Annotated in this window: 52 protein-coding genes; 18 read left to right on the top strand and 34 right to left on the bottom strand. The window is 71.7% G+C overall.

Translation table 11 applies throughout. The features are described from left to right. Window positions 1–56: 56 nt before the first annotated feature. Both KBA23_RS01420 and KBA23_RS01415 read right to left on the bottom strand, forming a co-directional pair. The gene (locus KBA23_RS01420; protein ID WP_290735838.1) at window positions 57–803 is read right to left on the bottom strand and encodes a gamma-glutamyl-gamma-aminobutyrate hydrolase family protein; all 747 of its coding nucleotides are present in this window, start codon (window positions 801–803) and stop codon (window positions 57–59) included. Window positions 804–885: 82 nt separating this feature from the next. After that, window positions 886–1,248 carry a hypothetical protein gene (locus KBA23_RS01415; RefSeq protein ID WP_290735835.1) on the bottom strand — a complete coding sequence of 121 codons (363 nt, stop codon included), beginning with the start codon at window positions 1,246–1,248 and terminating at the stop codon, window positions 886–888. 179 nt (window positions 1,249–1,427) lie between these two features. Between KBA23_RS01415 and pepN the strand changes: the two genes are divergently transcribed. The 4 genes from pepN to KBA23_RS01395 all read left to right on the top strand — a co-directional run bounded on the left by pepN (window position 1,428) and on the right by KBA23_RS01395 (window position 6,357). After that, window positions 1,428–4,022 carry an aminopeptidase N gene (gene pepN / locus KBA23_RS01410; protein ID WP_290735833.1) on the top strand — a complete coding sequence of 865 codons (2,595 nt, stop codon included), beginning with the start codon at window positions 1,428–1,430 and terminating at the stop codon, window positions 4,020–4,022. 15 nt (window positions 4,023–4,037) lie between these two features. Next, window positions 4,038–4,955, top strand: coding sequence for a 1-acyl-sn-glycerol-3-phosphate acyltransferase (locus KBA23_RS01405; RefSeq protein WP_290735830.1), 918 nt, complete (start codon window positions 4,038–4,040; stop codon window positions 4,953–4,955). A 251-nt stretch (window positions 4,956–5,206) separates the two neighbouring features. Then, window positions 5,207–5,836: a TetR/AcrR family transcriptional regulator gene (locus KBA23_RS01400; protein ID WP_290735828.1), complete on the top strand. Its 630-nt coding sequence runs from the start codon at window positions 5,207–5,209 to the stop codon at window positions 5,834–5,836. A gap of 86 nt (window positions 5,837–5,922) precedes the next feature. Further along, a complete protein-coding gene (locus tag KBA23_RS01395) occupies window positions 5,923–6,357 on the top strand; it encodes a DUF2852 domain-containing protein (protein ID WP_290735826.1) in 435 nt (144 codons plus the stop codon). Between the two features lie 55 nt (window positions 6,358–6,412). On the opposite strand, the gene KBA23_RS01390 is transcribed toward KBA23_RS01395, so the two are convergent. Together KBA23_RS01390 and KBA23_RS01385 are read right to left on the bottom strand one after the other, a co-directional pair. Further along, the gene (locus KBA23_RS01390) at window positions 6,413–6,988 is read right to left on the bottom strand and encodes a cytochrome b (protein WP_290735823.1); all 576 of its coding nucleotides are present in this window, start codon (window positions 6,986–6,988) and stop codon (window positions 6,413–6,415) included. Next, a complete protein-coding gene (locus KBA23_RS01385) occupies window positions 6,985–7,542 on the bottom strand; it encodes a YceI family protein (protein WP_290735821.1) in 558 nt (185 codons plus the stop codon). The genes KBA23_RS01390 and KBA23_RS01385 overlap by 4 nt, the downstream gene beginning before the upstream one ends. Before the next feature lie 199 nt (window positions 7,543–7,741). On the opposite strand from KBA23_RS01385, the gene KBA23_RS01380 reads away from it, so the two are divergent. From KBA23_RS01380 to KBA23_RS01370, 3 genes are all read left to right on the top strand, one after another. After that, a complete protein-coding gene (locus tag KBA23_RS01380) occupies window positions 7,742–9,430 on the top strand; it encodes an acyl-CoA dehydrogenase family protein (RefSeq protein WP_290735819.1) in 1,689 nt (562 codons plus the stop codon). Then, on the top strand, window positions 9,427–9,831 hold the full coding sequence (locus KBA23_RS01375; protein WP_290735816.1) for an META domain-containing protein: 405 nt from the start codon (window positions 9,427–9,429) through the stop codon (window positions 9,829–9,831). Before KBA23_RS01380 ends, KBA23_RS01375 begins: the two co-directional genes overlap by 4 nt. 269 nt (window positions 9,832–10,100) lie before the next feature. Then, window positions 10,101–10,430 (top strand): tryptophan synthase subunit beta, encoded by a 330-nt coding sequence (locus KBA23_RS01370; protein ID WP_290735814.1) that lies wholly within the window; start codon window positions 10,101–10,103, stop codon window positions 10,428–10,430. 293 nt (window positions 10,431–10,723) lie between these two features. Here the strand turns inward: KBA23_RS01370 and KBA23_RS01365 are convergent, their stop codons facing one another. The 3 genes from KBA23_RS01365 to KBA23_RS01355 form a co-directional block, all read right to left on the bottom strand. Next, complete coding sequence (locus KBA23_RS01365; protein ID WP_290735812.1) at window positions 10,724–11,584, bottom strand: ATPase; 861 nt, start codon at window positions 11,582–11,584, stop codon at window positions 10,724–10,726. Window positions 11,585–11,682: 98 nt separating this feature from the next. Then, the gene (locus tag KBA23_RS01360; protein WP_290735810.1) at window positions 11,683–12,705 is read right to left on the bottom strand and encodes an LLM class flavin-dependent oxidoreductase; all 1,023 of its coding nucleotides are present in this window, start codon (window positions 12,703–12,705) and stop codon (window positions 11,683–11,685) included. 368 nt (window positions 12,706–13,073) lie between these two features. Continuing rightward, window positions 13,074–14,336, bottom strand: a complete 1,263-nt coding sequence (locus tag KBA23_RS01355; RefSeq protein WP_290735891.1) for a DNA polymerase IV — start codon at window positions 14,334–14,336, stop codon at window positions 13,074–13,076. A 155-nt stretch (window positions 14,337–14,491) separates the two neighbouring features. Between KBA23_RS01355 and KBA23_RS01350 the strand changes: the two genes are divergently transcribed. Beyond that, window positions 14,492–15,085: a L,D-transpeptidase gene (locus KBA23_RS01350; protein WP_290735808.1), complete on the top strand. Its 594-nt coding sequence runs from the start codon at window positions 14,492–14,494 to the stop codon at window positions 15,083–15,085. Between the two features lie 117 nt (window positions 15,086–15,202). Here KBA23_RS01350 and KBA23_RS01345 read toward each other — a convergent pair whose 3' ends face one another. Then, window positions 15,203–16,048 (bottom strand): dienelactone hydrolase family protein, encoded by an 846-nt coding sequence (locus tag KBA23_RS01345; RefSeq protein ID WP_290735805.1) that lies wholly within the window; start codon window positions 16,046–16,048, stop codon window positions 15,203–15,205. A gap of 191 nt (window positions 16,049–16,239) precedes the next feature. On the opposite strand from KBA23_RS01345, the gene KBA23_RS01340 reads away from it, so the two are divergent. Together KBA23_RS01340 and uvrA are read left to right on the top strand one after the other, a co-directional pair. After that, window positions 16,240–17,241 carry a hypothetical protein gene (locus tag KBA23_RS01340; RefSeq protein ID WP_290735803.1) on the top strand — a complete coding sequence of 334 codons (1,002 nt, stop codon included), beginning with the start codon at window positions 16,240–16,242 and terminating at the stop codon, window positions 17,239–17,241. A 106-nt stretch (window positions 17,242–17,347) separates the two neighbouring features. Further along, window positions 17,348–20,224: an excinuclease ABC subunit UvrA gene (uvrA, locus tag KBA23_RS01335; protein WP_290735802.1), complete on the top strand. Its 2,877-nt coding sequence runs from the start codon at window positions 17,348–17,350 to the stop codon at window positions 20,222–20,224. 36 nt (window positions 20,225–20,260) lie between these two features. Here uvrA and KBA23_RS01330 read toward each other — a convergent pair whose 3' ends face one another. Beyond that, window positions 20,261–20,539, bottom strand: coding sequence for a DUF1127 domain-containing protein (locus KBA23_RS01330; RefSeq protein ID WP_290735801.1), 279 nt, complete (start codon window positions 20,537–20,539; stop codon window positions 20,261–20,263). A gap of 212 nt (window positions 20,540–20,751) precedes the next feature. On the opposite strand from KBA23_RS01330, the gene KBA23_RS01325 reads away from it, so the two are divergent. After that, window positions 20,752–21,639, top strand: a complete 888-nt coding sequence (locus KBA23_RS01325) for a LysR family transcriptional regulator (RefSeq protein ID WP_290735799.1) — start codon at window positions 20,752–20,754, stop codon at window positions 21,637–21,639. Window positions 21,640–21,642: 3 nt separating this feature from the next. Here the strand turns inward: KBA23_RS01325 and KBA23_RS01320 are convergent, their stop codons facing one another. The 10 genes from KBA23_RS01320 to KBA23_RS01275 all read right to left on the bottom strand — a co-directional run bounded on the left by KBA23_RS01320 (window position 21,643) and on the right by KBA23_RS01275 (window position 32,943). Continuing rightward, window positions 21,643–22,440 carry a purine-nucleoside phosphorylase gene (locus KBA23_RS01320; RefSeq protein ID WP_290735798.1) on the bottom strand — a complete coding sequence of 266 codons (798 nt, stop codon included), beginning with the start codon at window positions 22,438–22,440 and terminating at the stop codon, window positions 21,643–21,645. Between the two features lies 1 nt (window position 22,441). Then, window positions 22,442–23,407 (bottom strand): ABC transporter permease, encoded by a 966-nt coding sequence (locus KBA23_RS01315; RefSeq protein WP_290735797.1) that lies wholly within the window; start codon window positions 23,405–23,407, stop codon window positions 22,442–22,444. Continuing rightward, entirely contained in the window at window positions 23,407–24,495 is a 1,089-nt protein-coding gene (locus tag KBA23_RS01310) for an ABC transporter permease (protein WP_290735796.1), read from the bottom strand. Before KBA23_RS01310 ends, KBA23_RS01315 begins: the two co-directional genes overlap by 1 nt. Continuing rightward, complete coding sequence (locus tag KBA23_RS01305) at window positions 24,492–26,072, bottom strand: ABC transporter ATP-binding protein (RefSeq protein ID WP_290735795.1); 1,581 nt, start codon at window positions 26,070–26,072, stop codon at window positions 24,492–24,494. The genes KBA23_RS01310 and KBA23_RS01305 overlap by 4 nt, the downstream gene beginning before the upstream one ends. A gap of 6 nt (window positions 26,073–26,078) precedes the next feature. Next, complete coding sequence (locus KBA23_RS01300) at window positions 26,079–27,080, bottom strand: BMP family ABC transporter substrate-binding protein (protein ID WP_290735794.1); 1,002 nt, start codon at window positions 27,078–27,080, stop codon at window positions 26,079–26,081. Between the two features lie 120 nt (window positions 27,081–27,200). Next, window positions 27,201–27,644 carry a GNAT family N-acetyltransferase gene (locus KBA23_RS01295; RefSeq protein ID WP_290735793.1) on the bottom strand — a complete coding sequence of 148 codons (444 nt, stop codon included), beginning with the start codon at window positions 27,642–27,644 and terminating at the stop codon, window positions 27,201–27,203. Next, the gene (gene tsaB, locus KBA23_RS01290) at window positions 27,634–28,278 is read right to left on the bottom strand and encodes a tRNA (adenosine(37)-N6)-threonylcarbamoyltransferase complex dimerization subunit type 1 TsaB (RefSeq protein WP_290735889.1); all 645 of its coding nucleotides are present in this window, start codon (window positions 28,276–28,278) and stop codon (window positions 27,634–27,636) included. The genes KBA23_RS01295 and tsaB overlap by 11 nt, the downstream gene beginning before the upstream one ends. A 7-nt stretch (window positions 28,279–28,285) precedes the next feature. Next, window positions 28,286–28,846, bottom strand: a complete 561-nt coding sequence (locus KBA23_RS01285) for a NifU family protein (protein ID WP_290735792.1) — start codon at window positions 28,844–28,846, stop codon at window positions 28,286–28,288. A 100-nt stretch (window positions 28,847–28,946) separates the two neighbouring features. After that, window positions 28,947–31,769 carry a [protein-PII] uridylyltransferase gene (locus tag KBA23_RS01280; RefSeq protein ID WP_290735791.1) on the bottom strand — a complete coding sequence of 941 codons (2,823 nt, stop codon included), beginning with the start codon at window positions 31,767–31,769 and terminating at the stop codon, window positions 28,947–28,949. Next, window positions 31,759–32,943 (bottom strand): penicillin-binding protein activator, encoded by a 1,185-nt coding sequence (locus tag KBA23_RS01275; RefSeq protein WP_290735789.1) that lies wholly within the window; start codon window positions 32,941–32,943, stop codon window positions 31,759–31,761. Before KBA23_RS01275 ends, KBA23_RS01280 begins: the two co-directional genes overlap by 11 nt. 71 nt (window positions 32,944–33,014) lie before the next feature. Here KBA23_RS01275 and rsmI point away from each other — a divergent pair, with 71 nt between their 5' ends. The 3 genes from rsmI (at window position 33,015) to KBA23_RS01260 (ending at window position 35,281) form a co-directional block, all read left to right on the top strand. After that, a complete protein-coding gene (rsmI, locus tag KBA23_RS01270; protein WP_290735787.1) occupies window positions 33,015–33,950 on the top strand; it encodes a 16S rRNA (cytidine(1402)-2'-O)-methyltransferase in 936 nt (311 codons plus the stop codon). 78 nt (window positions 33,951–34,028) lie between these two features. Then, complete coding sequence (locus KBA23_RS01265) at window positions 34,029–34,946, top strand: DnaJ C-terminal domain-containing protein (RefSeq protein WP_290735783.1); 918 nt, start codon at window positions 34,029–34,031, stop codon at window positions 34,944–34,946. Beyond that, entirely contained in the window at window positions 34,946–35,281 is a 336-nt protein-coding gene (locus KBA23_RS01260; RefSeq protein WP_290735780.1) for a MerR family transcriptional regulator, read from the top strand. The genes KBA23_RS01265 and KBA23_RS01260 overlap by 1 nt, the downstream gene beginning before the upstream one ends. Window positions 35,282–35,407: 126 nt before the next feature. Here KBA23_RS01260 and KBA23_RS01255 read toward each other — a convergent pair whose 3' ends face one another. After that, window positions 35,408–35,593 carry a hypothetical protein gene (locus KBA23_RS01255; RefSeq protein ID WP_290735777.1) on the bottom strand — a complete coding sequence of 62 codons (186 nt, stop codon included), beginning with the start codon at window positions 35,591–35,593 and terminating at the stop codon, window positions 35,408–35,410. A 108-nt stretch (window positions 35,594–35,701) separates the two neighbouring features. On the opposite strand from KBA23_RS01255, the gene KBA23_RS01250 reads away from it, so the two are divergent. Further along, the gene (locus KBA23_RS01250) at window positions 35,702–38,488 is read left to right on the top strand and encodes an error-prone DNA polymerase (protein ID WP_290735774.1); all 2,787 of its coding nucleotides are present in this window, start codon (window positions 35,702–35,704) and stop codon (window positions 38,486–38,488) included. Between the two features lie 158 nt (window positions 38,489–38,646). Here the strand turns inward: KBA23_RS01250 and KBA23_RS01245 are convergent, their stop codons facing one another. Continuing rightward, on the bottom strand, window positions 38,647–39,363 hold the full coding sequence (locus tag KBA23_RS01245) for a response regulator (RefSeq protein ID WP_290735770.1): 717 nt from the start codon (window positions 39,361–39,363) through the stop codon (window positions 38,647–38,649). Then, the gene (locus KBA23_RS01240; protein WP_290735767.1) at window positions 39,360–39,878 is read right to left on the bottom strand and encodes a MarR family transcriptional regulator; all 519 of its coding nucleotides are present in this window, start codon (window positions 39,876–39,878) and stop codon (window positions 39,360–39,362) included. The genes KBA23_RS01245 and KBA23_RS01240 overlap by 4 nt, the downstream gene beginning before the upstream one ends. Before the next feature lie 151 nt (window positions 39,879–40,029). Here KBA23_RS01240 and KBA23_RS01235 point away from each other — a divergent pair, with 151 nt between their 5' ends. Further along, complete coding sequence (locus KBA23_RS01235) at window positions 40,030–40,914, top strand: branched-chain amino acid aminotransferase (RefSeq protein ID WP_290735763.1); 885 nt, start codon at window positions 40,030–40,032, stop codon at window positions 40,912–40,914. Window positions 40,915–41,094: 180 nt separating this feature from the next. On the opposite strand, the gene xylA is transcribed toward KBA23_RS01235, so the two are convergent. From xylA to KBA23_RS01205, 6 genes are all read right to left on the bottom strand, one after another. Beyond that, the gene (gene xylA, locus KBA23_RS01230) at window positions 41,095–42,396 is read right to left on the bottom strand and encodes a xylose isomerase (RefSeq protein WP_290735760.1); all 1,302 of its coding nucleotides are present in this window, start codon (window positions 42,394–42,396) and stop codon (window positions 41,095–41,097) included. A 56-nt stretch (window positions 42,397–42,452) separates the two neighbouring features. Next, window positions 42,453–43,898 (bottom strand): xylulokinase, encoded by a 1,446-nt coding sequence (gene xylB / locus KBA23_RS01225; protein WP_290735757.1) that lies wholly within the window; start codon window positions 43,896–43,898, stop codon window positions 42,453–42,455. Between the two features lie 320 nt (window positions 43,899–44,218). Beyond that, complete coding sequence (gene bfr / locus KBA23_RS01220) at window positions 44,219–44,704, bottom strand: bacterioferritin (protein WP_290735754.1); 486 nt, start codon at window positions 44,702–44,704, stop codon at window positions 44,219–44,221. A gap of 111 nt (window positions 44,705–44,815) precedes the next feature. Continuing rightward, window positions 44,816–45,067 carry a bacterioferritin-associated ferredoxin gene (locus KBA23_RS01215; RefSeq protein WP_290735751.1) on the bottom strand — a complete coding sequence of 84 codons (252 nt, stop codon included), beginning with the start codon at window positions 45,065–45,067 and terminating at the stop codon, window positions 44,816–44,818. Window positions 45,068–45,188: 121 nt separating this feature from the next. Then, the gene (gene hemA / locus KBA23_RS01210) at window positions 45,189–46,403 is read right to left on the bottom strand and encodes a 5-aminolevulinate synthase (RefSeq protein ID WP_290735748.1); all 1,215 of its coding nucleotides are present in this window, start codon (window positions 46,401–46,403) and stop codon (window positions 45,189–45,191) included. A gap of 472 nt (window positions 46,404–46,875) precedes the next feature. Continuing rightward, complete coding sequence (locus tag KBA23_RS01205) at window positions 46,876–48,072, bottom strand: DUF2130 domain-containing protein (RefSeq protein ID WP_290735745.1); 1,197 nt, start codon at window positions 48,070–48,072, stop codon at window positions 46,876–46,878. A 129-nt stretch (window positions 48,073–48,201) separates the two neighbouring features. Between KBA23_RS01205 and KBA23_RS01200 the strand changes: the two genes are divergently transcribed. Further along, window positions 48,202–49,536 carry a BCD family MFS transporter gene (locus KBA23_RS01200; RefSeq protein WP_290735742.1) on the top strand — a complete coding sequence of 445 codons (1,335 nt, stop codon included), beginning with the start codon at window positions 48,202–48,204 and terminating at the stop codon, window positions 49,534–49,536. A gap of 261 nt (window positions 49,537–49,797) precedes the next feature. Here KBA23_RS01200 and recQ read toward each other — a convergent pair whose 3' ends face one another. From recQ to KBA23_RS01170, 6 genes are all read right to left on the bottom strand, one after another. Next, the gene (gene recQ / locus KBA23_RS01195) at window positions 49,798–51,906 is read right to left on the bottom strand and encodes a DNA helicase RecQ (protein WP_290735741.1); all 2,109 of its coding nucleotides are present in this window, start codon (window positions 51,904–51,906) and stop codon (window positions 49,798–49,800) included. 22 nt (window positions 51,907–51,928) lie between these two features. Then, window positions 51,929–52,492, bottom strand: coding sequence for a 16S rRNA (guanine(966)-N(2))-methyltransferase RsmD (rsmD, locus tag KBA23_RS01190; RefSeq protein WP_290735738.1), 564 nt, complete (start codon window positions 52,490–52,492; stop codon window positions 51,929–51,931). Continuing rightward, window positions 52,492–52,614, bottom strand: a complete 123-nt coding sequence (locus KBA23_RS01185; protein WP_290735735.1) for a hypothetical protein — start codon at window positions 52,612–52,614, stop codon at window positions 52,492–52,494. Before KBA23_RS01185 ends, rsmD begins: the two co-directional genes overlap by 1 nt. A 98-nt stretch (window positions 52,615–52,712) precedes the next feature. Further along, entirely contained in the window at window positions 52,713–54,026 is a 1,314-nt protein-coding gene (locus KBA23_RS01180) for an MATE family efflux transporter (RefSeq protein WP_290735732.1), read from the bottom strand. A gap of 87 nt (window positions 54,027–54,113) precedes the next feature. Beyond that, a complete protein-coding gene (locus KBA23_RS01175; protein ID WP_290735729.1) occupies window positions 54,114–54,623 on the bottom strand; it encodes a PaaI family thioesterase in 510 nt (169 codons plus the stop codon). Then, window positions 54,620–55,060: a PaaI family thioesterase gene (locus KBA23_RS01170; RefSeq protein ID WP_290735726.1), complete on the bottom strand. Its 441-nt coding sequence runs from the start codon at window positions 55,058–55,060 to the stop codon at window positions 54,620–54,622. The genes KBA23_RS01175 and KBA23_RS01170 overlap by 4 nt, the downstream gene beginning before the upstream one ends. 164 nt (window positions 55,061–55,224) lie before the next feature. Here KBA23_RS01170 and KBA23_RS01165 point away from each other — a divergent pair. After that, the coding region (locus tag KBA23_RS01165; RefSeq protein ID WP_290735724.1) for a TSUP family transporter at window positions 55,225–55,603 on the top strand (379 nt) is incomplete at its 3' end.

Raw genomic sequence — 55,603 nt, 5'->3', positions numbered from 1 at the left:
CGCCGATGTTTCGCCAGGGTTAACGCGCATGGTCGCCGGGAGCGCCACCGGCCCGATCAGCCCGCGCGGCGGCGCACGGCCTCGCCGAGCGACATGAAGAGCGGCCGCGACACCGGATCGGTCGACGCGCGCCATTCCGGGTGCCACTGCACGGCTATGGCGAAGCCGGGCGCGCCCTCGATGTGGATGGCCTCGGGCGTGTCGTCGGGGGCCCAGCCCTCGATCACCACGCGACCGCCCCTGTCGCGGATGCCCTGCCCGTGCAGCGAGTTGACCATGACCTCGGTCGCGCCAAGGATGCGCGCGAAGGCGCCGCCCGGCGTCAGGCGAACCGTGTGGCGGTGCTCGAACTTCTCCTCGAGCGTGCCGTCGGGCGGCATCCGGTGGTTCAGCCGGCCGGGGATCTCCCGGATCTCGGGGTCGAGCGTGCCTCCGAACGCGACGTTGAACTCCTGGAAGCCGCGGCAGATGCCGAAGATCGGCGTCCCGGCCGCGACGCAGGCGCGGATGAGGGGCAGCGTCACCGCGTCGCGGTCCGGGTCGAAGGCGCCGTGCTTCTCGGTCGGCTCCTCGCCCCAGTGCGAGGGGTGCACGTTCGGCCGTCCGCCGGTGAAGACGAAGCCGTCGCAGGCCTCCATCAGGTCCGAGATAGCGCCGACCGCGGGCAGCGCCGGCACCACGAGGGGGATGGCGCCGGTCAGCTCGGCCACCGCCTCAATGTTGGCGACGCCCACCGCCTGCACGGCGTACTCGTCGTTGATGAGATGCGAGTTTCCTATGATGCCGATGACTGGCTTGGCCATGATCCGCGCGTGCTGCCTGGTGCGCCGCCACGATACGACCGGCGCGGCGGGGCGTCGAGGCCCCTGCCGCGTCGCCGCCGGCTCACGATCCGGCCATGCCCTCGCGGGCGGGCGCGGCGTCCACCGAGACGGTGACGGCCGCGCCGGCGCGCCGGAAGCGGTAGACCGCCTCCGCATGGCCCGGCATGGCGAAGGCGGCCGCGTCGCCGTCGGAGAGCGGCAGCACGATGCGCATGGGCACGGCGTCGGCCGCCTCGCGCGGCGCGAAGGTGGCGGTGACGACCAGCTTCCCGTCGCCGTCGGGAAGCCAGTAGGCGACCATGTCGAGGGGCCCCTCGTGGAGGCTGCCCGCCTGGATCGGCCGGGACATCACCGTCTCCTCGGCGGCGGCGGGGGCGGCGGCGATCAGGGCGAGGCAGGCGGCGGCGCGGAGGCGGTGGAGCATCGGACGGGTTCCCGGGTTCGGGAGCGACGGGATCGCCGCTCGGCCGGATGTTCCTGCGCCCGGCCTGTATCGGCGGCGCGCCGCCGGCGGGGCCGGCAGGTTTCAATCGTCGCCCCGGCGGGTTGACGACCGCCGCCGCGCGGCTAAGCGTTGCGGCGCAGGGGAACGGGAGCGACCAGATGGGCGTCGACGCCGAGGCCAGGACGATCCGGCTCGCGGACTATCGCCCGCCAGCCTTCCTCGTCGACGCCGTGGAGCTGACCTTCCGGCTCGACCCTGCGGCGACACGGGTGGTCGCGCGGGCGAGCATGCGCCCGAACCCGGCGCGCGCCGGTGACGGGCCGCAGGACCTGCGTCTGGACGGCAGGCGGCTGAAGCTCGTCGCCGCCGCGATCGACGGCGTCCCGCTGGCGCAGAATGCCGCCGCAGCGGACGCGGAGGGCCTCGTCGTTCCGGCGGGGCTCCTGCCCGAAGGGCCGTTCACCTGGACCTGCGAGACCGAGATCGCGCCTGGCGAGAACACGGCGCTCGAAGGGCTCTACATGTCGAAGGGCATGTACTGCACCCAGTGCGAGGCGCAGGGCTTCCGCAAGATCACCTACTGGCCCGACCGGCCGGACGTGATGACGCGCTACCGGGTGCGGATCGAGGCTCCGGCCGGCACACCGGCGCTGCTGTCGAACGGCAACCTGATCGCCGCCGGCGAGGGCTGGGCGGAATGGGAGGATCCGTTCCCGAAACCGTCGTACCTGTTCGCGCTGGTGGCCGGCGACCTGCGCGCCGTCGAGGATCGCTTCACCACGGCGTCGGGCCGCGAGGTGCTGTTGCAGATCTGGGTGCGCCCCGGCGACGAGCCGCGCTGCGCCTATGCGATGGACGCGCTCAAGCGGTCGATGAAGTGGGACGAGGACGCCTACGGCCGCGAATACGACCTCGACCGCTTCATGATCGTCGCCGTCGACGACTTCAACATGGGGGCGATGGAGAACAAGGGGCTCAACGTCTTCAACTCCCGCTACGTGCTCGCGAGCCCGGAGACGGCGACCGACGCCGACTATGCCGCGATCGAGCGCATCATCGCGCATGAGTACTTCCACAACTGGACCGGCAACCGTATCACCTGCCGCGACTGGTTCCAGCTCTCGCTCAAGGAAGGCCTCACCGTCTTCCGCGACCAGCAGTTCGCCGGCGACATGCGCTCGCCCGCGGTGAAGCGGATCGAGGACGTGATCCGCCTGCGGAGCGCGCAGTTCCGCGAGGACGCAGGCCCGCTCGCCCATCCGGTCCGGCCGGAGGAATACGTCGAGATCAACAACTTCTACACGGCCACGGTCTACGAGAAGGGCGCCGAGGTGGTGCGGATGCTGCGCACCCTCGTCGGCCCGGAGACCTGGGCGCGCGCGCTCGACCTCTACTTCGAGCGCCACGACGGGCAGGCCGTCACCATCGAGGACTGGCTCGCCGTCTTCGAGGACGTCTCCGGGCGCGACCTGTCGCAGTTCCTGCTCTGGTACCGGCAGGCCGGCACGCCGCGCGTCGACGTCGCCGAAACCTGGGAAAATGGCCGCTACACGCTCCGCCTCGCGCAGACCACGCCGCCGACGCCCGGCCAGCCGGAAAAGCGCCCGGCGCCGATCCCCATCGCCTACGGGCTGATCGGCGCCGAGGGGACGGAGCTGGCGGCCGGGCTGATCGTGCTCGACCGGGCCGAGGCGCAAGAGACCTGGGACCTGCCCGAACGGCCGACCCCGTCGCTGCTGCGCGGCTTCTCGGCGCCGGTGATCCTCGCGCGCGAGACCACCGCCGCCGAGCGCGCCCGGCTGATCGCCCACGACGCCGACCCGTTCAACCGCTGGGAGGCGGGCCGGGCCTATGCGCTGGAACTGCTGACCCGGGACGCGACCGGCGAGGCCGCGCCGCCCGACGCTGGCTTCCTCGACGCGATGACGCGCCTCGCCGACGACGCCACGCTCGACCCGGCCTACAAGGCGCTCGCGCTCTCGCTGCCCGCGCAGGAGGACGTGATCGCCCAGATCGCGATGACCGGCGCCCCCGATCCGCTGGAAGTCCATCACGCCCGCCGCCGGCTCGACGCGGCGCTCGGCGCCGCGCTCGGCGCCCGGCTAGAGGCGCTTCTTGCGCAGAATGCCACGCCGGGGCCCTACTCGCCCGACGCGGCCGCCGCCGGCCGGCGGGCGCTGCGGGCGCGGGCGCTGGCGCTCGTCGTCGCGCGCGACGGCGACCCGGCCCCCGCCGCCGCGCAACTCGCCGCCGCCGACAACATGACCGAGACGATGAGCGCGCTCTCGCTCCTGGTGGCGAACGGCGCGGCCGCGGACGCGCTCGCGGCCTTCGAGGCCAAGTGGCGCGGCGACGGGCTCGTCATCGACAAGTGGTTCACCGTCCAGGCGATGCTCGCTCCGCCCGACCGCGCGGTGGAAGCCGTGACGGCGCTTGCGGCGCGATCCGACTTCGACTGGCGCAACCCGAACCGGTTCCGTGCGTTGGTGAGCGCCTTCGCCGCCGGGAACCCGGCGGGGTTTCATCGCGCCGACGGCGCCGGCTACCGCTTCGTGGCGGACTGGCTCGTCCGGCTCGACCCGGTCAACCCGCGGACCACTGCGCGGACCGCCGGCGCGTTCGGAACATGGCGGACGTTCGACGCCGGCCGGCGGAGCGCGATGGGGCGCGAGCTGGAACGGCTCGCGGCGATGCCGGGTCTGTCGCGCGACACCGGTGAAATCGTCACCCGACTGTTGCGCGAGGAAGGTTGAGCGGAGAGGCCGGCCATGCGATTTTCGCTCATGCGCGCGCGCGACCCCGAGATGCAGGCGATCGTCGATCAGCTGATCGAGGAAAGGGCGCCGTGGCTGCGCCGGGGCGACCTGAAGGCGCGGCTGGTTCGCCCGTTCCTCCACGGGCTGCTCAAGTACGACAAGACGATCCGCGTCGGCGAGACGCTGAAACCGATGCCCGGGCCGGACATCCTCGCCTCGCTCTCGGACATGATCGCCCACCACGTCACCGTGACGGGCCTCGAGCGCCTTCCGGCCTCGGGGCCGGGGATCGTCGTGTGCAACCACCCGACGGGCATCGCCGACGGGGTGGTGCTGTTCGGGGCGCTGGCCGCGCGGCGGCCCGACCTCTTCATCTTCGCCAACGCCGATGCGCTGCGCGTGCTGCCCCAGCTTGGCGAGGTGATCGCGCCGGTCGAGTGGCGCCCCGAGAAGCGCACCCACAAGCAGAATCGCGAGACGCTGGCCTATGCCCACGCCGCCTTCGAGCAGGGCAGGCTGGCGGTGATCTTTCCCTCGGGGCGGCTGGCGAAGCGGCGCTGGCTGTCGCTGCACGAGCGGCCCTGGATGGCCTCGGCGGCGATGCTGGCGCGCAAGTACAACCTGCCGGTGACGCCGCTGCACATCACGGCGCGCAACTCGGCGCTGTTCTACCTCTTCGACCGCATCCATCCGACGCTTCGGGACATCACGCTGTTCCACGAGGTGCTGAACAAGCGCCACCAGCCCTATCGGATCACCATCGGCGACCCGATCGACGCGGCGACGCTGCCCTCCGGCTCCGTCGAGGCGACCGAGCTCCTGAAGTCGCGGGCGCTGGAGCTCGGGGGCGTTAAGCCGCAGACCGTGCTGACCGCGCCGCGCTACTCCAAGCCGGCGGAACGGCTGCGGCCGGCGCGAACGCTGGTCTGACGCCAGCCAGACGGCCGATCCGTCCGGCGCGGCCCGCGTCGCGGGGCGTTCGGCGGGCGGGTTCCGCAAGGACGGCGCCGCCTTCGCAACGGTGAAACGCGCCGCGGGCGAAACGGGGCCGCCGCTGCGCGGTCGACGCGGCGCCCGGGTCCGGCCGGCGGAACGCCGGGCGGAACCGGGGCGGTCGGCCTTGACGCCGAGTCGGGGCGGCGGGCTTGTGGCGGCGGGGGCGTCCGGCGTAGGTCAGGCCCATGGAGGAGACCGATCCGCGGGCGCGCAAGAGCTACCATCACGGCAACCTGCGCGAGGCGCTGGTCGAGGCCGCGCTGAAGCTCGTCGAGGAGAAGGGTCCGCTCGGCTTCACCATGGCCGAGGCGGCGCGCTCGGCCGGGGTCAGCCCCGCCGCGCCCTACCGGCATTTCCGCAACCGCGACGAACTGATCGAGGAAGTGGCGCGGCAGGGCTTCGAGGCCTTCGCCGACCGGCTGGAGCGGGTGGTGGACGACCCCCGCCTCTCGACGCTGGCCGCCTTTTCGATGGCGGGGCAGGTCTACATCGACTTCGCCCGCAGCCACCCCGGCCACTACGCCGCGATGTTCGAGAGCGGGGTGGGCCTCGCCGGCGATCCCGGCCTCGCCCGCGCCTCGAACCGGGCGATGTCGGTCCTCGTGCGGCTGGCCGAACGGCTGACCGCGCACCTGCCCGCCGCCCGCCGTCCGCCGGCGCAGATGGTGGCGAACCACGTCTGGGCGCTCAGCCACGGCGTCGTGGAGCTTTTCGCCCGCGGCGCGCCCGGCTCGCGGGCCCCCTACTCGGCCGAGGAGATGCTCGAGTCAGGCACCGGCATCTACCTGCGCGGCCTCGGCATCATCCCCCATTGAAATTTCCAAGGCCGCCACTTGACGGAATCGGGAGCATGGGGCATCTATGTAAATGTGATTTACATTCACATCGAAGGGAGCGCCTGATGCACACCGCCGCCGCCGATTGGGCCCAGACGGGCGGGAGTTGGACGCGGCCGGTCACCTCCGGGTTCGAGCGGTCGCGCGACTGGCTCGACGCCCGTGGCCGGCCCGCCTGGCTCGTCGCCATGGTCCTCGGCTTCATCCTGTTCTGGCCGATCGGCCTCGCCATTCTCGCCTACATGATCTGGAGCAAACGCATGTCCTGCAACGGCTGGGGCCGCCGCGCCCACAACCGCCACGCCTTCCGCGCCGCCGCCGCCGCGCCCACCGGCAACGCCGCCTTCGACGCCTATCGCGCCGAGACGCTGAAGCGGCTGGAGGACGAGCGCGAGGCGTTCACCGCCTTCCTCGACCAGCTCCGCCACGCCAAGGACCAGGCCGAGTTCGACCAGTTCATGACCTCGCGCCGCGAGCCGCCGGCGCCCGACGCCGCCTGACCCGGCTCCGACGTCCGCGAAATCGACGCGCCCCCCTCCGGGGCGCGTCTTCCTTTCACCGCCCGACGATCATGCCGCGCAGCACCCCGTCGCGCAGCACGAAATGGTGGCGCAGCGCCGCGGCGACATGGAGCCCGACGAGCGCGGCGAGCCCGATCGCGGCCCAGAGATGCACGGCCTCGGCTGCTTTCCCGACACGCGCGTCGCCCGGAATCCAGGGGTCGGGCAGCGGGACGAGGCCGAAGGCCATGTTGCGGATGCCGAGCAGATCCTGGATCGGCGCCGCCGACACTGCGACCCAGCCCGACAGCGGCAGGGCGAGCATCAGGGCGTAGAGGCCCGCATGACTGGCCCGCGCCGCCCGCGCCTGCCACGCCGGGCCGGGCAGCGGCGGACGCCCGGGGGCGGCGAGCCGCCAGCCGATCCGCGCAAGCACGAGCACGAGGATCAGCGCGCCCCAGCTCTTGTGCGTCTGGGTCAGCGCGAACCGTTCGGCGAGGTCGGGCGTGAACCCGGCGCTGCGAAGCCCGAGGCCGAGCTGGAACAGGATCAGCCCGGCAAGGCCCCAGTGCAGGACGCGCGTCACCCAGCCCCATCCCCCGGGTCCGTCGCGGGCCGGGGCAAGGGTCATTCCGAAGCCATCGCCAGATGGATGCGCAGGCCGATCCTCGCGGCGACGTCCGGCAGGCCGCCGGTCGAGCCGAAGGCGGTGCGGTCGACGCTGCCGGTGATGTCGAAGCTGGCGACGAAGCGATCCGGGTCGTCCGGCGCCGGGCCATACTGCGTGACGGTCGCCTTGAACGACACGGGTTTCGTGATCCCGCGGAGCGTCAGGCGACCGGCGACGTCCGCCGTGCTCTTCGACGTCGGGGTCAGCCGGTCGAGCTCGAACACCACCTCCGGCCAGCGCCCGACGCCGAGAAAGTCCGGCCCCTTCACCACGACGGCGGCCGGCGGCAGGGCGGCCTCGACCGAACCGGCGGCGACGACGATGCGGGCGCGCGTCGTCTCGGGGCGCTTCTCGTCGAAATCGATCGTGCCGGAGAGCTCGGGGAAGGTCAGCTCGACCGTGCTGCCCTTCCAGGAGACGTCCACCGCGACCCGGGTCGCCGGATCGAGCCGCCACGGCGCCGCCGCCGCCGCGAGGGGAAGGCAGACGAGCAGCAGGGCGAGCACGAGACGCATTGCAGGGCCTCCACCGCAAACCCTAGCACGCCCCCGGAAAACGTCATCCGCGCGCACAAGAAAGTGTCTGCGCTTTCCCTCTCCATGGGCGCTTTGTTGCGCGCAATTGACGGACGGCGGCCGGACCCCTAGGGTCCAGCGCAACCGCACAACCGATTCCGCAACGCAACAGACCCGGCCGCAGCACAGGACCGTCCCGATGAGCGAACCCGCCCGCGCCCTTGCCTCCGAGCCCGTCCTCGTTGCCGACCTGATGGCGAAGACCGCGATGGCGGCCGCCGCCGCGGAGGTTCTGCTGGCCACGGCGCAGGCGCAGGTGGCGGCGCGGGTCTCGGCCGGCGGGCGGGTCTCGATGAAGGCGCTGGAGGCCGACCAGAGCGCCGCGCATGCGCTGGCCTGGATCGCCACCTATGTCGAGGCGCTGCGCGAGATGCGGGCCTGGGCCGGGCGGCTGGAGGCCGAGGGCAGGCTCGGCGAGATGGAGCGCCTGCTGTTGCAGATCGCCTTCGGCGAGTACCTCGCCCAGATCGCCGGCGGCATCCCGATGTCGCAGGGCGAGATCGCCCGGCCGCGGGACGCCGGGCTGACGGGCGCGGATCTCGCCCCCTTCCTCGCGGCGACGGCGAGCCTCGTCGACTTTGGCAACACCGACGCCGCGCGGGCGCGGCTCGTCGAGCTGATGCTGGCCCGGTCCGGCGTGGCCACCTATGGCGCCACCGGGCTCGACGCGGACTTCGAGATGATCCGCGACCAGTTCCGCCGCTTCGCCGACGAACGGGTCGCGCCCAACGCCCACCAATGGCACCTCGCGGACGAGCTGATCCCGCTGGAGATCCTCGAGGAGATGGGGGCGCTCGGGGTGTTCGGGCTCACCATCCCGGAGGAATACGGCGGCTCCGGCCTGCCCAAGACGGCGATGTGCGTCGTGTCCGAGGAACTGTCGCGCGGCTATATCGGCGTCGGATCGCTCGGCACCCGCTCGGAGATCGCGGCGGAGCTGATCCTCGGCGGCGGCACCGAGGCGCAGAAGGCCGAGTGGCTGCCGAAGATCGCCAGCGCCGAAGTGCTGCCGACCGCGGTGTTCACCGAGCCGAACACCGGCTCGGACCTCGGAAGCCTGCGGACGCGGGCGGTCAGGGCGGGCGACAGCTGGGTGGTGACGGGCAACAAGACCTGGATCACCCACGCCGCGCGCGCCGACGTGATGACGCTCCTGGTGCGCACCGATCCGGCGACGAGCGACTATTCCGGCCTCTCGATGCTGATCGCGCCGAAAATCCGCGGGACCGAAACGGAGCCCTTCCCGACGCCCGGCATGACCGGCGGCGAGATCGAGGTGCTCGGCTACCGGGGCATGAAGGAATACGAGCTTGGCTTCGACGGGTTCCGGGTGCCGGCGGAGAACCTGCTCGGCGGCGTCGAGGGACAGGGCTTCAGGCAGCTGATGCAGACCTTCGAGTCCGCCCGTATCCAGACGGCGGCCCGCGCCATCGGCGTGGCCCAGTGCGCGCTGGAGCTGGGGCTGCGCTATGCGCAGGAGCGCAGGCAGTTCGGCAAGCCGCTGATCGCCTTCCCGCGCGTCTACGGCAAGATCGCCATGATGGCGGTGGAGATCATGATCGCCCGCCAGCTCAGCTACTTCGCCGCGCGCGAAAAGGACGAGGGCCGGCGCTGTGACCTCGAGGCCGGGATGGCGAAGCTCCTGGCGGCGCGGATCGCCTGGGCGAACGCCGACAACGCCTTGCAGATCCACGGGGGCAACGGCTTCGCGCTCGAATACCAGATCAGCCGGGTGCTGTGCGATGCACGGATCCTGTCGATCTTCGAGGGCGCGGCGGAGATTCAGGCGCAGGTGATCGCGCGCCGTCTGCTGGAGTCGAGGAATTGAGGGCGGCGCTGACCCTGGCGCTGGCGCTCGCCGCCTGCGCGCCGGTAACGTCGGACGAGCCGGCCGGCGGCCCGGCGGGCTGGATCCTGCCGGGCACGGAATGGCGTCTGGTCGAGCTGAATGGCGAGCCTTACCCGGCGCGCCTGACCGCGACGCTGACCGAGGACGGCCGAATCGCCGGTCAGGGCCCATGCAACCTGTTCAATGCCGACTACGAGGGGCATTGGCCCGACCTGACGTTCCGGCCGATCGCGACGACGCGCATGGCCTGCCCGGAGCTTGCGGCGGAGACGGCCGCCTTCGCGGCGCTCGCGGCGGTCGACCACGGCGAGAACGGCGCCGACGGACTGATCCTGACCGGCCCGAACCAGGTTCGGCTGCGCTTCGAGCGGGTGGAATAGTCATGGCCCGCGGCGATGCGGGCCGGGCAAGCCATTGGCGCGGAAGACTATCCGCGTAGGCGACCGGCTGGGGCCGGGCCGAGGTGTCCGGCGTTCAGGACAAGGCGCACCGCGGGCGGAAATGCGCGCCGTGGCTGGCGCGGCTGCTTGGAAACGTCCGGGGCGGCCCGGACGCGGCGGGATTGCGACGGCCTCGTGACCGCCGTCGCGCTTGATCCCGGTCGGCCACATGCGCACATTGGCTGCACGTGGCCCGGAACGGAAGCAGCGTGACCAGGGAGCAGCGAAAGCAGGAGCACAGGCTTCGCCGGCAGTTCCGCGCGATGGGACGCCTCGCTCCCGGCGCGGACGGCGTGACCGAGTCGCTCCTGCACCGCCGCATGCGGCTGATCCGGGCGCCCCTCGGTCTCCTGCTGATGCTCGGCGGAGTGTTCTCGTTCCTGCCGGTGCTGGGCATCTGGATGCTGCCGCTCGGGCTGCTGCTCCTCGCGGTGGACTTTCCGGTCCTGCGCCCCCGCGTGTCCGCCGCGGTGATCCGCGCCCGTCGCCGCGCGAGCCTGTGGCGGCGGCGGTTCTGGAGCCGCCGCACCAACGGCTGACGACCCCTTCCGCACGGAGCCACGCCAACGGCCCGGGCGCCGACCCGTGGCGAAGCCTTCCCGAACGCCTAATACCGGCGGGCTCATGAAACGACTCGCGGCCCTCCCATTTTGCATTTGGCATTTTTATCGTGTATACTCAGATAGTTACCCAACCTATCACGCGTGTTAGCCCGTGTTGCGCCGGGTGGCCTCGTAGACTCGCCGGTACAAAAAGTGGCAAGCCCGATTCCAGCCGAGTTCCAGCCGCGTTCCAGCCAGATAAAGTCACGCCTTTTCAGTCCGTTGCCTCGCTAGCGGCGCGCCAGCGCCAGTTCGACCAGCTCCACGAAGTCCCCCGGGTCCCGGACCGCCGCGACCTCGTCCGAGTCCACCGTAACGCCCCAGCGCTCGGCTATGGCCGCGTAGCGCGGGCGGCGGTGGGCGATCAGCTGGCGAAAGCCGTGCCGAACGAAGGCGTCGGGGTCCACGTCGTCGGGAGCAAGGCCGCGCTCGGCGCGATAGGCGTCCCACAGCGACACGAGGAAATTCTCGGGGTAGTACATGGGCTTCGGCGCCTTGTCGAAGCGGGCTTCGAGATCGCGGGCATGGGCCTCGGTCCCGCGGATCCAGATCGGCAGCGCCGCCGAGGCGAGGTCGCAGAGGACAGGGTCGCCGGGATCGTCCGGGTCGACGACCTCGCAGAGCGAGCCCGAGGTGTCGCAGACGAAGTGGTCATAGCCGTAGATGTCGCGCGCCTTGTCGATGAAGTGCAGCGCATCCCGGGTGGCGGCGATCTCGGCCTCACGGTGCTGGCGCTGGCGGCGGAGGTACTCGTCGAAAGGAATGCCGCCCTTCGCCGGATCGCCGGGCTTGCCGAGATAGGTCGAGAGCGGGCTGAGGTTCTGGAAGGTGATGTTCGAGGCGATATAGATCGAATCGGAGCGAAGAAGCTCGCGCAGGAACGGGTTGCGCATCGCCTCGCGCTTGAAATTGTCGACGATGTGCTCGCCCATGTAGCGGGTGCCGATGCGGAAATCGATCGAGTAGTGGAACCATTGCGCCTCGTCGCGCAGCATCGCGGCGATGCGGGTCTTGCCGAGGCCGGACATGCCGAAGAGCGCCACGCGCTTGTGGGTCGCCGCGCGCCAGTCCGCCGCCGTCCGGTGGTGCATCGCCGCCCTCTCCGCTGTCCGCCGCCCTAGCTAGCCGGGGGCAGGGAAGCTGGCAAGGCGGGGTCCGCGTCGTCGTGAACGGCTGATCAGGCGGACGGTCACCGCCAGCCGAGGGCGGGGGCGACGTGGGTCAGGATCGCCTCGATGACGTGGGCGTTGTAGTCGACCCCGAGCTGGTTCGGCACGGTGAGAAGCAGCGTGTCCGCCTCGGCGATGGCTTCGTCGTCCCGCAGCTGCTCGACCAGCCGGTCGGGCTCGGCGGCGTAGGATCGGCCGAAGATGGCGCGGGTGTTCTCCTCGATGTAGCCGACCTGGTCGCTCTCCTCGCCGGGGCGGCCGAAGTACATGCGGTCCCGGTCGCTAACGAGGGCGAAGATCGAGCGGCTCACCGAAACCCGCGGCGCGCGTTCGTGGCCCGCCGCCTTCCAGGCCGCCCGGTAGGCGCGGATCTGCTTCGCCTGCTGGATGTGGAAGGGCTCGCCGGTCTCGTCGAACTTCAGCGTGGAGCTTTGCAGGTTCATGCCGAGCTTCGCCGCCCAGACCGCGGTGGCGTCGGTCGCCGCGCCCCACCAGATGCGTTCGCGCAGACCCTCGGAATGAGGCTCGAGGCGCAGGAGTCCCGGCGGGTTCGGGAACATCGGCCGCGGGTTGGGCCGGGCGAAGCCCTCGCCCTTCAGGAGCTGGAGGAACAGTTCGGCGTGGCGCCGCGCCATGTCGGCGTCGGTCTCGCCCTCGGCCGGCGCGTGGCCGAAGTGCCGCCAGCCGTCGATGACCTGCTCCGGCGAGCCGCGGCTGATGCCGAGCTGCAACCGTCCGCCGGCGATCAGATCGGCCGCGCCCGCGTCCTCCGCCATGTAGAACGGGTTCTCGTAGCGCATGTCGATCACGGCGGTGCCGATCTCGATCTTCCGCGTCCGGGCGCCGATGGCGGCCAGCAGCGGGAAGGGCGAGCCGAGCTGGCGCGCGAAATGGTGGACCCGCACATAGGCCCCGTCGGCGCCGAGCTCCTCGGCCGCGACGGCGAGGTCGATCGACTGGAGGAGCGCGTCCTGCGCCGTGCGGGTGGCGGAGCCGCGCGCAGGCGACCAGTGGCCGAAGGAGAGGAACCCGATCTTCTTCACCTGCGCCTCCGCGTGTGTCGCGCCGCGTCACGGCGGCCGGATGAAGCTAGGCGCGAGGCCGGGGGATGCAAGGCGGCGACTGGCGCCGGTTCCGGAGACGATCTGTCGCGGAACGCGATCGATCGCCGGACGCCGAACGCATCGCCGACGCGCTTCCCCTCGGGAAAAAAAGAGGCCGTGCACGAGGCACGGCCCAAGTTTAGGGAGGAAACGCCCGTAGGGCGTATGTGATGCAACGCATCACGAACCCCAATTTATGCCGCAGCGCAGCATAGTCAACGCCTGCATCGCATCCGTGACGTGATTCTTTTGGAGGATGGGCAAATCTGCCCAAAAAACCACCCGATCGCACGGTAAGCGCGAGCAAATCAGACCGATGCACGTCCCAGTCGAACCGAGTCCGGCCCAAAGCGGTTTCGTATCGCATCTGTCACCCGCTCCGCGGCGAGGCGCTTGGCGTCGGACGGATCGAGAAGGTCGGAGGCGGCATCGTCGGACATTGCCGGCTCCAGTTCGGAGGCTCCGATCCCTATGAGCCGGAACGGTGCGGCCCCCGCCATTTCGCGCTGCAACATGGGCAGCGCCGCCCGATAGAGCCGCTCCGCCATCTGCGTCGGCCCCGCCAGCTTGACGCGCCGCGTCAGCAGCCGGTGGTCGGCGCGCCTGAGTTTCAGCGTCACCACCGACCCGGCGATCCCGGCGGCCTTGAGCCGGGCGGAGACCTCCTCGGCGAGCCTCCACAGCACCGGGATCAGCGCCGCGAGATCGGAGACGTCCTCCTCGAACGTCGTCTCGTTCGACACCGACTTCGGCGGGCGGTCGGGGGACACCCTGCGGTCGTCCTCCCCGCGCGCAAGCCGCCACAGCCGGTCGCCCAGCACTCCGAAGCGTGTCACGAGGGCCTTGCGGTCGCGGCGGCGGAGGTCCGCAAAGGTGCGGATCCCCTCCGCCTCAAGCGCGGCGGCGGCGGCCGGACCGACGCCCCAGATCGCCGCCACGGGGCGGGGCGCCAGCGACGCGAGCGTCTCGGCGCGACCGATCACGCTGAAACCCCGCGGCTTCTCCGCCTCGGAGGCGAGCTTTGCCAGGAACTTGTTGTGCGACAACCCGATCGACACGCTGACCCCGAGCTCGGTCTCGATGCGCGCCTGAAGCCGCACGAGCAGAACCGCCGGGGGCGCGCGGTGCAGCCGCTCGGTCCCGGCGAGATCGAGAAAGGCCTCGTCGAGCGACAACGGCTCCACCAGCGGCGTCAGCGCCTCCATCATCGCCCGGATGGCGCGGCTGACCTCGACATAGCGGCGCATCCGCGGCGGCACGACCACAGCCTCCGGGCAGCGGCGGCGCGCCTCGAACATCGGCATCGCCGAGCGGACGCCCGACAACCGGGCGATGTAGCAGGCGGTCGAGACCACGCCGCGCCGACCGCCGCCGACGATCACGGCCCGGTCGCGCAGCGCCGGATCGTCGGCCTTCTCCACCGAGGCGTAGAACGCGTCGGCGTCGACATGGGCGATCGCGAGCGTCGCAAGCTCGGTATGGGCGAGAACCCGGGGCGAGCGGCAGGACGGACAGCGCCCGCCGCCGGCAAAGGCGGTCTGGCAGTCCCGGCAGATCGCGGCGAGCTCCATTGCGGCAGGATAGCAGGCGGCCGCCGTCGCGGTCACGCGTTGCCGCGACGCCGCGCGCGCTCGCAATCACAGGGGCGTGCGCCGCTGGCGGTTGACCGGCGTCGGTCGTGCGGGCAAGTCGGAGGCAGAGCAGGACAACCAGAGCAGGCAAGACCATGACAGACGAAGATTTCCGGCCGGACCGTCGGCGGTTCGGCATGGCTGCGCTGGCCGGCGCCGCCGGGCTGGCGCTCGGCGGCCCGGCGCTGGCGCAGGCGTTCGATCCGGTGGCGGAGGAAGGCGCGGCGCCGACGCGGCGCGTCTCCGGCGCGATCAGCCGTGACTGGCGGGACTATTTCGACTCGGTGGAGAACGACGCGATCCTCGCCGACATCAACGACCGGAGCCTGCACTACTGGGGCGCGGACGGGTTCTACCGCATCTATCCGACCTCCGTCCCCATGAGCGAGGAGATGACCCGGCGCGGCCGCACGGAGATCGTGCTCAAGCGCCCGGAGCCCGAATGGCGTCCGACGCCCACGATGATCGCGCGGAACCCGGACCTGCCCACCTATGTCGGGCCGGGGCCGGACAACCCGCTCGGGGTCCGGGCGATGAACCTCGGCTGGCAGTACTACCTGATCCATGGCGGCAACGACATCCGCAAGATCGGGCGGCAGTCGTCCTCCGGCTGCATCGGGCTCTACAACGAGCACATCCTCGAAGTGTACGAGAGGGCGAAGATCGGCACGCCGGTGATGGTGATCTGATACCGGCGAGTCTGCCAGGCCACCCGGCGCAACACGGGCTAACACGCGTGATAGACGGGCAACTACCTGAATACACACGATAAAAGTGTTAAGGGTCAAAAAGGTCCGCGAGTCGTTTCATGAGCCCGCCGGCATGAGCCCCCGTCCGCCGCCTCGGAGGCGGCGCGAACGTCGTTGCACGGCCTTGCGACCGGTCCGGCCTTGCGGCCGGATCCGCCGCCGGTCAGCCCGGAAGGCCTCGCCGAGGAACCGCTGGAGCGCGGCCCAGGATTCCCGGTCCGCCCGTTCGCGGTAGTTGTCCGAGCCGAACACCGTGAAGGCGTGCGGCGCGCCGGAATAGACCTCGATCTCGTAGGGAACCGCCGCTTCCTCCATCCCGGCCGCGAACGCCGCGACGTCCGCGAGGCTCGGTCTCTGGTCCGCGCCGCCGTGCAGGATCAGGACGGGCGGCGATTCGCCCGGCCAGTCGGCCTCGCCCCCCGGCAGCCCGGCATGGAACGTCGCAAAGCCGACCACGCCCTCCGGCGCCCCGGCCCTCGCCGCGCCCAGCGCCACCGCGCCGCCGAAGCAGTAGCCCATCAGCACGGACCGGTCCGCCGAGCTGAGCTCCCTGCCCTTGTCGATCCCGCCGACGACGAGCGCCCGGAGTTTCTCGGGATCGGAGACGGCCGTCTTCATCGCCGCCATCCGGCCCTCCATCGTGTCCGGGCGGTTCCCGGCCCCGTAGACGTCGAGGGCGAAGGCGTCGTAGCCGAGTTCGGCAAGCATGTCGGCCCGCCTGCGCTCGTAGTCGCCGGTCCCGTCCCAGTCGTGAACGATGATCACGAGCCCCTTCGGCTCGGCGGCGCCGGCGAAGTACCCTTCGAGGGCCGTCCCGTCGACCTCGTAGGCGACATCCTCCGCCGAGGCCACGCCCCCAGCGGCAAGGCCGAGCGCGGCGGCTGCGATGGTGGTGCGGATCATGGCTTTCCTCCCTGTTCTCCCGTCGGAGGCTAGAGCCCGGTCACGCCCCGTCAAGCGGCGGATCGGTCGCGTCGGCGGACGGCGCGGGGCGGGCGCGACGACGGCGCCGGCGCCGGCGATGACAAGCGCGACGCTGCGCGATATGCAGGCCGCATTCACCCCGCGCCGCGAGCCGGAGACCGCGCCCGACCATGACCGCGCTCGACAAGTACGTCCGCCTCGAGGCGCTCGGCCAATGGCGCGAGGCCGGCGGCGCCACGCCGCGCGAGGTCGTGGTGAGCTTCGGCGACGCGACGCTGCTGCTGACCGATCTCTCGGAACGGCCGCTCGGCCACTGGGCGCTGGCCGGGGTGCAGGCGATCGGCAAGGACGGGCCGGCCACGGTCTATGCCATGACCAGCGACGGCGAGGAGACGCTGACGATCAAGGACGCCGACATGGTCGACGCGATCGCCGCGGTCAGCCGGGCGCACCGGCTGCGCGACGTTGCGCCCGGATCGCAACGCCGGCGGCGCAGCCTGTGGCCCTGGCTGGTCGTCGCGACGGCCGCCGCGGTCCTCGCGGCGCTGGGCCCGCCGCTGCTGCGGGCGCAGGCGGCGCGGATGGTCCCCCCGGAAGCGGTCGAGGAGTTCGGCGACCGGATGCTCCTGCAAATCATGGCCACGCGCGGCCCGCTCTGCGCCGACGCCGAGGGGCGGCGGGCGCTGGCGACGCTGGTCGCGCGGGTGGCCGAGGGCGCGCCGCCGCCGCGGGCGCAGGCGCTCGACCTCGGCCCGACGCCCGTCGCGCTCCTGCCCGGCCCGACCGTGGCGCTCGGCCGAACGGCGCTCCTGCAGGCCGACGACCCGGCGGAGATCGCCGGCTGGGTAGCGCTGGCGCTGGCGCGCGAGGCGATGCAGCCCGGACCGGAGCGGCTCATGGCGGCGGTCGGCCCGTTCGCCGATCTGCGCTACGTGCTGACCGGCAGGCTCGGCGAGCCGGCGCTGGGGCGGGCGGTCGAGGCGGCCATGGCGTCGCCGGGGCCGGTGGAGATCGAGGCGGCGTTCGAGCGTCTGCGAACGGCCGGCCTGCCGACGGCGCCGTTCGCCGACGGCCTGCGCCGGATCGGGCTCGAGGCCCCGCCGGCGAGCGCCGAGGGCGGCGAGGCGCTCTCGGACCGCGACTGGGTGGCGTTGCAGGGCCTGTGCCGCTGATTGCCGCCGAGCATCGGCGCTTGCGCGAGATCGCGTTTTGTTCTTCTCTTGCGACTCGCATCGGCGCGGCGCGACGCTATGTATGGCGCTTCACGAGGGGCGAGAGATGCCTGAACAGAAGTTCATCGAGGTCCGCGGCGCGCGCGAACACAACCTGAAGTCGATCGACATCGACATTCCCAGGGACCGGCTCGTCGTCATCACCGGCCTTTCCGGCTCGGGCAAGTCGAGCCTCGCCTTCGACACGATCTATGCCGAGGGGCAGCGGCGCTATGTCGAGAGCCTGAGCGCCTATGCGCGGCAGTTCCTCGACATGATGCAGAAGCCCGACGTGGACCACATCTCCGGCCTGAGCCCGGCGATCTCGATCGAGCAGAAGACCACGTCGAAGAACCCGCGCTCCACCGTCGGCACGGTGACGGAGATCTACGACTACCTGCGGCTGCTGTTCGCCCGCGTCGGCGTGCCCTACTCGCCAGCCACCGGCCTGCCGATCGAGGCGCAGCAGGTCAGCCAGATGGTCGACGCGGTCATGGCGCTGCCGGAGGGGACGCGCGCCTACCTGCTTGCCCCGATCGTGCGCGACCGCAAGGGCGAGTACCGCAAGGAGTTCGCCGACCTGCGCAAGCAGGGCTTCCAGCGGGTCAAGGTCGACGGGGTGTTCCACGAGCTGGAGAACCCGCCGGAGCTCGACAAGAAGTTCCGCCACGACATCGACGTGGTGGTCGACCGCATCGTGGTCCGCGAGGGGCTGGAGACGCGGCTCGCCGATTCCATGCGCACCGCGCTCGACCTCGCCGACGGCATCGCGGTGCTGGAGACCGCGCCGGCCGCCGCCGAGGGCGAAACCGCGCCGGAGCCCGAACGCATCACCTTCTCCGAAAAATTCGCCTGCCCGGTCTCCGGCTTCACCATTCCCGAGATCGAGCCGCGGCTCTTTTCCTTCAACGCGCCGTTCGGGGCCTGCCCGGCCTGCGACGGGCTCGGGGTCGAGCTGTTCTTCGATCCCCGGCTGATCGTGCCGGACGAGGGCCTGCCGCTCCTCAAGGGGGCGATCGCGCCATGGTCGCGCGGCCAGTCGCCCTACTACCGGCAGACGATCGAGGGGTTGGCGGCACATTTCGGGTTCAACAGGAACGCGCGCTGGCGCGACCTGCCGGACGCGGCGCGCGACGCGCTGCTCTGGGGCTCGAAGGGCGACAAGGTCCGCTTCCGCTACGACGAGGGCGGCCGGGTCTACGAGATCGAGCGCCCCTTCGAGGGGATCATCCCCAACATGGAGCGCCGCTACCGCGAGACCGACAGCGCCTGGTCGCGCGAGGACATGGAGCGCTACCAGAACAACCGCCCCTGCGGCGTCTGCCACGGCTACCGGCTGAAGCCCGAGGCGCTGGCGGTGAAGATCGCCGGCATCCACATCGGCGAGGCGGTGCGCATGTCGATCCGCGAGGCGCTGGCCTGGGTCGAGGCCGTGCCCGCGTCCCTGACGGCGCAGAGGAACGAGATCGCCCGCGCGATCCTGAAGGAGATCCGCGAGCGGCTGGGCTTTCTCGTCAATGTCGGGCTCGACTACCTGACGCTGGCGCGCAACGCCGGCACGCTCTCCGGCGGCGAGAGCCAGCGCATCCGCCTCGCCAGCCAGATCGGGTCCGGGCTGACCGGCGTGCTCTACGTGCTCGACGAGCCGTCGATCGGGCTGCACCAGCGCGACAACGGCCGCCTGCTCACCACGCTCAAGAACCTGCGCGACGCCGGCAACACCGTCCTCGTCGTCGAGCACGACGAGGAGGCGATCCGCGAGGCCGACCACGTCGTCGACATCGGTCCCGGCGCCGGCGTCCATGGCGGCGAGATCATCGCCCAGGGCACGCCGGCCGAGATCGCCGCCGCGCCGGCGTCGATCACCGGCCAGTACCTGCGCGGCGAGCGCGAAATTCCGATCCCGGCCGCCCGCCGCAAGGGCAACGGCAAGAAGGTCGTCGTCCGCGGCGCGACGGGCAACAACCTGCGCGACGTGACCGCCGCCTTCCCGCTCGCGGCGTTCACCTGCGTCACCGGGGTCTCCGGCGGCGGCAAGTCGACGCTGACGGTCGAGACGCTGTTCAAGACCGCCTCGATGCGGCTGAACGGCGCCCGCCAGACCCCGGCGCCCTGCGAGACCATCGAGGGGCTCGAGCATCTCGACAAGGTCATCGACATCGACCAGTCGCCGATCGGCCGCACCCCGCGCTCGAACCCGGCGACCTATACCGGCGCCTTCGGTCCGATCCGCGACTGGTTCGCCGGCCTGCCGGAGAGCAAGGCGCGCGGCTACAAGCCCGGCCGGTTCAGCTTCAACGTCAAGGGCGGCCGCTGCGAGGCCTGCCAGGGCGACGGCGTCATCAAGATCGAGATGCACTTCCTGCCCGACGTCTACGTCACCTGCGAGACTTGCAAGGGCAAGCGCTACAACCGCGAGACGCTGGAGGTGCTGTTCAAGGGCCGCTCGATCGCCGACGTGCTCGACATGACCGTGGAGGACGCCGAGGAATTCTTCGCCGCCGTGCCGTCGATCCGCGAGAAGATGACGACGCTGATGCGGGTCGGCCTCGGCTACGTCAAGGTCGGCCAGCAGGCGACGACGCTTTCGGGCGGCGAGGCGCAGCGGGTGAAGCTGTCGAAGGAACTGGCGCGGCGCTCGACGGGGCGGACGCTCTACATCCTCGACGAGCCGACCACGGGGCTGCATTTCGAGGACACGCGCAAGCTGCTCGAGGTGCTGCACGAACTCGTGGAGCAGGGCAATACCGTGGTGGTGATCGAGCACAACCTCGACGTCATCAAGACCGCCGACCACATCATCGACATCGGTCCCGAGGGGGGCGACGGCGGCGGCTCCATCGTCGCGGTCGGGACGCCCGAGCAGATCGCCGCGGTGGAGGCGAGCCACACCGGACACTACCTCCGGCCGCTGCTGGCGGCGCGGCGGGTCGCCGCGGAATAGGAGACCGACCCGGCCGCGGCCGGGTCGGTCAGCATTCTATTCCTCGTCGCCCAGGGCGAGGCGCATCGCCTCCTCGCGGGACACGCCGATGTCGCGCAGCAGATGGGGGTCCATCATCGCGAGGTGACGCGCGGCGCGCCTTTCCGCGGCGCGGTGCTCGCGGCGCGCGAACCAGCCGCGGAAGCCCTCCATGGCGCGACGGAACCCGCCTTCGCGGCCGCGCGCGGTCGCCGCCTCGAAGCCGAAATCGTCCTGACGAACGTGCATCATCGCCGAATCCTCCATCCTGGGGCCCCGACCGGCGGCGCCGGCCAAGGCAGGTTCGTGTCGGACCGCCGCTCTGGCGTGCGAACCCTCGTGGAGGGCAGCGGCCGGATCATCCCGACGAGCGGCGGACGAAGCGCATTCTGCAAGATTATCCAACATTCGCGCCTCCCGTTTCCTGCGTCAGATGTCTTGCCAATATGGGCTTTCAGCGCCAATTCTGCGACTCAGGAAAGGTTTGGCATCGTAAGGATGGCTTACAGATGGATTGGCTGACCATGCCCCCGCTCGGGGCGTTGAGGGCCTTCTCGGCGCTGGCGGAGACCGGCGGGTTCACCGCCGCCGGGGCGGCGCTCAACGTAAGCCACGCTGCGATCAGCCAGCAGATCCGCGCGCTGGAGGATCGCCTCGGCACGACCCTGGTCGAGCGCGGCGGCGGCCGGCGGGTCGCGCTGACGCCGGACGGCGCACGCCTCGCCACGGCGCTCGGCGACGCCTTCCAGCAGATCCGCCGGGCGGTCGACGAACTGACCGGCGCCGACGCCGGGCGGCCGCTCCAGGTGACCCTGACGCCGCTCTTCGCCAACGCCTGGCTCATGCCGCGCCTGCCGGCCTTCCTGCTCGCCAATCCCGGCGTGGACCTTCTGCTCAATCCCACCTACGAGGTGGTGGACCTCGCGCCGGGCGGCGTGGATGTCGCGATCCGCTACGGCCGCGGCGACTGGCCCGGCGTTGTCGCGGAGCTGTTCCTGCGCTCGGAGTTCATGATCGTCGGCGCGCCCGGGCTCGTCGCCGGGCGGCGCGTGGAGACGGCGGCCGACCTTCTGGACCTGCCGTGGATCGTCGAGGTCGGCGCCAACGAGATGACGCGCTGGCTCGCGGAGCAGGGCGTCGTCGAGGGGCCGCGGCAGGCGGTCACCCACCTGCCCAACCACTCGCTGCTCGAAGGGGTCCGCGCCGGCCTCGGCATCGCGGTGATGTCGAGACCGGCAGTGCTCGGCGAGATCGCCGCCGGCCGCCTCGTCGAGGTTATCGCGCCGGCGAAGGGCGTCCCGACCGACGAGAACGCCGGATACTGGATCGTCACCCGCCCCGGGGTGATGCGCCCGCCGCTGAAGGCGTTCCTGTCGTGGCTGCGGTCACAGGTATGACGCCTAGGCGGGCGCGAGGTTGCGCAGGCAGCGGCGCAGCACGCGCTCGAGCTTGGCGGCGCCGAGCGGGGCCATGGCCTTGGTGTGCTCGTGGCTGATCGCCTCGTCGCTCATGCCGGCGACCATGTTGGTGATGGTGGAGATCGCCGCGCAGCGAATTCCGAGGAAGCGCGCGAGGATCACCTCGGGCGCCGTCGACATGCCCACCGCATCAGCGCCGAGGATCCGCAGCGCACGGATTTCCGCCGGGGTCTCGAAGCTGGGGCCGGAGTACCAGGCATAGACGCCTTCGGGCAGCGCGACGCCCTCGGCGGCGGCGGCGGCGGCCAGTTCGGCGCGCAGGCCGGGGTCGTAGGCGTCCACCATGTTGACGAAGCGCGCGTCGGTGGGCTCGCCGATCAGCGGGTTGCGCCCCGAGAAGTTGATGTGGTCCGAGATCAGCATCAGCTCGCCCGGCGGGATGTCCGGGCGGAACGAGCCGGCGGCGTTGGTCAGGAACAGCGTCCGCACCCCGAGGCCGGCGAGGGTCTCCAGCGCCGGGCGCATGACGCCGGCCTCGCCCCTCTCGTAGTAATGGGCGCGACCGCCGAGAACGGCGATGCGGCGGCCCTCGAACCGGCCGATCACCAGCCTGGGGTTGTGGCCCGAAACGCCGGCGTGGGGGAAGCCCGGCAGGTCGGCATAGTCGATGGCCGGGCCGTCGACGGCATCGGCGAGGCGCCCGAGGCCGGAGCCGAGGATCAGGCCGATGCCGATCGGCTCCGGTCCGGCGCGATCGCGGACGACCTCGAGCGCCTCCATGTCAGCGTTCCTTCACATAGGGGCGGCCGCCGGCCCTGGGCGGGATCGCCCTGCCCACGAAGCCCGCCAGGATGACGACGGTCAGGACGTACGGCAGCGCCTGCATGAGCTGCACCGGCACGGCGAAGTCGCCGATCCTGATGCCCTGATAGCGGATGCCGACCGCTTCGAGCAGGCCGAAGAGCAGGCAGGCGAACAGCGCGGGCCACGGCCGCCATTTGGCGAAGATGAGCGCGGCCAGCGCGATGAATCCCTTGCCGGCGGTCATGTCGCGGATGAAGCCGGCCGACATGGCGGTGGAGAGGTAGGCCCCTGCGATCCCGCAGAGAACGCCCGCGATGACGACGGCGCCGTAGCGCAGGCGCACCACCGAGACGCCGGCGGTGTCCACGGCGGCCGGGTTCTCGCCGACGGCCCGCAGCCGAAGGCCGAAGCGGGTCCGGTAGAGCACCCACCACGTCGCCGGCACGGCAAGGAAGGCGACGTAGACGAGGAGGTTGTGCCCGGAAACGAGGTCGGACCAGATCGGCCCCAGGACGGGAACGCCGTGCAGCGTCTCGGCAAGGGGCAGCGTCAGGGCGCCGAAACGCTGCGGCCCGTCGAGTTGGGGCGTCTGGCCGCCGAGGCCGAAGAGGCTCTGACCGATCAGCGCCGTCATGCCGGAGGCGAGGAAGTTGATCGCGACGCCGGAGATCAGCTGGTTGCCCCTGAGCGTGATCGAGGCAAGGCCGTGGACGAGGGCGAGCAGGATCGAGGCGGCCATGCCGCCGAGGAGGCCGAACCACGCCGAGCCGGTATAGGCCGACGTCGCCGCGGCGACGAAGGCGGCGGCGAGCATCTTGCCCTCGAGGCCGATGTCGAAGATGCCGGCGCGCTCGGAGTAGAGGCCGGCGAGACAGGCGAGCAGCAGCGGCGCGGCGAGCCGGACGCTGGAGTCGAGAAGCTGGAGGACGACCGGGAGATCCATCACCCGCGCGCCCGCCGCGCAAAGACGCGCTCGACCGGCAGACGGACGAGGTTCTCGAGCGCGCCGGTGAACAGGATGACCAGCGCCTGGATCACCACGATCATGTCGCGGGTGATCGCGGGCATCTCGAAGGCGAGTTCGGCCCCGCCCTGGTAGAGGATGCCGAAGAGGATCGAGGCGAGGATGACCCCGACCGGGTGCGACCGGCCCATCAGCGCCACCGCGATGCCGACGAAGCCCGCGCCGCCGACGAAGTCGAGCACGAGCCGGTGCTGGTAGCCCATCACGACGTTGAGCGCCATCAACCCCGCCATCGCGCCCGACATGACCATGACGAGGATGGTGATGCGGACGGGATCGATGCCGGCATAGACCGCCGCCGGCTCGGAATGGCCGAAGGCGCGGATCTCGTAGCCGAGCCGGGTGCGCCAGATCAGGAGCCAGGTCAGGAAGGCGGCGGCGAGGGCGAGGATCGAGGTGAGGTTCATCGGTGTGCGCGACATCTCGATTCCGATCGCGCCGAGCATCTCGTGCATGAAGGGCAGGTAGGTCCCCTCGCCGAACTTGCGGGTCTCCAGCGACATCCCGGGCGCCTTCAGCACGTTGTTCAGGAGGTAGACCACCAGCGCCGAGGCGATGAAGTTGAACATGATCGTGGTGATCACGATGTGGCTGCCGCGCTTCGCCTGGAGATAGCCGGGGATGAAGGCCCAAGCCCCGCCGAGCAGCCCCGCGCCGAGGATTGCAAAGGGCAGCGCCAGCGCCCAGTGCGGCCAGGGCACGGCGAGGCAGACGAGCGTCGCGCCGACGCCGCCGAGCGCCGCCTGTCCCTCGCCGCCGATGTTGAAGAGGCTGGCGTGGAAGGCGATCGCCACGGCGAGCCCGGTGAAGACGAAGGTGGTGGCGTAGAAGAGCGTGAACCCGATGCCGTAGGACGAGCCGAGCGAGCCCTGGATCAGGATGCGCACGGCCCGGATCGGATCCTCGCCGATGAAGACCACGACGAGACCGGCGACCAGGAAGGCGAGCGCGAGGTTCAGCCCCGGGATCAGGACGAGGTCGGCCCAGCGCGGCAGCGCGGGCGTCACGCCGCGCGCCCCTTGCCGGGGTCGATGCCGGCCATGAGCAGGCCGAGTTCGCGCTCGTCGGTCTGGCCGGCGGCGCGCTCGCCGGATATGGCGCCGTCGAACATGACGATGATGCGGTCCGAGAGCGCCTGGATCTCGTCGAGCTCGACCGAGACGAGGACGATCGCCTTGCCGCGGTCGCGCAGGGCGACGATCTCGTTGTGGATGAACTCGATGGCGCCGATGTCGACGCCGCGGGTCGGTTGCCCGATCAGGAGAACCTCGGGCTCGCGCTCGATCTCGCGGGCGAGCACGATCTTCTGCTGGTTGCCGCCGGAGAAGTTCGCGGTCTTCAGGTCGCAGGACGGCGGGCGGATGTCGAAGCGCTCGATGCCCTTGCGGGCGAGGTCGCGGATTGCGTCGCGGTCGAGCGTGCCGAAGCCGCCCTGCAACCGTTCCTCGCGATGGTAGCCGAGGCAGGAATTCTCCCACGCCGCGAAGGCCATGACGAGGCCGCGGCGATGGCGGTCCTCCGGGACATGCGCGATGCCGACGTCGCGGCGGTCGTCGGCGTTGGTGTGGCGCGAGAGGTCGAGCGGCCGACCCTTGAAGAGCACCTCGCCCGAGGTCGCGGGCGCATAGCCGGCAAGGACCTCGAGAAGCTCGGACTGGCCGTTGCCCGCAACCCCGGCGACGCCGAGGATCTCGCCCGCGCGCACGGCGAAGCTCACCGATTTCAGCCGCGCCACGCCCTTGGCGTCGGTGACGGAAAGGTTGCGTACCTCGAGCAGCGTCTCGCCGGGTCGGGCAGGGCCCTTCTCCACCCGCAGCAGCACCCGCCGCCCGACCATCAGCTCGGCGATCTCGGCCGGGCTGGTCTCCGACGTCGTCAGCGTCCTCACCATCTCGCCCCGGCGCATCACGCTCACCTGGTCGGTGATCGCCATGATCTCGCGGAGCTTGTGGGTGATGAGGATGATCGTCTTGCCCTGTTCCTTCAGGTGCCCGAGGATGCGGAACAGATGGTCCGCCTCGGCCGGCGTCAGCACGCCGGTCGGCTCGTCGAGGATCAGGATGTCGCACTCGCGATAGAGCGCCTTGAGGATCTCGACCCGCTGCTGATGGCCGACCGAAAGCTCGCCCACCACCGCGTCCGGGTCGACGTCGAGTTCGTATTCCTGCTCCAGCCGCTTCAGCTCGGCCCGCGCCCTGGCGAGCGAAGGCCGCAACAGCGCACCGTTCTCGGCCCCGAGGATGACGTTCTCGAGCACGGTGAACGGCTCGACCAGCATGAAGTGCTGGTGGACCATGCCGATGCCGGCGCGGATCGCGGCCTGGCTGTCGGGGATCGGCGTCGTCACCCCGTTCACCCGGATCTCGCCGGCGTCGGCGTGATAGAAGCCGTAGAGGATCGACATCAGCGTCGACTTGCCGGCGCCGTTCTCGCCCACGATGCCGTGGATGGCGCCCTTGCGCACCGCGAGATGGATGTCCTTGTTGGCCTGCACCGGGCCAAAGCTCTTGGAGACCCCCACCAGCTCGATGGCGAGGGTCGAGGCGCCGGGGTCCGGCGCGGAAAGGGCGGACGACGCCGTCACCGCCCCTCAGCTGACCGGGCAGGAGCCGTCGGTGGTGTAGTCGTGCACCTTGATCTCGCCCGAGATGATCTTCTCGCGCGCAGTCTCGGCCGCCGCCTTCATCTCGTCGGTGATGAGCGCCGCGTTGTTCTCGTCGAGGGCCCAGCCGACGCCGTCCTCCTTCAGGCCCATCACGTAGACGCCCGAGGTCCATTCGCCGTTGTTGCTGTCCGCGAGCGCGTCGTAGACGGCGTTGTCGACCCGCTTCAGCATCGAGGTCAGGACGTGGCCGGGATGCAGGTAGTTCTGGTTCGAATCCACGCCGATGCCGTAGACGCCCGCGTCGGCCGCCGCCTGAAGCACGCCGATGCCGGTGCCGCCGGCGGCGTGATAGACCACGTCGGCGCCGCGGTCGATCTGGCTGCGGGTGATCTCGGCACCGCGGGCCTGGTCGTTCCACGCCTCCGGCGTGTTGCCGGTCATGTTCTGGAACACCTCGGCGTCCGGGTCGGTCGCCTTGACGCCCTGGACGTAGCCGCAGGCGAACTTCTGGATCAGCGGGATGTCCATGCCGCCGACGAAACCGACCTTGCCCGACTTCGAAGCCATGGCGGCGAGGACGCCGACGAGGTAGCTGCCCTCGTGCTCGTTGAAGATCACCGAGCGCACGTTGGGCTGGTCGACGACGGCGTCGATGATCGCGAACTGGGTCTCGGGGAACTCCTGAGCGACCGTCTGCATCGCGGTCTCGTTCGAGAAGCCGGCGACGACGACCGGGTTGTGGCCGCGCTCGGCGAAGCGGCGCAGCGCCTGCTCGCGCTGGGCGTCCTGCTGGATCTCGAACTCGGCATAGCCGATGCCGGTCTCGGTCTTGAACCGCTCGGCGCCCTCGTAGGAGGCCTGGTTGAACGACTTGTCGAACTTGCCGCCGCGATCGAAGATCACGGCCGGGTTGGCGTCCTGCGCCTGAGCCGCCGTCGTTGCCGCGACGAGCGTCGCCGCCGCCACGAGGGTCTTTGCCAGGGTCATCAGATCCTCCAAGGGAAAAAGGGGCGCCGTTGCCGGCCTCGCCATGCTCGCGGGCGACCGCTGCGCAGCGGTCGCCGGCGCAAAGCGACGGGCCAGTAAAGGCTTATCGTCCGAAGGCGGTCAATCGGTTTTTGGAACGCGGCAAGGGTTCCGCAAGCGTTTGCGCAGCGTGAGCGCCGCGACGGGCGAATTGTCCGCCCGTCGATAGTAGCCGGGCCGCCGGCCGGCCACCGAGTAGCCCGCGCCGGCGTAAAGGGCGCGGGCGGCCGCGTTGGCCTCGGAGACCTCGAGGAAGGCTTCCTCCGCCCCGCGTCGCGTCGCCTCCGCCTCGAACGCCGCCAGCAGCGCCCGTCCGACGCCGCCCCGGCGCGCCTCCGGCGCGACGGCGATGGTGAGCAGCTCCGCCTCGCCCGCCGCGGCGCGGCCGAGCGCGAAGCCGCCGGGGCGGGCGAGCAGAAAGCACGCCGGGTCCTCGAGGAGACCGACGAAGGACGCCGCCGACCACGGCGGCGGACCCGTGTCGAAGCAACGCGCGTGGAGCGCGGCCAGCGCCTCAGCCGTCATCGAGAAGCGGCGGGGCCGGTTCTGACGGCGCCGCATCGGGCGGACGAAGGTAGATCGGCGCCGGCGGCGGACCGGGATCGGAGAGCCGCGCCGCCGCGATGCGGGCGAGGGCGGCGGGGTCGGGGGATTCGCTGGCCTCCGGCGTGTCCGGGGCGGCCGCGGCCCCGAGCAGCGCCGCGCCCGGGGGCGCATGACTGCCGAGCGTCTCGACCGGGACGAGCGCCGGCGGCGCGAGCGGCGCGCCGTTCGCGAACGCCTGCGCCGCGACCATGCCGCGGCGGGCGTCCACGGCGACGAGCGCCGCGGCGTGGCCTTCGGCGAGCGCCTCGAGGCGCGATACGCCGATCGCCGGCCGCCCCAGCGCCATCGCCAGCCCCCGCGCGGCCGCCACGGCGACGCGCACTCCGGTGAAGTCGCCGGGACCGGTGGAGACGGCGAGCGCGTCGAGCGCGGGCCATGCGACGCCCGCCTCCGCCAGGACCGCCTCGATGAGCGGGATCAGCCTTTCCGCCTCGCGGCGATCGGTCGTCTCGGCCCGGGACGCCAGCACCCGGCCCCCGGCCACGAGCGCGGCGGCGCAGCGGCCGCCGGAAGCGTCGAAGGCAAGGACGAGCGGCGTCCCGACCGGGGGCAGGTCGGCCTCAGAGGCCGACAGGGCGGACCTCGGTGACCTCGGGGATGTAGTGGCGCAGCAGGTTCTCGATGCCCATCTTGAGCGTCATCGTCGAGGACGGGCAGCCGGCGCAGGCGCCCTGCATGTGCAGGTAGACGACGCCCCGGTCGAAACCATGGAACGTGATGTCGCCGCCGTCCTGCGCCACCGCGGGCCGCACCCGGGTGTCGAGCAGCTCCTTGATCTGGCCGACGATCTCGGCGTCGGGACCGTCATGCTCGGCGTGCTCCACCGCGCCGGCGTCGCCCTCGATCGCGGGAGCGCCGGACTGGAAATGCTCCATGATCGCGCCGAGGATCGCCGGCTTGGCGTGGCTCCAGTCGACGTCGTCGGTCTTGGTCACGGTCACGAAGTCGTGGCCGAAGAACACCCCCGCCACCCCGCCCGCGCCGAAGATGCGCCGCGCCAGCGGCGAGGCCGCAGCGGCCGCCTCGGACGGGAAGTCCGCCGTGCCGGTTGGCAGCACGACCTGGCCGGGAAGGAACTTCAGCGTGGCGGGATTGGGCGTGGATTCGGTCTGGATGAACATTTCTCGGGCTCCGGTGCTGCCCTTGCAAGTGCGCTCGCGGAGGCCCGGAGTCAAGTCAGGCTGGAATCGTTCCAGAAATGCGCGGCTCCCGGGCGGGGATTCAGCTCGCCCCGCCGGACGGCGGCGGGGGCGGCGCGGGGGCGATGGCGGTGCGGAGGCGGGCGGCGAGGGAGCGGCGCTTTGCCTCGGAGAACAGCTTCAGGCCGAACAGATCCTTGACATAGAAGACGTCGACGGCCTGCTCGCCATAGGTGGCGATGATCGCCGAGGCGATCGAGACGTTGTTGGCGGTGAGCGTGCGGGTAAGGTCGAAGAGGAGGCCGGGGCGGTCGCGGGTCTCCACCTCGATGATGGTGTAGATGTCCGAACCCTCGTTGTCGAAGCTGACCCGGGTCGGCACCTCGAAGTCCCGTTCGCGGCGCTTGACCTTGTCCTTGTCGCGCAACGCGTCACGGGCCACGATCTCGCCCTTGAGCATGCGCAGGACGCCCGTGCGCAGCCGGCCCTGACGGGATTTCTCGTAGGGTTTGCCCTCGCCGTCCTGGATCCAGAACGCCGCCGTCGCGATGCCGTCCGACGAGGTGTAGGTGCGCGCGTCCACCACGTTCGCCCCGGCGAGCGCCAGCGCGCCCGCCAGACGGGCGAAGATGCCGGGATGGTCCGACATCGCGAAACAGACCTGGGTGGCGTCGCGCTCCTCCTCGAGCTCGACATGCATCGCCGGCTCCTCGCCCTCGGCGAGGCGCTCGATCAAGCCGGCGAAGATCGCGTGGGTGCGGGTGTCGAACCCGAGCCAGTAGGGCGCATAGTGGCGCGCCTGCTCGGCGGCGATCGCCTCGGGCGGCCAGCCGCCCAGCTCGCCCGCGAGCGCCTCCCGCGCCGCCGCCTCGCGCTCCGGACCGCTCTGCGCCTGGCTGCCGCCGGTCAGGTGCCCGATCGTCTCCGCGTAGAGCGCGCGCAGCAGCATGGCCTTCCAGTTGTTCCAGACGCCGGGGCCGACGCCGCGGATGTCGCAGACGGTCATCACGGTGAGCAGCCGCAGCCGCGACGGGCTCTGCACCGCGGCGGCGAAGTCGCGGACCGTGCGCGGGTCGGCGAGGTCGCGGCGCTGGGCGACGTCCGACATCAGAAGGTGGTTCTTCACCAGCCACTCGACCAGCGCGCTCTCCTCGGCGTCGAGGCCGAGCCGCGGGCAGAGCGTGCGCGCGATCACCGCGCCGACCGTCGAATGGTCCTTGCCCGAACCCTTGCCGAGGTCGTGGATCAGCAGCGCGGTGTAGAGCACGCGGCGGTTCAACCCGCGCTCGACGATGCCGGAGGCGACGGGGACTTCCGCCTTGAGCTCGCCCCGGCTGATCTGGCTGAGCGTCGAGATCGTGCGGATCGTGTGCTCGTCCACCGTGTAGTGGTGATACATGTTGAACTGCATCATCGCCACGACCCGGCCGAATTCCGGGATGAAGGCGCCGAGCAGGCCAACCTCGTTCATCAGCCGCAGCGCCCGCTCCGGATTGTTCTGCCCGGTCAGCAGCGCGAGGAAGATGCGGTTCGCCTCCGGGTCCGCGCGCATCCGGTCGTCGACCAGCGCGAGGTTCGCCGCGACGAGGCGCAGCGCGTCGGGATGGATCGGCGCGTCGCTCGCTGCGCCGACGTCGAAGAGCCGCAGCAGGTTGACGGGGTCGGCGAGGAACTTTTCAGGATCGGCGATGTCGAGCCGCCCGTGCTTCAGCCGGTAGCCCGGCGCCGCCTCCGGGCCGCGGCCGATGGCGAAGACGTTCCTCAGCGTCTGCCCGAACGAGGGCTTCGGCTTGACGTGCCGCGCCTCCAATCCCGCGAGGAAGATGCGCGTCAGGTCGCCGACGTGCTTGGCATGGGTGAAGTAGCGCTGCATGAACCGCTCGACCGAACGCTGGCCCTCGGTCGGGGCATAGCCGAGCGTCGCGGCGATCTCGACCTGGGCGTCGAAGGTCAGCTGCTCCGTGGCGCGATTGTTGAGCAGATGCAGATGCACCCGCGTCATCCACAGGAACGCCTCCGCCTCGGCGAAGATGCGATGCTCCCCCGGCGTGAACACGCCGATCTCGACGAGATCCGCGGGCGTGGCGCCCCGGTAGAGATACTTGGTGATCCAGAACAGCGTCTGGAGGTCGCGAAGGCCGCCCTTGCCTTCCTTGACGTTCGGCTCCAGCAGATAGCGAGACGCCCCCTGGCGCGCGTGCCGCTCGGCGCGCTCGACGAGCTTCGCCTCGACGAACTCCGGCCCCGTGCTGGCGAAGAGGTCGGTCCAAAGCCGCTCGGAGAGCGTCGCCGCCAGCGCCGCGTCGCCCCAGACGTAACGGTTCTCGAGAAGCGAGGTGCGGATCGTCAGATCCTGCCGTGCGAGGCGCAGGCAGTCATCCACCGTGCGCACCGCATGACCGACCTTGAGCCGCAGGTCCCACAAGCAGTAGAGCACGCTCTCGATCAGGCTCTCGCCCCAGGCGGTCTGCTTGTACGGGGTGAGAAACAGCAGGTCTATGTCCGAGAAGGGCGCCATCTCCCCCCGGCCGTAGCCGCCGGTTGCAATCGCCGCGATCCGTTCCGTCGAGGTCGGGTTGGAGAGCGGATGCAGCCAGTGGAGAGCGAGATCGAGCGTCATCGTCACGATCTGGTCGGTGAGCCAGGCGTAGTCGTGGATGGCCCGGTGCGCCTCGGTCGGCGACGCGGCTACGGCGGCGGCGATATGGGCGCGTCCCTCGGCGTAGGCCGCACGCAGCGCGGCGACGGCGCGGGGCCTGCGCTCGGCGCGCTCCGGCGCGCCCGACGCCGCCTCGCTGACGGCGGCCTGGGCGCCGGCGACGTCGAGGATGGCTTCCGGGCCCGCGCAGAGTCCCGGCCAGCGAGGCGGGGCGGCGTCCGCCTCGCGCGCCGCCTCAGTTCCCAAGGCCGCCGAAGCCGCGCGCCGCGCGCGAGACGACCACCGCCGTACCGTTGCGCACCTCGAGGACGGCGAGGTTGCGCTGGCTGAGCCCGTCGCGTGTGAAGCGGAAGGCGCCGTTCGCGCCGGCGAAGCCCTGCGGCGCGGTGATGCGCGCGGTGCTGAAGGGCGAACCGCCCTGCGCCCGCGCCTCGGCGATCAGCGTCCCGATCGCGGCGACGCCGTCATAGGCGAGCACCGCGAGTTCGTGCGGCTGCTCCCCGTAGGCGTTGGCGTAACGGCCTTGGAAGGTGGCGAGGAGCGACGGATCGGGCGCGGCGTAGACGGCGCCCTGCAGGCTCGGCCGCGCCAGCGTGTCCGCGTCGCCGCCCCAGGGCTGCAGCCCGAGAAGCAGCGCCTGCTCGGCCGAAAGGCCGTTGCTGCGCAGCCCGTCGGCGACGAGGCCGGCGGTGGAGCGCTCGGTCAGGAACACCGCGTTGGCGCCGGCGTTCTGGAGCGCGACCGACAGGACCGCGACCGTGTCGCTCACGCCCTGCTGGGAATAGGGATAGGCCTGCGTCGATACGACCTGACCGCCGGCGGTGTTGACCGCAGCGATCACGCTGTCGCGGACAACCTCGTCGGTCTCGCCCTGGACATAGAGCACGCCGAAGCGCGACAGCCCGCGGCCGAGAGAGAACCGGGCGAGGGCGCTCGCCGCATTGCCGGGGGTCACGCCGAGGAGGTAGGTTCCCGGACCGGCGACCGACGGGTTGTTGCTGAAGGTCAGCATGCTGAGCCCGGCGTTCGCCGCGACGGGCTGGGCGCCCGCGGCGGCGACGCTGAGCAGCGGCCCGAGAACGATCTGCGCCCCGTTCGCGACGGCCATTTCCGCGGCCGCCTGTCCTCCGGCGAAGGTTCCCCGGCTGTCGTAGACCTGCAAATCGAGGTCGGCGTTGCGGAGATCGGCCTGCGCGAGCTTGGCGGCGTTGACGAGGTCGCGCGCGATACGCTGGAGTCCGGGGTCGCCCGCCGACTGCGGCACGAGAAGCGCGACCCGCACCTGGGCGTTCGGATCGACGGCCGGTCCGTCGCCGCCGGCGCGGATGGCCGGACCCGCGGCACATGCGGCGAGCACGAGGAGGGCGGCGCCGAGGAAGCCGCGCCGGGCGACGGCGGAGACGACGGTTGACAGGTTCATGGCGCGCGCAGACCTTCGTTGCTTCCGTCAGACTGGGCGGGAAGCTAGGGACTCGTGCGGGGAAAGTAAACTTGCGAAAGGACGCCGATGACGAGCCGGTCGCGGACGCCGGCGGGCCGGAGGCGCTCCCCGGGGCCCGCGTTCCGCCGGGGCTCCACCTCGTCGCGACCCCGATCGGCGCGGCGCGGGACGTGACGCTGCGGGCGCTCGACATCCTTGCCGGCGCCGACATCCTCGCCGCCGAGGACACGCGGCGGACGCGCAAGCTGCTCGACATCCACGGCGTGCGGCGCGACCCGCGCACCATCCTGCCCTACCATGACCACAACGGCGCGGCGATGCGGCCGCGCCTGCTCGCCGCTCTGGCGGAGGGCAAGTCGGTCGCGCTCGTCTCGGACGCCGGCACGCCGCTGGTGGCGGACCCGGGCTGGCGGTTGGCGCGCGAGGCCATCGACGCCGGCCTGCCGGTTATGGCCGCGCCCGGCGCCTCGGCGCTCCTCGCCGCGTTGTCGGTGGCGGGGCTGCCGACGGACCGCTTCCTGTTCGCGGGCTTCCCGCCGCCGCGCGCCGCGGCGCGCTCCCGCGCGATGGCGGAACTGGCCGCCGTCCCCGCGACGCTGGTTTTCTACGAGAGCCCCCGCCGGCTCGCCGCCAGCCTCGCCGACATGGCGGCCACGCTCGGGGCGGAGCGGCCCGCGGCGGTGTGCCGGGAGCTGACGAAGCGTTTCGAGGAGGTGCGCCGCGGCGCGCTCGGCGATCTCTCCGAGGCCTACGCGGCCGAGCCAGAGCCGAAGGGCGAGATCGTCGTCGTGGTCGGCCCTCCCGCCGCGATCCAGGCGACCGGCGACGACCTCGACGCCGCCCTCGCCGAGGCGCTGGCCGCCGGCTCCGTCAAGGATGCCGCCGCCGCCGTCGCGTCCCGGCTCGGCCTGCCGCGCCGGGACGTCTACGCCCGCGCGCTCGCCCTTGCGAACGCGGACGGCGACGCGGACGGGGATCACGGGTGAGGGCCGCCCGTTGACCGGGCGGCGGCGGTTTGCGAGGGTCCGCCGGCCCGTGCCCGGAAGGACGGCTGAGAGGACTGGATGAGCGACGACCCCTACGCCGCCCTGGGCGTAAACAAGACGGCGAGCGCGGACGAGATCCGCAAGGCCTACAAGCGCGTAGCCCGCGAGAGCCACCCCGATCTCAACCCCGGCGACGGCAAGGCCGAGGCGAAGTTCAAGGCGGCCTCGGCGGCCTACGACCTGCTCAAGGACGCCGAGCAGCGCCGCCGCTTCGACGCGGGCGAGATCGACGCGAGCGGGCAGGAGCGGCCGGAGCGGCGCTTCTACCGCGAATACACCGAGGGGCCGGAGGCGACCTACCGGTCCAGCCGCGGCTTCGAGGACATCGACATGTCGGGCGTCTTCTCCGACCTGTTCGGCCGGCGCGGGGCCGGCGGCAGGGCGGGCGGGGCCGAGGGCTTCGCGATGCGCGGGCAGGACCAGCACTTCACGCTGGAGATCAGCTTTCTCGACGCCATCTATGGCGCCACGAAGCGGGTGAGCCTGCCGGGCGGCGGGCCGCTCGAAGTGTCGATCCCGCAAGGGGTGCACGACGGCCAGACCATCCGCCTGCGCGGCAAGGGCGCGCCCGGCTATGGCGAGGGCCCGCCGGGCGACGCGCTGGTGACGGTGACCGTCGCGCCACACCCGATCTTCACCCGCGAAGGCGACGACATCGAGATCGAGCTGCCGATCACGATCGACGAAGCCGTGCTCGGCGGCAAGGTCGCCACGCCGACGATCGACGGCAAGGTGAACCTCACCATCCCCAGGGGCGCGAGCTCCGGTCAGGTGCTGCGCCTGCGCGGCCGCGGCGTGAAACGCGGCGACAGGCGGGGCGACCAGCGCGTGCGGCTGAAGATCGTGTCGCCGCCCAAGGTCGACGCCGAGCTCGAGGCGTTCATGGAGGCGTGGCGCAAGGACCACGCCTACGACCCACGCAAGGGAATGAGCTGATGGCGGAGACCCGTTACTACAGCGAGACCGAGGTCGTGGCGCAGGTCGACGGCGTGACCGTGGCCCGGCTGCGTTCCTGGGTCTCGGCGCATTGCCTGTCCCCCGAGGAACGCGAGGGCCGGCTCGCCTTTCGCGAGGCCGACGTGGCGCGGGCGCGGCTGCTGGCCGAGTTGTCGGACGACTTCGAAATGGACGAGGACGCGGCCGGCATGGTCCTGTCGCTCATCGACCAGATCCACGGCCTGCGCCACCGGCTGCGCGGCCTCGCCACGGCGCTGGCGGAGGAGCCCGAAGATGTCCGCGCCCGCATCCGCGCCCGCCTGACGAGGCCCTGACCCCTCCGCTCGGGGTTCCGGATCAGGGCAGGCGTCTTCCGGGGAACCGTCGGGCTCGTCAGGGACCATGACGCCGCCGTCCCGGCCGAACTCCCGGCGCAGGCGGGGAGGCGCGGGAAGCCGGGGTCAGCTCGCGTTCGGGCCGCGCAGGATGCGGATCCTCTCGCGCACCTTGCGCCACTGGTCGGCCTCGGCCTCGGCGCCGCGGGCCTCGCAGTCGCGGGCCTTCTGGGCGGCCTCGTATTCGGCTTTGTCGCCGCTGGCCGCGTAGAGCCGGCGGGCGTAGTCGTCGATCTGAACTGCGGTGTTCATGTTTTATCCTCCCCCACGGTCATTCGGGGTGCTACCCTAGCACGATTCGTCCCAGCATGGCGCCGCTGAACGACGCTGCGATGACGCGCCCGTGACACCAACCCGACCATGCCCTTCGCCGAGCTCTGCGCCACCTCGAACTTCACCTTCCTGACCGGAGGGAGCCACCCGCAGGAATACGCGGCGCGGGCGATCGAGCTGGGCCTGCCGGCGCTGGCGATCGCCGACCGCAACTCGGTGGCGGGGCTGGTGCGGGCGCACAAGGCCCTGCGCGTCGCCGGCGGCGCGACGCGGCTCCTGCCGGGGGCCCGGCTGGCGCTGGAGGAAGGGATCGAGGCGACCGCGCTGGCGCGCGACCGCGCCGGATGGGGGCGGCTGTGCCGGCTCCTCACCGAAGGCGCGCGACGGGCGCGCAAGGGGGAATGCCTCCTCCGGCTCGACGACCTGACCGGGATGGAGGGGTTGCACCTGCTGCTGCACCCGCCGACGCGGGGCGGGGTCCGGGCATGGCTGCCGCAGGCGCGGCGGCTGGTGCGGGAGGCGGGAGCGCGGACGCATCTCGTCGCCGCGCCGCGTTATGACGGACAAGACGCGGCGCGCTTCGACCGGCTGGCGGAGATCGCGGACGGACTCGGGATCGGCCTCGTCGCCTCGGCCGAGCCGATCATGCACCACGCCAGCCGCCGGCGGCTCGTCGACGTGCTGACCTGCATCCGCGCGGGCAAGCGGATCGAGAAGATCGGCCGCGCCGCCCTCGCCAACGCCGAGCGACGGCTCAGGTCCGAGGCGGAGATGCTGCGCCTCCTCGGCCCGCACGCGGCCGCGGCGCATCGCGCCGGCGAGATCGCGGACGATTGCCGCTTCGCGTTCGACCAGCTGCGCTACGAATACCCGAGCGAGATCTGGGACGGCGAGGATCCGCAGGCCCGGCTCGTCCGGCTGACGGCGGACGGGCTCGCCTGGCGCTATCCCGAGGGCGTCCCGGAGGCGCGCCGGGCCCAGGCGGACCGCGAACTGGCGCTGATCGCGCGCAAGGAATACGCGCCGTTCTTCCTCACCGTCCATGACGCGGTGACGTACGCCCGCAGCCGGGACATCCTCTGCCAGGGGCGGGGGTCGGCGGCGAACTCCATCGTCTGCTGGGCGCTCGGCATCACCTCGATGTCGCCCGATACGGGGACGATGGTCTTCGAACGTTTCGTCTCCGACGCCCGCGACGAGCCGCCCGACATCGACGTCGACTTCGAGCACGAGCGCCGCGAGGAGGTGATCCAGTACATCTACAACCGCTTCGGCCGCCACCGCGCCGGGCTCTGCGCCACGGTGATCCACTATCGCGGCAAGCGGGCGATCCGCGAGGTCGGCGCCGCCATGGGCCTCTCGAAGGACACGGTCGCGGCGCTCTCCAGCCAGATCTGGGGCTGGGGCGGCGGCGGCCTGCCGCGCGAGCGGCTGGTCGAGCTCGGCCTCGACCCCGACGAGCCCCGGCTCGCGCTGACCATGCAACTCGTCGACGAGATCGTCGGCTTTCCGCGCCACCTCAGCCAGCATGTCGGCGGCTTCGTCATCACCGAGGGCCGGCTCGACGAACTCGTGCCGGTCGAGAACGCGGCGATGGAGGACCGCACCGTCATCGCCTGGGACAAGGACGACATCGAGACGCTCGGCATCCTCAAGGTCGACGTGCTGGCGCTCGGGATGCTCACCTGCATCCGCAAGGCGCTCGACCTGCTTGCCTCCCATTGCGGCGTCCGCCACACGCTGGCGAGCCTGCCGCAGGAGGATCCGGCGGTCTACGACATGCTCTGCCGCGCCGACGCGATCGGCGTCTTCCAGGTCGAGAGCCGGGCGCAGCTCAGCTTCCTGCCACGAATGCAGCCGCGGGAGTTCTACGACCTCGTCATCGAGGTGGCGATCGTGCGGCCGGGGCCGATCCAGGGGGGCATGGTGCATCCCTACCTGCGGCGGCGGCGGGGCGCGGAGACGGTGGACTATCCCTCGGACGCGCTCGGGGCGGTGCTGAAGCGCACGCTGGGCGTGCCGCTCTTCCAGGAACAGGCGATGCAGATCGCCATCGTCGGCGCGGGCTTCACCCCCGACGAGGCCGACCGCCTGCGCCGCGCCCTCGGCACCTTCAAGGGCGACGGCACGGTCTACAGGTTCCGCGAGCGGTTCCTGTCGGGCATGGCGGCGAACGGCTACCCGGCCGATTTCGCCGAGCGCTGCTTCTCCCAGATCGAGGGCTTCGGCTCCTACGGCTTCCCCGAGAGCCACGCGGCGAGCTTCGCGCTCCTCGTCTACGCCTCGGCCTGGATCAAGCGCCATCACCCGGCGGTCTTCGCCTGCGCGCTCCTCAACGCCCAGCCCATGGGCTTCTACGCCCCGGCCCAGATCGTGCGCGACGCGCGCGCCCACGATGTCGAGGTGCGACCCGTCTGCATCAACGCGAGCTTCTGGGACAACACGCTCGAACCCGACAGCCGCGGCGGGCTGGCGCTGCGGCTGGGCTTGCGCCAGATCAGGGCGATGCGCGAGGACGACGCGATGTGGATCGCCGCCGCCCGCGGCAACGGCTACCCCGACGTCGAGGCGGTGTGGCGCCGCGCCGGGATCGAGCCCCGCCTCCTCGCGGCTCTGGCCGAGGCCGACGCCTTCGCGAGCCTCGGGATCGGCCGGCGCGAGGCGCTGTGGGCCGCCCGGGCGATCCGCGGCCGCAGGCCGCTGCCGCTCTTCGACGGGCTCGAGGGCGAGGGCGCGGAGGCCCCGGTCGCCCTGCCGCCGGCGACGCTCGGCGAGGCCATCGTCGCCGACTACGCCGCCCTGCGCCTCACGCTGCGCGCCCATCCCATGGCGCTGCTGCGCGACCGCCTGACGCCCCGCGATTCCGCGGCCTGAACCCGACCCACTCCGCCCGGCTTGCGCCGGCCGGACCCGGGCGCCGCGTCGACGTCGCGCCAGCTCGATCGTGGCGCCCGCGGCGCGCTGCCCCGTTGCGCCGGCGGCGCCGTCTCCCCGCCCCGAGCGCCCGCCGCGCGGGAACGGGAGCCCCGCCCTCAGTCCGGCGCGAGCATGTAGCCCGACCCCCGCACCGTCTGAAGGTAGCGCGGGACGCGGGGATCGGTCTCGATCTTGCGGCGCAGGCGGGTGATCTGCACGTCGATCGCCCGCTCCTGCGCCTCGGCCACGCCGCCGCCCAGGTCCTCGACCAGCTCGGTCCGCGTCACCGGCTCGTGGGCGCGGGCGGCGAAGATGCGCATCAGCATCGACTCGGTCGCGGTCAGCCGGATCATTTCCCGCCCCCGCCACAGCTCGCCCCGGTTCACGTCGTAGCGCACCTCGCCGAGCTGCAGCGTCTTCGGCGGCTCGCTCTTCGGCGCGGGCTTCGGCACCCGTCGCAGGATGGCGTTGATCCGCAGCAGGAGCTCGCGCGGCTCGAACGGCTTGCCGAGATAGTCGTCCGCCCCCGCCTCCAGCCCGCGGATGCGGTCGTCCGCATCCCCCCGCGCCGTCAGCAGCAGGATCGGCGTCGCCAGCGTCTCGCGCAAGGACGCGGTCAGCGCCACGCCGTCCTCGCCCGGCATCATCACGTCGAGCACCAGGATGTCGAACTCGAGCCCGTCGAGCAGCCGCCGCGCATGGGCGGCGTCGCGCGCGGTGGTGACGAGAAACCCGTTGCGGGCCAGGAATTTCTGAAGCAGCGACCGGATACGCGCGTCGTCGTCGACCACGAGGACATGCGCCCGGTCGGTCGACCCCGCGACCTCGCTCACGACCGGTCCCGGTCGAGCGCCCCGAGCACCCGCTCACGGGTCTCGGGATCGATCATCGCCTCCAGAACGGTGCGGAAGCCGTGCACCGCCTCCGGACCGGCGAGCGAGAAGGCCGCCCGCATGCGGCGGCGCTGGGCCCCGGAAAGCTCGTGCTCCAGCGCGCGGCCCGCTTCCGTCAGCCGAAGGTTGCGCTGGCGCCGGTCGGCGGCGCCGACCCGGCTCTCGACCAGTCCGTCCTCGACGAGCTGGCGCAGCACCCGGTTCAGCGACTGCTTCGTCACCCCGAGGAAGTCGAGAAGCTCGTTCACCGTCAGCCCCGGCCTGCGGTTGATGAAGTGCACGGCGCGATGGTGCGCGCGTCCGTAGCCGCGGGAGTCGAGGATGCGGTCGGGGTCGGCGGTGAACTCGCGATAGGCGAAGAACATCAGCTCGATGCCCTGGCGGAGCTGGTCGTCGGTCAGGAACAGCAGCTGCTCGCTGCGGGTCGGGTTGATCGAGAAGCCGCTCTGAGCCATCGGGCGTTCCTGCTGGGGCGTTTCGCAGTTTATGTCAGCGTTGTTGACATTCCAAGCCCCGAGTGCTACCCCGCCTCCCGCAGCGTCCTGAAGAAACTGTCGCAGGTGCGGAGCAGGGCGCAACAATCGGAATACCGAGGGAGCGAACGCCATGGCTGGCGCATACGACGATCGCGACGGGTTCATCTGGGTCGATGGGGCGTTCGTGCCCTGGCGCGACGCCAAAGTCCACGTGCTGACCCATGCGCTGCACTACGCCTCGTCGGTCTTCGAGGGCGAGCGCTGCTACGAGGGCAACATCTTCAAGAGCCGCGAGCACACCGAGCGGCTGCTGAAGTCCTGCGACTATCTCGACATTCCGCATCCCTTCACCGCGGACGAGATCGAGGCCGCCAAGGTCGCGACGCTGGCGAAGAACGGCTTCACCGACGCCTATGTCCGCCCGGTGATCTGGCGCGGCTCCGGCCCGGACATGGGCGTCGCCTCGTCGCGCAACCCCGTCCACCTCGCCATCGCGGTCTGGGAATGGGGCGCCTACTACGGCGACGCCAAGATGAAGGGCGCGAAGCTTGACATCTCGGCCTGGAAGCGCCCCTCGCCGGAGACGATCCCCTCCTTCGCCAAGGCGGCCGGGCTCTACATGATCTGCACCATGTCGAAGCACGCCGCCGAAGCGAAGGGCTGTTCGGACGCGCTGATGATGGACTATCGCGGCTACGTCGCCGAGGCGACCGGCGCCAACGTGTTCTTCGTCAAGGGCGAGGAAGTCCACACCCCGAAGCCCGACTGCTTCCTCAACGGCATCACCCGCCAGACCGTGGTCCAGATGCTGAAGGAGCGCGGCGTCAAGGTGGTGGAACGCCATATCGAACCCGCCGAGATGGAGGGCTTCGAGCAGTGCTGGCTCACCGGAACCGCCGCCGAGGTGACGCCGGTCGGCTCGATCGGCGACTACAGCTTCGAGGTCGGCGCGCTTACCCGGTCGATCGCCGGCGACTACGAGAAGCTGGTGCGCGGCCGGCTCGCAGCCGCCTGACGCCCGGCCCCGGGGCGCGGAACGGACCACGTTTCCGCCCCGCCAGACGCCGGAGGCTGGAAAACGGCGCCGCCGGCGCGACGTCGCAGCGCGCCGCGAGCGGAACGCCGCCACGCGCGCGACGTCGACGCGGCGCATGGGTCCGCCCGGCACGGGCGGACCGGCGCACGGGAGTCCGGGTCAGACGAAGCGGTTGACCCAGTTCTCCAGCATCTCCTGCCGCCCCGAGCGCGGCTGCGGCTCGAGGCCCTCCCGGTCGACCCGCGCCGCTATCGTCTCGAGGTCCGAGGTCAGCATCGCCCGGGCCTCGGGGCTCTCCCACCCGGCGTAGCGCGCCGCGAGCGCCTTCTCGAGTCCGCCGTCCTCGACCATCGCGGCGGCCGAGAGGAGCGCCCGGGCGCAGATGTCGACGCCGCCGACATGGGCGGCGATCAGGTCCCGGGGATCGAGCGACTGGCGCCGGAGCTTCGAATCGAAATTGAAGCCGCCGGTGGTGAAGCCGCCGGCCTTCAGGATGCAGTAGACGGCCAGCGCCATCTCTGGCGCGTTGTTCGGGAACTGGTCGGTGTCCCAGCCCGACTGGTAGTCGTTGCGGTTGGCGTCCACCGATCCGAAGATCCCGAGCGCCGCCGCCGTGGCGATCTCGTGCTCGAAGGAATGCCCGGCGAGGACGGCGTGCCCGACCTCGATGTTGACCTTGACCTCCGCCTCCAGCCCGAACCGCTTCAGGAAGCTGAAGACGGTGGCGACGTCGTAGTCGTACTGGTGCTTGGTCGGTTCCTGCGGCTTCGGCTCGATCAGGATCGCGCCCGGAAAGCCGATCCTGTGCTTGTAGTCGACCACCATGGCGAGGAACCGCCCGGCATGGTCGAGCTCCGCCTTCATGTCGGTGTTGAGCAGGGTCTCGTAGCCCTCGCGGCCGCCCCAGAGCACGTAGTTCGCGCCGCCGAGCCGGTGGGTGACGTCGATCGCGTCCTTCACCTGCGCCGCCGCGTAGGCGAACACGTCCGGGTCGGGGTTGGTCGCCGCGCCGGCCATGTAGCGCCGGTTGGAAAAGAGGTTGGCGGTCCCCCAGAGGAGCTTCACGCCGGTCTCCTCCTGCTTCTTCGCGAAGACGTCGGCGATCTCGCGCACGTTGCGGCTCGACTCGGCGAGGCTCCGGCCCTCGGGCGCGACGTCGCGGTCGTGGAAGGTGTAGAACGGCGTGCCGAGGATCGAGAACATCTCGAAGGCGACCTCGGCCTTCAGCCGCGCCGCCTCCATCCCGCCGTCGAACCACGGCCGCTCGAAGGTCGGGCCGCCGAACGGGTCGCTCCCCGGCCAGGCGAAGGAGTGCCAGTAGGCGACGGCGATGCGGAGCTGCTCGGCCATCGGCTTGCCGAGTACGATCCGCGCCGGCTCGTAGAAGCGATAGGCGAGCGGGTCGTCGCTGTCGGGGCCCTTGAACGGGATCTTGTCGATGCCGGCGAAGAAGTCGCTCATGCCGTGGCCTTTCCGTGGGCTTTGAAAGGAAACTCCGGGGGCGGCGCGCTGCCGACCTAGGCGCCCTTCAGCGCCGGATAGAGCGCCCGGTGCCGGGCCAGGGCCTCGCGGTACGAGGCCGCGAGGCCCGGGTCGGGCGCGATCACCCGCAAGGTCTCCGGCGCGGCGCAGACCTCGTGCGGGTCGGCGCCCTCGGCGGCGCAAAGGGCGAGGCGCGCGGCGCCGAGCGCGGCGCCGATATCGCTGTCGGCGGCGAGGCGGAGCGGCCGGTCGAGCGCCGCTGCGATGATCCTGAGCCAGGCGTCGGAGCGCGAGCCGCCGCCGACGGCGAGCGCGCTGTCGAAGTCCGTCCCCGCCGCGGCGAGCGCCGCCTGGCAGTCGGCGAAGGCGAAGGCGACGCCCTCCATCACCGCCTGCGCGAGATCGGTCGCATCATGCGCCTGCGCGAGCCCGACGAAGGCCCCGCGCGCCGCGGGGTCGTTGTGGGGGGTCCGCTCGCCGGAGAGATAGGGCAGGAACGCCACCGGCGAGGCCCGATCCGGCGCGCCGACCGCGGCGGCAAGGTCGCGGGCCGGCCGGCCGGTGATCCGCGACAGCCATTCCAGGCTGTCCGCCGCCGACAGGATCACCCCCATCTGGTGCCAGGTGTCCGGGATGGCGTGGCAGAAGGCATGCACCGCGCCGGCGGTGTTCGGCGAAAACCGTGCGTTCGAGACGAAGAGCACGCCCGAGGTCCCGATCGAGACGAAGGCGGAGCCCGGGGTGACCACCCCCACTCCGCAGGCGGCCGCTGCATTGTCGCCCGCCCCGCCGGCGACGACCGCCGGACCCGTGACGCCCCAGCGCCGCGCCAGCTCGGGCAGCAGCTCGCCCGAGGACTCGGAGCCCTCGACCAGTCGCGGCATCTGCGCGCGGTTGAGCCCGGTCGCCTCGAGGAGGTCGTCCGACCAGTCGCGCGCCGCGACATCGAGCCACAGCGTGCCGGAGGCGTCGGACATGTCCGAAACATGGTGCCCGGTCAGGCGGAAGCGCACGTAGTCCTTGGGCAGGAGAACGGTCGAGACGTGCTCGAAGATCCGCGGCTCGTGCCTTGCGACCCAGGCGAGCTTCGGCGCGGTGAACCCCGCCATGGCGATGTTGCCCGCGATCTCTCGGGCGCGCGGGAAAGCCGCCTCGATCTCGGCGCATTCCGCCCCGGAACGGCCGTCGTTCCACAGGATCGCCGGCCGCAGCACCCGGTCGTCGGCGTCGAGCAGCACGGCCCCGTGCATCTGTCCCGACAGGCCGACGCCGCGCAGCCCGCCGAGCCCGTGCTCGGCCGCCAGGCGGTCGAGCGTCGCCTCGACGGCGGCCCACCAAGCCTCCGGGTCCTGCTCGGACCAGCCCGCCTGCGGGCGCGAGATGTCGAGCGGGACGGAGGCCTGCCCGATCAGCCGCTGCCGGTCGTCGAACAGCGCCGACTTGACCGACGACGTGCCGATGTCGATGCCGAGATAGCTCATCGCCCGACCCGTCCACGCAGCGCGGCGCCTCTCTCCGGGGCCTCCGTCCCTGTCATCGCGCGATCCTCCCGCCCGCCCCGTGTTTCCGGGGAATGCAGCGGAACAACCATCATCGCGGGGTCCCGCCTTGTCAATCGCCCGGCGGGCAGGCGTCAACCTGTTGGAATTGCGTCCAGATCGCGACGGCCACCGTCACTCGTGCAGACCCCGGGCGCGGTACGCCGCCGCGGCGCCGGGATGCAGCGGCGCTACGGCGACGCCGGACGGCCCGTGGACCGCCGGCGCAAGAGCGGGTAGCCGGTCGCCGCACGGCCCGTGGTCTATTCGACCTCGTCCGTGGACTTGGCGTTGAGCTGGTTCCAGTTCTGCTCGCCGATCCGCTCGACGAGATCGAGCTGCGTCTCGAGAAAGTCGATATGGCCTTCCTCGTCGCCCATCAGCTCCTCGAAAAGGTTCTTCGACACGTAGTCGCCGACCTTGTCGCAGTAGTCGCGGGCCTCCTTGTAGAGCGTGCGCGCGTCGTACTCGGCGGCCAGGTCGCACTTCAGCGCCTCGACCGGGCTTTCGCCGATGCGGAGCGGATCGAGCGTCTGAAGGTTCGGATGCCCCTCGAGGAAGATGATGCGGTCCATCAGCTTGTCGGCGTGGCCCATCTCCTCGATGGACTCCTTGCGCGACTTCTCCGCGAGCTTGCCGACGCCCCAGTCGGCCTGCAGACGGTAATGCAGCCAGTACTGGCTGATCGCGGTCAGCTCGCTCCGGAGCGCCTTGTTGAGGTACTCGATGACGCCCTTGTCACCCTTCATCGCTCATCCCCTTCGGTGTGCCGCCGAGGGCCAGACGCCCACGCACAGGCAACCTACGGGAGCCGGACCGGACCCGCAATATGGAATCGTTCTAAAACCGGAAGCCCGGGTTCAGGCCTCCTCGACGCTGCGCGCCAGTGTGGCGCCGCGCAGGTTCCGCAGTTCCACCGGAACGGCGAAGTTCTCGTCGGAGCGGATGTGCTCGATGAAGAGGCGCACGCAGCCGCCGCAGTTCGCGGACTTGCCGAGGGCGCGGTAGATCTTGCCGGGCGTGATCAGCGTCAGGGGATCGGAGGCCCGCATCCAGGCGATGGCCTGGCGAATGTCGCGATCGGTGACGCCGGTGCAGGAGCAGACGATCATGGCCGCGGAGCGCCCATGCCGGCCCGAGTGTCGATTCGGATGCGCTGCGCCACCACGAATTCCCGACCGATTCAGTTCAGGTACATACCTGACAGTTACGGTCGGAAAATGCAAGCCTCTCTCAGGCGACGGCCCGCGACAGGGCGCAGCGGGACCAGAGCGCGCCGAGCGCGGAAACGAGCCGGGCGAGTTCCTCGTCCGTGTGCAGCGGAGACGGCGTGAAGCGCAGGCGCTCGGAACCCCGCGGGACCGTCGGATAGTTGATCGGCTGGACATAGATGCCGAACTCGCCGAGCAGGATGTCCGAGATCAGTTTGCACTTGACCGGATCGTTCACCATCACCGGGACGATGTGGCTCGGATTGCGCAGGTGCGGGATGCCGATCGCGTCGAGCCGCTCGCGCAGGCGGGCGACCTGGCGACGCTGGCGCAGCCGCTCGACCTGGCTGGACTTGAGGTGGCGGACCGACGCCCGCGCGCCCGCGGCGATCGCCGGCGGCAGGGCGGTGGTGAAGATGAAGCCGCTGGCGAAACTGCGCACGAAATCGACGAGCGCGGACGACCCGGCGATGTAGCCGCCGACGACGCCGAAGGCCTTGCCGAGCGTGCCCTCGATCAGGTCGATGCGCTCCATCAGCCCCCGCTCCTCGGCGACGCCGCCGCCGCGGGGGCCGTAGAGGCCGACCGCATGCACCTCGTCGAGATAGGTCATCGCGCCGTGGCGCTCCGCCACCTCGACGATCTCCTCCATGGGCGCGATGTCGCCGTCCATGGAATAGACGCTCTCGAAGGCGACGATCTTCGGGCGGCCCGGCTCGATCGCCGCGAGCTGGCGCTCGAGGTCGGCCGGGTCGTTGTGCCGCCAGATCCGCCGGTCGCAACGCGCGTGACGGATGCCCTCGATCATCGAGGCGTGGTTCAGCGCGTCGGACAGGATCACCACGCCGGGCAGGCGCGCGCCGAGGGTGCCGAGGGTCGCCCAGTTCGAGACGTAGCCGGAGGTGAAGAGAAGCGCCGCCTCCTTGCCGTGCAGATCCGCGAGCTCGGCCTCGAGCAGCACGTGGTCGTGGTTGGTGCCGGAGATGTTGCGCGTGCCGCCGGCGCCGGCTCCGCAGCGGTCGAGCGCCTCGTGCATGGCGGCGAGCACGTCCGGGTGCTGGCCCATCCCGAGATAGTCGTTCGAGCACCAGACGGTGACGTCGCCCCTGCCGCCGTCGACATGGCGGACGGCGGCGGGGAACGCGCCGGCGCGGCGCTCCAGTTCGGCGAAGACCCGGTAGTTGCCCTCCGCCTTCAGGGCGTCCAGCTGCTCGCGGAACAGCGCGTCGTAGCTCATCGCTCTCGTCCTTCGTTCGCAGCGTCACGCGGCCGTGGGACGGCGCCAAATCGGGGCGAACCCGCGGCGCGTCACCCGTTCGATTGCGCGCCCGGCCGCGAAAGTCAACCTTCCCGCCCGCGCAGCGGTCTCGCCCGAGGCGCAAGGTCCAGCCAAACCATTGATCTCGTTCGAGTCGAGTTCGACCAAAGTCGGATACGTGAAGCGCCGGCCAAAGCGGGCCGGGACGCGACGGACAGGGCTGGCGACTGCACATGCCGGCGGTGTTATACGGCCTCCGCCTGAATGCCTCGCGCCTGCATTAACGATTCAATCCCGACTCTTTTGCCTGGCATATGCGTTGTGCATACGTTGTGCATGGGGTGTGCATCGAAGGATCCGCCGTAAACCTTTGACGCCGAAGTCTTCCGACGGAAACCTGTCAGGCCGCCGGAGGTCTGCGCGTCGCCGACGCGGATCAATCCCGTGACCGTCATTCCGCAGCGTGCAGTCCCTCGTCCGGCGCGTCGAGCATCGGTGCGTCGAGGCCGTCGATGCCGGGCAGGGCCTTGCCCATGATGCCCTGCAGGTCGCCGTAGAGACCGTAGGTCGCGTCCAGCACGCCGGAAATCTGCATCTCGCGCTTGGCCCAGAGGCGCTGCGTCGTCTTCTTCTCGCGGTCGAGATCCGCGGCCATGTCGCTGAAACGCTCGGCGATCGCCTCGACCCGGTGGCGGAAGCGCGGGCTGCGCAGGTAGTCGTAGACCAGTTCGGTCTTGGTGCCCTGGCCCTCCTGCGCGACGCGGGCGGCGGCGAGGTCGAGAAGCCCGCAGCGCAGCGCGGCGGCCAGCGCCAGCGCCAGCCGCGGCGGCGCCACCCAGATCCCGTCGACGAGGCCGAAGCCGTCGATCCCCTTCGGCAGCGCCTCGGACACCAGCGCCGCGATCTCGGCCCCCTGGGCGCGCTGGTCGGCGCGGAGCTTGGCGAGCCAGCCGTCCTGCCAGACCCGGGCGCGCTTGGTCTCCCACAGGATCACCCCGGCGCGCAGGCCGCCCGACGCGGTGACGCGCTGCACCAGGTCGGCCCCGTGAACGCCCTTGGCCACTGGCTCGACGAGGTCGGTCGGAAAGCGCGCGGCGAGCGCGGCCTCGAGGTCCAGCTCCAGGACCTCTCCCTGAAGCTGCTGGCTGCCCTGCTCGGCGCGGCGCTTCAGCTCGTCGATCGTGCGCTGCATGCCGGCAAGCTGCTGCTCCTTCTCGGCGACCTTGAGCCGCATCGCCTCCTCGGCCTGGACGCGGGCCGCGGCCTGCACGGCCGCGAGCCCCTCGGCCACGCGGCGTTCGATGGTCAGGTCGAGCTCGCGCCGGGCCTCGTCGATCTCGCGGGTGCGGCGCATCGCCTCGGCCTGCGCCGCCTGGGCCTCGGCGAGCTTCGCCTCGCGCGCGGCCAGCTCGGCGCGCAGCGCGGACATCTCGGCCGCGGCGGCCGCCTCGGCCTCGCCGGCGAGGCGCGGGCGCTCGGCTTCGACACGGGCCGCAACCTCGGCGTCAAGGCTGGCGCGGGCCGCGGCCAGCGACGCCTCGCGCGCGGCGATGGCCTTGCGCTCCGCCGCCAGCAGCGGGGCCGCCAGCGACTGCGTCAGCGGGATCTCCGTCCCGCAGCAAGGGCAAACGAGAATCGGTTCGGACATCCGTCGGGCCTCTCTTTCCCGGATATGGTGCCCGTTCTTTTTTCGTTCGACAAGGGCTTGCGACCGCCGCGGCTTTGGCAACGCCCCGACCCTGTGCTAGGTCTCGTATTCCCGACCGGAGGACTCAGGATGACGCAGGCAGCGCGCCGGCTCGGCTGGATCGACGTCGTCCGGCTCGGGATGGTGCAGGCGGCGATCGGATCGATCGTCGCGCTGACGACCTCGACGCTCAATCGGGTGATGGTGGTGGAGCTGGCCCTGCCCGCGGTGCTGCCCGGGGCGCTGGTCGGGCTCTACTACGCCTTGCAGGTGACGCGCCCGAACTGGGGCTGGCGCTCCGACACGGGCGGGGCGCGCACGCGCTGGATCCTCGGCGGCGTGGCGGCGCTGGCGGGCGGCGGCATGCTCGCCACGCTGGCGATCGCCGTGATGGCGGAGCGCCCGGGCTCCGGGATCGCGCTGGCGGCGGCCGGCTTCACCCTGATAGGCTTCGGGGCCGGGGCGGCGAGCACCTCGCTGCTGGCGCTGCTCGCGACCGCGACCGCACCGGAGCGGCGCGCCGCCGCCGCGACGATCGTGTGGCTGATGATGATCCTCGGTTCGGCGCTGACCGCGATCGGCGTCGGCGCGGCCCTCGACCCCTATACGCCCGCCCGGCTCGTCCGGGTCGTCGCCGCGGTCGCCTGCATCGCCGTCGCGCTCGCCGTCGCGGCGATGCACGGTGTGGAGCGCGGCACGCACGCCCCTGCCACCGGGGGGCCGCGCACGCCCTTCCGCGAGGCGCTCGCCCAGGTCTGGGCAGAACCGCGCGCGCGGGCGTTCACGCTCTTCGTCGGTCTGTCGATGACCGCCTACTTCATGCAGGAGCTGATTCTCGAGCCCTTCGCCGGCCACGTCTTCGCCTTCACCCCCGGCCAGTCCACCTCCATGGCCGGGCTCCAGCACGGCGGGGTCTTCCTCGGGATGCTGACGGTGGGCGTGGCGGCGAGCGGGTTCGGCGTGGGCTCGATGCGGACCTGGACCGTGGCGGGCTGCCTCGGATCCGCCGCGGCGCTCGGCGGGCTCGCCGCTGCCGGGCTGGCCGGGCCCGGCGCCCCGCTCCGGGCGATCGTCTTCAGCCTCGGCGCCTTCAACGGCGTCTTCGCCGTGGCCGCCGTCGGCGCGATGATGCAGCTCGCCAGCGACGGGCGCGGCAAACGCGAAGGCACCCGGATGGGCCTCTGGGGCGCCGCGCAGGCGCTGGCCGCCGGCTTCGGCGGCTTCCTCGGCGCCGCCTCGGCCGACCTCGCGCGCGGCCTCGCCGGCGATCCGGCCGCCGGCTACGGCGCGGTGTTCGTGGCCGAGGCGGCGCTCTTCGTCTTCGCCGCCGCCGTGGCGATGCGGGTGCTCGCCGGGGACGGCGCAGGTGACGGCGCGCCTGCCGCCGACGGGCGAACCGCCGGATCGGGAGCAGACGCGCCCTGACCGACCGCCGAAACCGCGCCACGGCCGAAGCGGAGAGGCGGCGCCGCCGGCGCAACGGCGCCACGCGCCGCGGGCGCAACGGCGCCACCCGTGCGACCTCGACGCGGCGCCACCGCAGCGCTTCATACCGGCGGGCTCACGAAACGACTCGCGGACCTTTTTTGACCTCTGGCACTTTTATCTTGTGTACTCAGGTAGTTACCATACCTATCACGCGTGTTAGCCCGTGTTGCGCCGGGTGGCCCGGTAGACTCGCCGGTATCAGCCCTCCGCCGATTCGGAGAGAATGGCGAGGAAAGCCGCGCCGAAGCGCTCGACCTTCTGCGGGCCCATGCCCTGGATGCGCCCGAGGGCGGCGAGGTCGCGCGGGCGGGCCTCGGCGATCTTCGCCAGCGTCGTCGCGGTGCAGTTGAGCGGCTTGCCGAGACCGTCCGGGCCGCGGGCAAGCGCGACCTGAGCGGCGTGGAGCCGGTCATAGAGCGAGCCGCCGCCGTTCGCCGCCAGGCGGATGCGGGCGGGGTGCGACGGCGCCGGGACCTCGCCGGTCAGCACCGCGAGGAATTCCACGCCGTAGCGCGCGAGCTTGACCGCGCCGACGCCGGTGATCCGCCCCAGCGCGTCGAGCGTGTCAGGCCGCGTGGTCGCCATCTCGATCAGCGTCCGGTCGGGGAAGACGACGTAGGCCGGAACCCCGGCCGCGTCGGCCAGCGCCCGGCGCCGGGCCTTCAGCGCCGACAGCAGGCCCTCGTCCTCCTCGGCGACCAGCGCCACCGGCTCGCGGCGGCCGGGCGCGCGCGCGACGGAATCGGCGCGCAGTTCCAGCGCCGCCTCGCCGCGCAGCACCGGGCGGGCGTCCTCGGTGAGGCGCAGCGCGCCATGGCGCGACGGGTCGGGGCGGATCAGGTCGAGGCCCATCAGCTGGCGAAAGATCGTCTTCCACTGCGGCGCGGTGAACTCGCGGCCGACCCCGAAGGTCGGCAACCGCTCGTGGCCCCGGCGCAGCACCTTCTCGGTGGCGTCCCCGCGCAGGATGGCGATCAGGTGCTCGGCCCCGAAGCTCTCGCCGGTGCGCAGGATGGCCGAGAACGCCTTGCGGGCCGCCTCGGTGGCGTCGAAGAGCGGCGGCTTTTCGGCGCAGAGGTCGCAGTTGTCGCAAGGCGGGTCGAAGCGCTCGCCGAAATAGGCGAGCAGCGTCTGGCGGCGACAGCGCGGCGCCTCGGCGAGGCCGAGAAGCGCGTTCAGCCGCCGGTGATCGGCCGCCTTCCGTTCCGGCGGGGCCTGGCCCTCGTCGATCTGGGTGCGGCGCAGGCGGATGTCGTCGGGCCCGTAGAGCGTCAGCGTCTCGGCCGGGGCGCCGTCGCGCCCGGCGCGGCCGATCTCCTGGTAATACGCCTCGATCGACTTCGGCAGGTCGGCGTGGGCGACATAGCGGATGTCGGGCTTGTCGACGCCCATGCCGAAGGCGATCGTGGCGCAGACGATCAGCCCGTCCTCGCGCTGGAAGCGGGTCTCCGCGGCGCGGCGCGACTCGGGATCGAGGCCGGCGTGGTAGGCGACCGCGCTGTGGCCAGCGTCGTTGAACGCCTGCGCGAGGCTCTCGGTGCGCGCCCGGCTGGCGCAGTAGACGATGCCGGAGCGGCCGCGGCGCGCGGCGACGAAATCCATCAGCTGCCGGCGCGGCTCGTTCTTCGGCCGGAAGGCGAGCGCGAGGTTCGGCCGGTCGAAGCCGCGCAGGAAGGTCGCGGGCCCGGACCCGTCGAACAGCCGCGAGACGATCTCGGCGCGGGTGTCGGCGTCGGCGGTGGCGGTGCAGGCCACCGTCTGCACGCCGCCGAGGCTCGCGCGCAGCGCGCCGATGCGCAGGTAGTCGGGGCGGAAGTCATGCCCCCACTGGCTGACGCAATGCGCCTCGTCCACCGCGAGGAGCGCGACGCCAACGCGCTTCAGGAGCGCGGCCGTCCCCGGCGCGGCGAGGCGCTCGGGCGCCATGTAGAGCAGCTTCAGCCGCCCCGCGTCGAGCGCGTCGAAGGTCTCCGCCGTCTCCTCGCGGGTCGATTGCGAGGTCATCGCCCCGGCGGCGACGCCCGCGGCCTGCAACGCGCGAACCTGGTCGCGCATCAGCGCGATCAGCGGCGATACCACCAGGGTGACGCCGGGCCGCGTCAGCGCCGGCAACTGGTAGAGCAGAGACTTGCCGCCGCCGGTCGGCATGATCGCGAGCACGTCGCGGCCGGCCTCGACGGCGGAGACGATCTCCTCCTGCCCGGGGCGGAAATCGGCGAAGCCGAACACCTCGGCGAGCAGCGCGCGGGCGCTGCCGTCCTGACGGCTCTGGGCGGTGCTCACGTCGGGGAAGGCTCCTTCGGGCATTCTGGATATCGTCGCTCCCGGGTCACGCGCCATGCCGCAGCAGCGTCAGGGTGGCGGCGCCGTAGCGGCGGACGTCGAGCGGGACGAAGCCGGCCGGGGGCCGGACCGGACCGCCCTCCTCCCAGGCGACGAGCGCACCCGGCGCGAGCCAGCCGCCGGCCTGGGCCGCGGCCAGCGCCTGCTCGCCGAGGCCGCGCCCATAGGGCGGGTCGAGGAAGACGAGATCGAACGGCGCGACGGCGCGCCGCCCGAGCCGGGTGGCGTCCGCGGCGATCACCTCGGTGTCGGCCCCGGCCCGGAACTTGCCGATGTTGGCGGCCAGAAGCGCCAGCGCCGGCCGCCCCATCTCCACGAAGGTCGCCCAAGCGGCGCCGCGCGACAGCGCCTCGAGCCCCAGCGCGCCGGTACCGGCGAAGAGATCGAGCACGCGGGCGCCCGGAACGGGATCGCCGCCGGGGCCGTGCGCCAGCAGGTTGAAGAGCGCCTCGCGGGCGCGGTCGGACGTCGGACGCAGCCGCGCGGCAGGGTCGCCCGCCCCCGGCTCGGCGAGCTTCAGCCCGCGCCGCGCCCCGCCGACGATCCGCATCAGGCGCGCACCCCGAGGTCCGCCCGCACGACCGGCGACGCGCCGGCCCGGACAGCGCCCACGACGACGACCCCCGCCGCCTCCGGGCGCACGATCTCTGGGCGGGCGGTCTCCGCGTCCATCCGGTCCTCGCTGGCCTCCGGGGTCCGCCCCGTCTACATGCCGCGGGGGAGTCCCCGCAACCTCGGAGGCAGCGCCGAACGGAAGCAGCCGCCCCGCCTCAGCCCGGCGCCGCGGCCTCGAGCGCCGGGTAGCGGCGGGCGAGCGTCACGGCGCGGGCGAGGTTGAGGATGGTGAGCCCGCCCCAGAGGCCGTGGTTGCCGAAGACGGGAACCAGCGCCGCGACGGCGGCGGCATAGATCGCCACCGAGACGAGCGCCGCGTTGCGCATGTCGCGGGTGCGGGTCGCACCGATGAAGATGCCGTCGAACATCCAGGCCGTGACGCCGACGATCGGGCCGAGGACCAGCCAGGGCAGATAGGTCCGCGCGGTGGCGCGGACCTCAGGCGCCGTGCTCATCAGGTCGATGATCGCCGGTCCCGCCAGCGCGATGGCGAGGGCGATCGCCGCGGCGCCGGCGAAAGCCCATTGCGAGGCCACGATGGCGCCGCGACGCAGCTCGGCGCGACGGCCCGCGCCCATCGCCTGGCCGACGAGCGCCTCGGCGGCAAAGGCGAAGCCGTCGAGAGCGTAGGCCGTGACGGAGAGGAATTGCAGCAGGATCTGGTTCGCGGCCAGCGTCACGTCCCCGAGCCCGGCCCCGAGAAACAGGAAGGTGGTGAAGCTCGCCTGCAACACGACGGAGCGGATCAGGATGTCGCCGTTCACGGCGGCCATGCGGGCGATGCGGGCGCGATCGAAGACCCGGCCCCAGTCGCGCCACTGCTCGCCGGCGAAGGCCGGGCGGCACAGCCACACGCCGAGGGCGAGCCCCGACCATTCGGCGATCAGCGTCGCCGCGGCCACGCCGGGCACGCCCCAGTGAAATCGCAGCACGAACAGGATCGAAAGAACGACGTTGAGGCCGTTCTGGGCGAGCTGGAGGACCAGCACCGCGCAGGTGCGCTCCAGCGCGATGAGCCAGCCGGTGACGGCATAGAGCGCGATGGTCGCCGGCGCGCCCCAGATGCGGATCGCGAGATAGGCCCGGCCAAGAGCCTCGACCTCGGCGGAAGCCGGGGCGAGACGGAAGGCGGCCCAGACGATCGCGCCCTGGCCGACGATGAAGACGATGCCGGCGGCGAAGGCGATGATCAGGCCGCGCATCAGCAGCGCGCCGGTCTCGGCGACGTCTCCCGCGCCCTTCGCCTGGGCGACGAGGCCGGTCGTGCCCATGCGCAGGAAGCCGAGCACCCAGTAGATCGTGGCGAGGATGACGGCGCCGATGCCGACGGCCCCGATCGGCGCGGCCTCGCCGAGCTGGCCCACCACCGCGGTGTCGACCGCCCCGAGCAGAGGCACGGTGGCGTTCGAGAAGACGATCGGTATCGCGATGGCGAGCACCCTGCGATGGGTGACGGCGGAGGTGGACATTCGGGGGACCGGGGTTGCGGGTGCGCCGCCAGCATAGGCGCGACCGCGGCAGGAGTGAAGACGACCGGACCGGCGCGCCCGCGCCGGTCAGAGCGCGCCGTTCGGCATCAGGAAGTGGCCCGTTGCCTGCGCGAACAGCCGGGCGCGGTTGTCCTGCCAGGCTTCCACATGCACGCTGGCGTAGCGCCGGCCCATGCGGTTGACCCGGGCGCGGGCATAGCCGTCCCGGGGCAGACCGGTTCGCAGGTAGTCGACGGTGAAGTCGATGGTCTTCGGCAGCGGCGGGAACTCGCCGCGCTCGATCGCCTCGGCGGCCGGACCGCCGGATTCCATGCGGTCCCAGACCTGCGCCCAGGCGAGCTCCATGATCGCGGCGATCTCGAGGAACGAGCCGATGGCGCCGCCGTGCAGCGCCGGGAGCGCCGGGTTGCCGATCAGCTTCTCGTCGTAGGCGAGGCGACAGGTCAGCTCGTCGCCCTTGCGCTCGAAGGTGACGCCGAGGAAGCGGGCGTAGGGCACCGCCTCGACCATGCGCGCGAGCGCGGCGTCGCGACGCTGCTTGACGACCTGCACCGGCTCGGGATTGCGCACGCTCATGCCGGCCGCTCCACCGTAAACGCCCCGGCCATCGTCGCGACGACGTCCTCGGGCGAGCGGGTCCAGGCATGGGCGCGGACGAAGGCGACGGTGCGGGTCATGCGATAGCACTCCGCGCGGGCGAACAGCCGCTGGCCGGGCTCGGCGGGACGCAGGTAGTCGATGCGAAGGTCGATCGTCGCCGTCGAGACCGAGCCGGCCGGGTGAAGCAGGACCGACGCCCCGCCGCTGGTGTCGAGGAGTGCGGTGACGACGCCGCCGTGCAGGACGCCCGTCGCCGGGTCGCCGACGAAACGGGGGTCATAGTCGAGAGACGTCAGCACCCAGCCGTCGCCCGCCTCCACCACCTCCATGCCGAGCGCACAGCAGAGCGGCAGCACCCGGAGGAACCGGCGCGCGGCTTCGGTCTTGTCCGGCGGGGCGGCTTCGGCGCTCATGCATATTCTCCCGGGAAATGCAGAAGACACAACCCGGCGGCGGCCGCAAGGCGGACCCCACCCTCGCCCTCCTCCCCGCGCCTCGCCGGGGAAAATTTTCCCCGTGATCCCCTCCGTCGCAACGGCTAGTTTGGCGCCCGAGGCCGCGCGAGTAGTCCCCGTCCATGCAGATTTACCTGCCCATCGCCGAGATCTCCGTCAACGCGCTGCTGTTGCTCGGAATCGGGGGGATGGTCGGCGTGCTTTCCGGCCTGTTCGGGGTCGGCGGCGGCTTCGTCCTGACGCCGCTCCTGTTCTTCCTCGGCATCCCCCCGGCGGTCGCCGTCGCCTCGGCGGCGAACCAGATCGCCGGCTCGTCGTTCTCGGCGCTCCTCGTCCACCTCCAGCGCCGCACCGTCGACGTGAAGATGGGATGCGTGCTCCTCGCCGGCGGGCTCCTCGGCTCGACGCTCGGCGTGGAGCTGCTCGTCATGCTGCGCCGCTACGGCCAGTTCGAGCTGGTGGTGAGCCTGCTCTACGTCGTGCTCCTCGGCACGGTCGGCG

The organism is Amaricoccus sp., from assembly GCF_017995835.1.
GTDB lineage: Bacteria > Pseudomonadota > Alphaproteobacteria > Rhodobacterales > Rhodobacteraceae > Amaricoccus.
Note: the sequence above shows the minus strand (reverse complement) of the source record. Positions and strands in the feature narration are given on the sequence as shown.

Bases quoted from the DNA above. Each gene is read 5' to 3' on its own strand.
- KBA23_RS01420 (WP_290735838.1), bottom strand. From the start codon at position 803: ATGGCCAAGCCAGTCATCGGCATCATAGGAAACTCGCATCTCATCAAC.
- KBA23_RS01415 (WP_290735835.1), bottom strand. From the start codon at position 1,248: ATGCTCCACCGCCTCCGCGCCGCCGCCTGCCTCGCCCTGATCGCCGCC.
- pepN (WP_290735833.1), top strand. From the start codon at position 1,428: ATGGGCGTCGACGCCGAGGCCAGGACGATCCGGCTCGCGGACTATCGC.
- KBA23_RS01405 (WP_290735830.1), top strand. From the start codon at position 4,038: ATGCGATTTTCGCTCATGCGCGCGCGCGACCCCGAGATGCAGGCGATC.
- KBA23_RS01400 (WP_290735828.1), top strand. From the start codon at position 5,207: ATGGAGGAGACCGATCCGCGGGCGCGCAAGAGCTACCATCACGGCAAC.
- KBA23_RS01395 (WP_290735826.1), top strand. From the start codon at position 5,923: ATGCACACCGCCGCCGCCGATTGGGCCCAGACGGGCGGGAGTTGGACG.
- KBA23_RS01390 (WP_290735823.1), bottom strand. From the start codon at position 6,988: ATGACCCTTGCCCCGGCCCGCGACGGACCCGGGGGATGGGGCTGGGTG.
- KBA23_RS01385 (WP_290735821.1), bottom strand. From the start codon at position 7,542: ATGCGTCTCGTGCTCGCCCTGCTGCTCGTCTGCCTTCCCCTCGCGGCG.
- KBA23_RS01380 (WP_290735819.1), top strand. From the start codon at position 7,742: ATGAGCGAACCCGCCCGCGCCCTTGCCTCCGAGCCCGTCCTCGTTGCC.
- KBA23_RS01365 (WP_290735812.1), bottom strand. From the start codon at position 11,584: ATGCACCACCGGACGGCGGCGGACTGGCGCGCGGCGACCCACAAGCGC.
- KBA23_RS01355 (WP_290735891.1), bottom strand. From the start codon at position 14,336: ATGGAGCTCGCCGCGATCTGCCGGGACTGCCAGACCGCCTTTGCCGGC.
- KBA23_RS01350 (WP_290735808.1), top strand. From the start codon at position 14,492: ATGACAGACGAAGATTTCCGGCCGGACCGTCGGCGGTTCGGCATGGCT.
- KBA23_RS01345 (WP_290735805.1), bottom strand. From the start codon at position 16,048: ATGATCCGCACCACCATCGCAGCCGCCGCGCTCGGCCTTGCCGCTGGG.
- KBA23_RS01340 (WP_290735803.1), top strand. From the start codon at position 16,240: ATGACCGCGCTCGACAAGTACGTCCGCCTCGAGGCGCTCGGCCAATGG.
- uvrA (WP_290735802.1), top strand. From the start codon at position 17,348: ATGCCTGAACAGAAGTTCATCGAGGTCCGCGGCGCGCGCGAACACAAC.
- KBA23_RS01325 (WP_290735799.1), top strand. From the start codon at position 20,752: ATGGATTGGCTGACCATGCCCCCGCTCGGGGCGTTGAGGGCCTTCTCG.
- KBA23_RS01320 (WP_290735798.1), bottom strand. From the start codon at position 22,440: ATGGAGGCGCTCGAGGTCGTCCGCGATCGCGCCGGACCGGAGCCGATC.
- KBA23_RS01315 (WP_290735797.1), bottom strand. From the start codon at position 23,407: ATGGATCTCCCGGTCGTCCTCCAGCTTCTCGACTCCAGCGTCCGGCTC.
- KBA23_RS01300 (WP_290735794.1), bottom strand. From the start codon at position 27,080: ATGACCCTGGCAAAGACCCTCGTGGCGGCGGCGACGCTCGTCGCGGCA.
- KBA23_RS01295 (WP_290735793.1), bottom strand. From the start codon at position 27,644: ATGACGGCTGAGGCGCTGGCCGCGCTCCACGCGCGTTGCTTCGACACG.
- KBA23_RS01285 (WP_290735792.1), bottom strand. From the start codon at position 28,846: ATGTTCATCCAGACCGAATCCACGCCCAATCCCGCCACGCTGAAGTTC.
- KBA23_RS01275 (WP_290735789.1), bottom strand. From the start codon at position 32,943: ATGAACCTGTCAACCGTCGTCTCCGCCGTCGCCCGGCGCGGCTTCCTC.
- KBA23_RS01265 (WP_290735783.1), top strand. From the start codon at position 34,029: ATGAGCGACGACCCCTACGCCGCCCTGGGCGTAAACAAGACGGCGAGC.
- KBA23_RS01260 (WP_290735780.1), top strand. From the start codon at position 34,946: ATGGCGGAGACCCGTTACTACAGCGAGACCGAGGTCGTGGCGCAGGTC.
- KBA23_RS01255 (WP_290735777.1), bottom strand. From the start codon at position 35,593: ATGAACACCGCAGTTCAGATCGACGACTACGCCCGCCGGCTCTACGCG.
- KBA23_RS01250 (WP_290735774.1), top strand. From the start codon at position 35,702: ATGCCCTTCGCCGAGCTCTGCGCCACCTCGAACTTCACCTTCCTGACC.
- KBA23_RS01240 (WP_290735767.1), bottom strand. From the start codon at position 39,878: ATGGCTCAGAGCGGCTTCTCGATCAACCCGACCCGCAGCGAGCAGCTG.
- KBA23_RS01235 (WP_290735763.1), top strand. From the start codon at position 40,030: ATGGCTGGCGCATACGACGATCGCGACGGGTTCATCTGGGTCGATGGG.
- xylA (WP_290735760.1), bottom strand. From the start codon at position 42,396: ATGAGCGACTTCTTCGCCGGCATCGACAAGATCCCGTTCAAGGGCCCC.
- xylB (WP_290735757.1), bottom strand. From the start codon at position 43,898: ATGAGCTATCTCGGCATCGACATCGGCACGTCGTCGGTCAAGTCGGCG.
- bfr (WP_290735754.1), bottom strand. From the start codon at position 44,704: ATGAAGGGTGACAAGGGCGTCATCGAGTACCTCAACAAGGCGCTCCGG.
- KBA23_RS01215 (WP_290735751.1), bottom strand. From the start codon at position 45,067: ATGATCGTCTGCTCCTGCACCGGCGTCACCGATCGCGACATTCGCCAG.
- hemA (WP_290735748.1), bottom strand. From the start codon at position 46,403: ATGAGCTACGACGCGCTGTTCCGCGAGCAGCTGGACGCCCTGAAGGCG.
- KBA23_RS01205 (WP_290735745.1), bottom strand. From the start codon at position 48,072: ATGTCCGAACCGATTCTCGTTTGCCCTTGCTGCGGGACGGAGATCCCG.
- KBA23_RS01200 (WP_290735742.1), top strand. From the start codon at position 48,202: ATGACGCAGGCAGCGCGCCGGCTCGGCTGGATCGACGTCGTCCGGCTC.
- recQ (WP_290735741.1), bottom strand. From the start codon at position 51,906: ATGCCCGAAGGAGCCTTCCCCGACGTGAGCACCGCCCAGAGCCGTCAG.
- rsmD (WP_290735738.1), bottom strand. From the start codon at position 52,492: ATGCGGATCGTCGGCGGGGCGCGGCGCGGGCTGAAGCTCGCCGAGCCG.
- KBA23_RS01185 (WP_290735735.1), bottom strand. From the start codon at position 52,614: ATGGACGCGGAGACCGCCCGCCCAGAGATCGTGCGCCCGGAGGCGGCG.
- KBA23_RS01180 (WP_290735732.1), bottom strand. From the start codon at position 54,026: ATGTCCACCTCCGCCGTCACCCATCGCAGGGTGCTCGCCATCGCGATA.
- KBA23_RS01175 (WP_290735729.1), bottom strand. From the start codon at position 54,623: ATGAGCGTGCGCAATCCCGAGCCGGTGCAGGTCGTCAAGCAGCGTCGC.
- KBA23_RS01170 (WP_290735726.1), bottom strand. From the start codon at position 55,060: ATGAGCGCCGAAGCCGCCCCGCCGGACAAGACCGAAGCCGCGCGCCGG.